This is a genomic window from Jeotgalibacillus sp. R-1-5s-1 (assembly GCF_004405105.1).
In the GTDB taxonomy this organism is placed as follows: domain Bacteria; phylum Bacillota; class Bacilli; order Bacillales; family Jeotgalibacillaceae; genus Jeotgalibacillus.
The window spans coordinates 1-48445 of record NZ_SORW01000010.1 but is presented as its reverse complement, the minus strand read 5'-3'; the positions used below and the strand labels follow the sequence as shown (position 1 = coordinate 48445).

General features: G+C 42.8%; 53 protein-coding genes. 45 read left to right on the top strand and 8 right to left on the bottom strand.

Annotated features, from left to right (window positions below):
• The first annotated feature begins 200 nt into the window (after nucleotides 1-200).
• From E2491_RS05270 to E2491_RS05230, 9 genes are all read left to right on the top strand, one after another.
• Nucleotides 201-1352: a D-alanyl-D-alanine carboxypeptidase family protein gene (locus tag E2491_RS05270; RefSeq protein WP_134373679.1), complete on the top strand. Its 1152-nt coding sequence runs from the start codon at nucleotides 201-203 to the stop codon at nucleotides 1350-1352.
• A 155-nt stretch (nucleotides 1353-1507) separates the two neighbouring features.
• Entirely contained in the window at nucleotides 1508-1861 is a 354-nt protein-coding gene (gene spoIIAA, locus E2491_RS05265) for an anti-sigma F factor antagonist (protein WP_134373677.1), read from the top strand.
• Entirely contained in the window at nucleotides 1858-2298 is a 441-nt protein-coding gene (gene spoIIAB, locus E2491_RS05260; protein WP_134373675.1) for an anti-sigma F factor, read from the top strand. Before spoIIAA ends, spoIIAB begins: the two co-directional genes overlap by 4 nt.
• 10 nt (nucleotides 2299-2308) lie before the next feature.
• Complete coding sequence (gene sigF, locus E2491_RS05255; protein WP_134373673.1) at nucleotides 2309-3052, top strand: RNA polymerase sporulation sigma factor SigF; 744 nt, start codon at nucleotides 2309-2311, stop codon at nucleotides 3050-3052.
• 16 nt (nucleotides 3053-3068) lie between these two features.
• Nucleotides 3069-3656: a stage V sporulation protein AA gene (locus E2491_RS05250; RefSeq protein ID WP_134373671.1), complete on the top strand. Its 588-nt coding sequence runs from the start codon at nucleotides 3069-3071 to the stop codon at nucleotides 3654-3656.
• Entirely contained in the window at nucleotides 3649-4080 is a 432-nt protein-coding gene (locus tag E2491_RS05245; RefSeq protein ID WP_134373669.1) for a stage V sporulation protein AB, read from the top strand. The genes E2491_RS05250 and E2491_RS05245 overlap by 8 nt, the downstream gene beginning before the upstream one ends.
• A gap of 5 nt (nucleotides 4081-4085) precedes the next feature.
• On the top strand, nucleotides 4086-5537 hold the full coding sequence (locus E2491_RS05240) for a spore germination protein (RefSeq protein WP_134373667.1): 1452 nt from the start codon (nucleotides 4086-4088) through the stop codon (nucleotides 5535-5537).
• An 84-nt stretch (nucleotides 5538-5621) separates the two neighbouring features.
• Nucleotides 5622-6941, top strand: a complete 1320-nt coding sequence (gene lysA / locus E2491_RS05235; RefSeq protein WP_134373665.1) for a diaminopimelate decarboxylase — start codon at nucleotides 5622-5624, stop codon at nucleotides 6939-6941.
• A 200-nt stretch (nucleotides 6942-7141) separates the two neighbouring features.
• Entirely contained in the window at nucleotides 7142-7504 is a 363-nt protein-coding gene (locus tag E2491_RS05230; RefSeq protein ID WP_134373663.1) for a GNAT family N-acetyltransferase, read from the top strand.
• A 62-nt stretch (nucleotides 7505-7566) separates the two neighbouring features.
• On the opposite strand, the gene E2491_RS05225 is transcribed toward E2491_RS05230, so the two are convergent.
• The 6 genes from E2491_RS05225 to E2491_RS05200 form a co-directional block, all read right to left on the bottom strand.
• Nucleotides 7567-8088 carry a DUF309 domain-containing protein gene (locus tag E2491_RS05225; protein ID WP_166805792.1) on the bottom strand — a complete coding sequence of 174 codons (522 nt, stop codon included), beginning with the start codon at nucleotides 8086-8088 and terminating at the stop codon, nucleotides 7567-7569.
• A gap of 24 nt (nucleotides 8089-8112) precedes the next feature.
• Entirely contained in the window at nucleotides 8113-8652 is a 540-nt protein-coding gene (locus E2491_RS05220; RefSeq protein ID WP_134373659.1) for a spore maturation protein, read from the bottom strand.
• Nucleotides 8652-9242: a nucleoside recognition domain-containing protein gene (locus tag E2491_RS05215; protein ID WP_134373657.1), complete on the bottom strand. Its 591-nt coding sequence runs from the start codon at nucleotides 9240-9242 to the stop codon at nucleotides 8652-8654. Before E2491_RS05215 ends, E2491_RS05220 begins: the two co-directional genes overlap by 1 nt.
• Nucleotides 9235-10266: a D-alanyl-D-alanine carboxypeptidase family protein gene (locus E2491_RS05210; RefSeq protein WP_371414455.1), complete on the bottom strand. Its 1032-nt coding sequence runs from the start codon at nucleotides 10264-10266 to the stop codon at nucleotides 9235-9237. Before E2491_RS05210 ends, E2491_RS05215 begins: the two co-directional genes overlap by 8 nt.
• 202 nt (nucleotides 10267-10468) lie before the next feature.
• A complete protein-coding gene (scpB, locus tag E2491_RS05205) occupies nucleotides 10469-11053 on the bottom strand; it encodes an SMC-Scp complex subunit ScpB (RefSeq protein ID WP_134373653.1) in 585 nt (194 codons plus the stop codon).
• Nucleotides 11040-11801, bottom strand: coding sequence for a segregation/condensation protein A (locus tag E2491_RS05200; protein WP_134373651.1), 762 nt, complete (start codon nucleotides 11799-11801; stop codon nucleotides 11040-11042). The genes scpB and E2491_RS05200 overlap by 14 nt, the downstream gene beginning before the upstream one ends.
• A 161-nt stretch (nucleotides 11802-11962) precedes the next feature.
• Here E2491_RS05200 and E2491_RS05195 point away from each other — a divergent pair, with 161 nt between their 5' ends.
• The 8 genes from E2491_RS05195 (at nucleotide 11963) to E2491_RS05160 (ending at nucleotide 20709) form a co-directional block, all read left to right on the top strand.
• On the top strand, nucleotides 11963-12688 hold the full coding sequence (locus E2491_RS05195; protein WP_134373649.1) for a pseudouridine synthase: 726 nt from the start codon (nucleotides 11963-11965) through the stop codon (nucleotides 12686-12688).
• A 123-nt stretch (nucleotides 12689-12811) separates the two neighbouring features.
• Nucleotides 12812-13351 (top strand): thiol-disulfide oxidoreductase ResA, encoded by a 540-nt coding sequence (resA, locus tag E2491_RS05190; RefSeq protein ID WP_208528039.1) that lies wholly within the window; start codon nucleotides 12812-12814, stop codon nucleotides 13349-13351.
• An 11-nt stretch (nucleotides 13352-13362) separates the two neighbouring features.
• Complete coding sequence (gene resB, locus E2491_RS05185) at nucleotides 13363-15051, top strand: cytochrome c biogenesis protein ResB (protein ID WP_134373645.1); 1689 nt, start codon at nucleotides 13363-13365, stop codon at nucleotides 15049-15051.
• Nucleotides 15035-16213, top strand: a complete 1179-nt coding sequence (ccsB, locus tag E2491_RS05180; RefSeq protein WP_134373681.1) for a c-type cytochrome biogenesis protein CcsB — start codon at nucleotides 15035-15037, stop codon at nucleotides 16211-16213. Before resB ends, ccsB begins: the two co-directional genes overlap by 17 nt.
• A 75-nt stretch (nucleotides 16214-16288) precedes the next feature.
• On the top strand, nucleotides 16289-17005 hold the full coding sequence (locus E2491_RS05175; RefSeq protein ID WP_134373643.1) for a response regulator transcription factor: 717 nt from the start codon (nucleotides 16289-16291) through the stop codon (nucleotides 17003-17005).
• On the top strand, nucleotides 17002-18780 hold the full coding sequence (locus tag E2491_RS05170; RefSeq protein ID WP_134373641.1) for an ATP-binding protein: 1779 nt from the start codon (nucleotides 17002-17004) through the stop codon (nucleotides 18778-18780). Before E2491_RS05175 ends, E2491_RS05170 begins: the two co-directional genes overlap by 4 nt.
• Nucleotides 18781-18923: 143 nt before the next feature.
• Nucleotides 18924-19469, top strand: coding sequence for an RNA polymerase sigma factor SigX (gene sigX / locus E2491_RS05165; protein WP_134373639.1), 546 nt, complete (start codon nucleotides 18924-18926; stop codon nucleotides 19467-19469).
• A complete protein-coding gene (locus E2491_RS05160) occupies nucleotides 19441-20709 on the top strand; it encodes a hypothetical protein (RefSeq protein ID WP_134373637.1) in 1269 nt (422 codons plus the stop codon). Before sigX ends, E2491_RS05160 begins: the two co-directional genes overlap by 29 nt.
• A 160-nt stretch (nucleotides 20710-20869) precedes the next feature.
• Here E2491_RS05160 and E2491_RS05155 read toward each other — a convergent pair whose 3' ends face one another.
• A complete protein-coding gene (locus E2491_RS05155) occupies nucleotides 20870-21118 on the bottom strand; it encodes a ferredoxin (protein WP_134373635.1) in 249 nt (82 codons plus the stop codon).
• A gap of 205 nt (nucleotides 21119-21323) precedes the next feature.
• On the opposite strand from E2491_RS05155, the gene E2491_RS05150 reads away from it, so the two are divergent.
• The 8 genes from E2491_RS05150 (at nucleotide 21324) to E2491_RS05115 (ending at nucleotide 28694) form a co-directional block, all read left to right on the top strand.
• Nucleotides 21324-22463: a YpbB family protein gene (locus E2491_RS05150; RefSeq protein ID WP_134373633.1), complete on the top strand. Its 1140-nt coding sequence runs from the start codon at nucleotides 21324-21326 to the stop codon at nucleotides 22461-22463.
• Nucleotides 22385-23839 (top strand): RecQ family ATP-dependent DNA helicase, encoded by a 1455-nt coding sequence (locus tag E2491_RS05145; RefSeq protein ID WP_134373631.1) that lies wholly within the window; start codon nucleotides 22385-22387, stop codon nucleotides 23837-23839. The genes E2491_RS05150 and E2491_RS05145 overlap by 79 nt, the downstream gene beginning before the upstream one ends.
• Nucleotides 23817-24419 carry a CPBP family intramembrane glutamic endopeptidase gene (locus E2491_RS05140; protein WP_134373629.1) on the top strand — a complete coding sequence of 201 codons (603 nt, stop codon included), beginning with the start codon at nucleotides 23817-23819 and terminating at the stop codon, nucleotides 24417-24419. The genes E2491_RS05145 and E2491_RS05140 overlap by 23 nt, the downstream gene beginning before the upstream one ends.
• Nucleotides 24400-25056 carry a LysM peptidoglycan-binding domain-containing protein gene (locus E2491_RS05135; protein WP_134373627.1) on the top strand — a complete coding sequence of 219 codons (657 nt, stop codon included), beginning with the start codon at nucleotides 24400-24402 and terminating at the stop codon, nucleotides 25054-25056. The genes E2491_RS05140 and E2491_RS05135 overlap by 20 nt, the downstream gene beginning before the upstream one ends.
• Nucleotides 25057-25182: 126 nt before the next feature.
• On the top strand, nucleotides 25183-25818 hold the full coding sequence (locus tag E2491_RS05130; protein WP_134373625.1) for a CBS domain-containing protein: 636 nt from the start codon (nucleotides 25183-25185) through the stop codon (nucleotides 25816-25818).
• Between the two features lie 61 nt (nucleotides 25819-25879).
• On the top strand, nucleotides 25880-26635 hold the full coding sequence (locus tag E2491_RS05125) for a metallophosphoesterase (protein ID WP_166805791.1): 756 nt from the start codon (nucleotides 25880-25882) through the stop codon (nucleotides 26633-26635).
• A gap of 90 nt (nucleotides 26636-26725) precedes the next feature.
• Nucleotides 26726-27640, top strand: a complete 915-nt coding sequence (locus E2491_RS05120) for a MerR family transcriptional regulator (protein ID WP_134373621.1) — start codon at nucleotides 26726-26728, stop codon at nucleotides 27638-27640.
• 88 nt (nucleotides 27641-27728) lie between these two features.
• Nucleotides 27729-28694 (top strand): YpdA family putative bacillithiol disulfide reductase, encoded by a 966-nt coding sequence (locus E2491_RS05115; protein WP_134373619.1) that lies wholly within the window; start codon nucleotides 27729-27731, stop codon nucleotides 28692-28694.
• A gap of 64 nt (nucleotides 28695-28758) precedes the next feature.
• Here E2491_RS05115 and E2491_RS05110 read toward each other — a convergent pair whose 3' ends face one another.
• Entirely contained in the window at nucleotides 28759-29730 is a 972-nt protein-coding gene (locus tag E2491_RS05110) for an asparaginase (protein WP_134373617.1), read from the bottom strand.
• An 84-nt stretch (nucleotides 29731-29814) separates the two neighbouring features.
• Here E2491_RS05110 and prsW point away from each other — a divergent pair, with 84 nt between their 5' ends.
• From prsW to ndk, 20 genes are all read left to right on the top strand, one after another.
• Nucleotides 29815-30483: a glutamic-type intramembrane protease PrsW gene (prsW, locus tag E2491_RS05105; RefSeq protein WP_134373615.1), complete on the top strand. Its 669-nt coding sequence runs from the start codon at nucleotides 29815-29817 to the stop codon at nucleotides 30481-30483.
• Between the two features lie 161 nt (nucleotides 30484-30644).
• Nucleotides 30645-31418: a spore cortex-lytic enzyme gene (sleB, locus tag E2491_RS05100; protein ID WP_134373613.1), complete on the top strand. Its 774-nt coding sequence runs from the start codon at nucleotides 30645-30647 to the stop codon at nucleotides 31416-31418.
• A gap of 15 nt (nucleotides 31419-31433) precedes the next feature.
• Nucleotides 31434-32747, top strand: coding sequence for a germination protein YpeB (gene ypeB, locus E2491_RS05095; protein ID WP_134373611.1), 1314 nt, complete (start codon nucleotides 31434-31436; stop codon nucleotides 32745-32747).
• Nucleotides 32748-32858: 111 nt separating this feature from the next.
• The gene (locus E2491_RS05090) at nucleotides 32859-33506 is read left to right on the top strand and encodes a flagellar brake protein (protein ID WP_134373609.1); all 648 of its coding nucleotides are present in this window, start codon (nucleotides 32859-32861) and stop codon (nucleotides 33504-33506) included.
• Nucleotides 33507-33716: 210 nt separating this feature from the next.
• On the top strand, nucleotides 33717-34403 hold the full coding sequence (gene cmk, locus E2491_RS05085) for a (d)CMP kinase (RefSeq protein ID WP_134373607.1): 687 nt from the start codon (nucleotides 33717-33719) through the stop codon (nucleotides 34401-34403).
• On the top strand, nucleotides 34400-34981 hold the full coding sequence (locus tag E2491_RS05080) for a lysophospholipid acyltransferase family protein (RefSeq protein WP_134373605.1): 582 nt from the start codon (nucleotides 34400-34402) through the stop codon (nucleotides 34979-34981). The genes cmk and E2491_RS05080 overlap by 4 nt, the downstream gene beginning before the upstream one ends.
• Nucleotides 34982-35107: 126 nt before the next feature.
• Nucleotides 35108-36259: a 30S ribosomal protein S1 gene (gene rpsA / locus E2491_RS05075; protein ID WP_134373603.1), complete on the top strand. Its 1152-nt coding sequence runs from the start codon at nucleotides 35108-35110 to the stop codon at nucleotides 36257-36259.
• Nucleotides 36260-36270: 11 nt separating this feature from the next.
• Nucleotides 36271-37320: a type 2 isopentenyl-diphosphate Delta-isomerase gene (gene fni, locus E2491_RS05070; RefSeq protein ID WP_134373601.1), complete on the top strand. Its 1050-nt coding sequence runs from the start codon at nucleotides 36271-36273 to the stop codon at nucleotides 37318-37320.
• Nucleotides 37321-37616: 296 nt separating this feature from the next.
• Nucleotides 37617-38933 (top strand): ribosome biogenesis GTPase Der, encoded by a 1317-nt coding sequence (der, locus tag E2491_RS05065; protein ID WP_134373599.1) that lies wholly within the window; start codon nucleotides 37617-37619, stop codon nucleotides 38931-38933.
• A 28-nt stretch (nucleotides 38934-38961) separates the two neighbouring features.
• The gene (locus tag E2491_RS05060) at nucleotides 38962-40008 is read left to right on the top strand and encodes an NAD(P)H-dependent glycerol-3-phosphate dehydrogenase (protein ID WP_134373597.1); all 1047 of its coding nucleotides are present in this window, start codon (nucleotides 38962-38964) and stop codon (nucleotides 40006-40008) included.
• A 584-nt stretch (nucleotides 40009-40592) separates the two neighbouring features.
• Entirely contained in the window at nucleotides 40593-40793 is a 201-nt protein-coding gene (locus tag E2491_RS05055) for a DUF2768 domain-containing protein (protein ID WP_134373595.1), read from the top strand.
• Nucleotides 40794-40815: 22 nt separating this feature from the next.
• Entirely contained in the window at nucleotides 40816-41523 is a 708-nt protein-coding gene (locus E2491_RS05050) for a hypothetical protein (protein ID WP_134373593.1), read from the top strand.
• A gap of 157 nt (nucleotides 41524-41680) precedes the next feature.
• Nucleotides 41681-43159, top strand: coding sequence for a stage IV sporulation protein A (gene spoIVA / locus E2491_RS05045; RefSeq protein WP_134373591.1), 1479 nt, complete (start codon nucleotides 41681-41683; stop codon nucleotides 43157-43159).
• A 337-nt stretch (nucleotides 43160-43496) separates the two neighbouring features.
• The gene (locus E2491_RS05040) at nucleotides 43497-43769 is read left to right on the top strand and encodes an HU family DNA-binding protein (protein ID WP_039809415.1); all 273 of its coding nucleotides are present in this window, start codon (nucleotides 43497-43499) and stop codon (nucleotides 43767-43769) included.
• Between the two features lie 222 nt (nucleotides 43770-43991).
• Nucleotides 43992-44609, top strand: coding sequence for a GTP cyclohydrolase I FolE (folE, locus tag E2491_RS05035; protein WP_134373589.1), 618 nt, complete (start codon nucleotides 43992-43994; stop codon nucleotides 44607-44609).
• 22 nt (nucleotides 44610-44631) lie between these two features.
• Entirely contained in the window at nucleotides 44632-44856 is a 225-nt protein-coding gene (gene mtrB / locus E2491_RS05030; protein ID WP_134373587.1) for a trp RNA-binding attenuation protein MtrB, read from the top strand.
• Between the two features lie 188 nt (nucleotides 44857-45044).
• Nucleotides 45045-45833 carry a heptaprenyl diphosphate synthase component 1 gene (locus E2491_RS05025; RefSeq protein ID WP_134373585.1) on the top strand — a complete coding sequence of 263 codons (789 nt, stop codon included), beginning with the start codon at nucleotides 45045-45047 and terminating at the stop codon, nucleotides 45831-45833.
• A 2-nt stretch (nucleotides 45834-45835) separates the two neighbouring features.
• On the top strand, nucleotides 45836-46555 hold the full coding sequence (locus tag E2491_RS05020) for a demethylmenaquinone methyltransferase (RefSeq protein WP_134373583.1): 720 nt from the start codon (nucleotides 45836-45838) through the stop codon (nucleotides 46553-46555).
• 11 nt (nucleotides 46556-46566) lie between these two features.
• The gene (hepT, locus tag E2491_RS05015) at nucleotides 46567-47529 is read left to right on the top strand and encodes a heptaprenyl diphosphate synthase component II (RefSeq protein ID WP_134373581.1); all 963 of its coding nucleotides are present in this window, start codon (nucleotides 46567-46569) and stop codon (nucleotides 47527-47529) included.
• A 92-nt stretch (nucleotides 47530-47621) separates the two neighbouring features.
• Nucleotides 47622-48068, top strand: a complete 447-nt coding sequence (gene ndk / locus E2491_RS05010; RefSeq protein ID WP_134373579.1) for a nucleoside-diphosphate kinase — start codon at nucleotides 47622-47624, stop codon at nucleotides 48066-48068.
• Nucleotides 48069-48445: the final 377 nt, after the last annotated feature.

Genomic DNA, 48445 nt, shown 5'->3' with positions numbered 1-48445 from the left:
TCGTTACTCGTTTAGACATAAAAATGCCCCCTTCAGAGTAGTAGAGAATTTTTATTATTTCTCTGTCTACTTTGAAGGGAGCATATCAGATTGGAGCTGTCCCGCTTTTTTTATGGGGATAGGCATCAGTTAGCCAAAATGTATAAAACCTTTCCATCTTAGAAAAAATAAAGAAAAAGCATGGGAAAGGTGTGAGCAACATGAAAAAAATTCTCACAATGTTTATCGCGGCGGGGGTCTTTTTTACAGCATCGTCAGTATCAGCAGAGGAAAACGGTCTGATGAATGGTGTCAAATCAGGTATTCTGATCGATGAAAACACGGGTATGATCCTGCTCGAGAAAAATGTAAATGAAAAATTACCACCTGCTTCAATGACAAAAATCGGAACGCTTCTGATGATTATGGAGGCGATTGATTCCGGTAAGCTTAAATGGACGGATGAAGTGCAGGCAAGTGAAGAAGCTGCTTCGATGGGCGGATCCCAGGTTTATTTAAAAGAAGGCGAAACGATGACGGTGGAGGAAATGGTCAAGGCGATATCAGTAGCCTCAGCAAATGATGCTTCAGTGGCAATGGCTGAACATCTCGCCGGGTCTGAGGCTGCACTTGTTGAACAGATAAACAAAAAAGCCAAATCGCTTGGATTGACGAATACGACTTTTAAAAATGTGACGGGACTGCCGGCAGAAGGACATGAGAGTACGGCAAACGACATGGCGATACTTGCGAAAGAACTGCTCAAATATAAAAAAATTACGGAGTTTACGGGGATTTATGAGGACTTTTTAAGGCAGGATGCAGAAGAGCCGTTCTGGCTCGTGAATACGAATAAGCTCATACGCTCCTATAAAGGTGCAGACGGACTGAAAACAGGTTTCACAAAAGAGGCGATGTACTGTTTAACAGCTACCGCTCAGAAAAATAATATGCGGTTAATTTCAGTTGTGTTCGGTGCTGAAACGTCTGCTGAAAGAAACCGTATTACTGCCGGAATGCTGGATTACGGATTTACTCATTATCAGACAAAAACACTATATGAAGCAGGTCAGGCTATTGCAGCCGTAAAGGTTAGTAAAGGTGCTCCGCATGAAGTGAAGGCCGTCATTGACCAGCCGTTATCTTGGCTCAGTGATGGAAAAAAGGAAGCTAACGTCCAAAAAATCATCAGCATAGACCGTGACCTGAATGCGCCTATGATAAAAGGAACGCGGGTTGGCAAGATTATTTTAAAGGTGGATGGGCAGGAAGTAAAAGAGCTGCCTCTTTTGACAAAAGATGAGGTAAAGCGGGCATCGTGGGGAGATTTGTTTAACCGTAGTTTATTAGAGCTGACGGATGGAACAAAATAAGTCGATTTCGTTCTATTTTTTTCTATTAATGTCACCTTGAAGGAATCAAGGCCATTTAGCGTGAATACCTGACTTGTAGGTTGTATGAACGCATGTGTAAAGGTGTGTCGTGCACAGGCTTCATCAGGCGAAAAAACCAGAAAGGGGAATCGCAAATGGCGTGTAAAGTGGAAGCTGAAATCAAGGGGAATATTTTGCTATTAAGAATGGAGGGTGAACTTGATCATCACGAGGTGGAATCAATCCGGAGTGAACTGACTCAACTGATGGACAAAAATGAGATTAAACATCTCGTGCTGAACCTCTCCAATCTCGAATTTATGGACAGCTCAGGGCTCGGATTGATACTCGGAAGATACAAATCCATTCAAAAAGCAGGAGGAAATGTCGTGTTGTGTTCAGCTTCTCCTCAAGTGAAAAGACTTTTTGAAATGTCAGGGATGTTCAGAATCTTAATGGTGGAGCTGTCAGAGGAACGGGCATTTTCAAGATTGGGGGCCGTACAATGAATAACAGCCTGACGTGTACGTTTAAGTCAATCAGTGAAAATGAAGCGCTCGCGAGAATGATTGCTGCTTCATTTGCCGCGGCATATGATCCGACCATCGGGGAATTAAGTGATATTAAAACTGTTGTATCAGAAGCGGTTACCAATGCTATTATTCACGGCTACAGCGGAGCAGAGAACCATGAGGTTTATATGAAGATGTCGATGGTTGAACGTGTTCTGACCATTGAAGTGCGTGACAGCGGAAAAGGTATTTTGGAAGTTGAAAAGGCGATGGAGCCTCTTTATACATCGCGTCCGGATATGGAGAGATCCGGAATGGGATTTACGATTATGGATCACTTCATGGATGGTGTTGAAGTGGTTTCGGAACCTGGCAAGGGTACTACCGTAACGATGACTAAGCAGCTGACATCCGTTCAGGCAGAATGTCATTAGGGGCGGGCTGATGAGTTCATATCCGGTTAACCACGAAACGGTCAGGGAATGGATTCGGCAAAGTCAGTCAGGGGATGAAAGTGCCAGGGAAAGAATGGTTGAAAGCAACATCAGACTTGTCTGGTCAGTTGTCCAGCGTTTTCAAAACAGAGGATATGATCAGGATGATCTGTTTCAGATCGGTGCAATCGGCCTTTTAAAAGCGGTCGATAAATTTGATTTGAGTTATAATGTGAGATTTTCCACTTATGCTGTTCCGATGATTATTGGAGAAATTCAGCGGTTTCTCAGAGACGATGGATCCGTGAAGGTAAGCCGCTCCATTAAGGAACTCGCCATTAAGGTTAAAAGGGCTAAAGAAGCATTAAGCAGTCAGCTTGGAAGACTGCCTTCTGTCAATGAAATTGCTGCCCACCTGGATGTGACGCCTGATGATGTACTGCTTTCACAGGAAGCCTCAAGAGCGCCATCCTCCATTCATGAGACAGTCTACGAGAATGAAGGTGATCCGATTACGCTGCTTGACCAGCTGTCTGCTGATAATGGCGGATGGTTCCATCAGATCGCGATTAAAGAAGCGCTCCTGACGCTTGAGCAACGGGACCGGAAAATCATTTTTCTCAGGTATTACATGGACTGCACACAATCAGAGGTTGCAGAAAAACTCGGCATTTCACAGGTTCAGGTATCCCGGATTGAAAAAAGGGTACTGCTGTCAATCCGGCACTGGATGGAAGAGGCTCAGGAAGCGTAGAAGAGGGTGAAGAAACATGATCGTCACGTTAAGGATGAAAGGCAAATCCGGATTTAGCGGAAAAGAGATTACCTTAAAGGATATTGCTGAAATAACCTCCCGCCATGATATGCACAAAATAGAGAACCTTGTGGTGGGAGAATGGGGTCAAACAACCGGGAGATACAAACTGATTGAGCAGCATCATGTTGAATCAGTCATAAATGAAAAATGTAAAGATATACAAATCAACTGGATTGGCCCGCCGCATACGTTACTTGATTATGTTTCAGATCCACCCCGTCCTTCAATTGTCCTGTTTTTATTTGCCTGGATGCTGCTTTTTTCAGGTGCAGCACTGACCATTATGTACTTTCATCAGGATGTAAGTATGGAGGATTCACAGATTGCGCTGACTGAAATGCTTGGCGGAAGTAATCCTTTATGGTTTCAGGTTCCATACTCCTTTGGACTCGGCATTGGCATGTATTTATTCTTTAACCGTTTTTTGAATAAGAAATTTTCTGATGAGCCAAGTCCGCTCGAAATGGAAGTTCATCACTATGAAAAATCATTGGCCGATTTTTTGACGGATCAGGAAAAGGCGCGTAACCAAAATGGCTGAACATCTTCTTCTGTTATTTCTCGGTCTGTCATCAGGCCTTGCGGTGGGAGGAGGTTTTACAGCCTTTCTTTTTGCGCTCGGCATTATACCCAGGCTGGTGGATCTGACAAATACAAAAAGGAGGTTATCACGGCTCGAGACAGGACTCGTTATGGGCGCACTGTCTGTATGTATCATGCTGATAGCCGGATGGACGATCCCGAACGCAGCCATTTTGGTCCCCTTTGTTGGCCTGTTTTCCGGAATGTTTGTCGGCATGCTGGCAGGAGCGCTTACTGAAGTATTAAAAATAATTCCCCTGATTGCCAGAAGACTGAATAGCCATACACGGCTTCAGGCAATAATAATGGCAATTATCACTGGCAAAATAGCCGGATCACTGTTTTACTGGCTGATCTATTTGCCATATTTGAAAGGGGAATAGAGTATATGCTGCCAACGCATAATCATGAGCTCGACCTGTGGCTTGAAGAACATGCCGGCCTCGGGAAGAGCTTCGATTTTTTAGTCAGGCATATGATGATCCATGATCACCTGATCAGTCTCTATGCAGTGAATGGTTTATGTGAAACAAGATTCATTATGGAGATTCTTGATGAACTCACTGGAAACTCAGACTCAGTGCCACCTCATATGAACGCATGGGTGCAAAACAGGCTGATTCATCATTCTGTTGAGTCTACAGATTCAAAGCAGACGCTTGTGAGACAGGTTTTTTCAGGTTTAATTGCCATAAAAGTCGATGGGGAACCGGATTGTTTTCTGATTGATGTAAGGAGCTATCCCGGCAGACAGCCTGAAGAACCTGATACAGAGAAGGTCGTCAGAGGATCGAGAGACGGCTTCGTGGAAAATATTATCGTAAATACAGCCTTAACAAGAAGAAGAATCAGAGACCCGGGACTTCGTTTTGAAATGCTGGAGGTCGGGGAACGTTCAAAAATGGATGTCGCAATCGGTTATATTAAAGGTCTTGCCAATGATGAACTTGTTCAGGTGATCAAAAAAGAAATTGAACCGATTAAAACGGACGGATTAATCATGACTGACAAATCACTGGAAGAGTACATCGTGAAGCAGGGATTTAACCCTTACCCGCTCGTCCGGTACACAGAAAGGGCTGATATTGCTGCAGAGCATCTTCTTGAAGGGCATGTTTGTATTTACGTTGATACATCACCGAGTGTCATGATTACACCTTCCACCTTTTTTCATCATATCCAGCATGCTGAAGAATTCAGACAGTCTCCTGCAGTTGGAACTTTCATACGCTTTATCAGGATATTAGGAATCATCGCATCCGTATTTCTATTACCACTCTGGTATCTGCTAGCTATTGATCCTGGACTGAAACCGGAATCACTTGATTTTTTGGGGATGAAAGAAGATACTGCTGTACCATTAATAGTACAGCTGCTGATTGCCGATATCGGTATTGAATTTTTAAGAATGGCAGCTATTCACACCCCCACGCCGCTGTCGACGGCAATGGGGCTGATTGCAGCTGTGTTGATCGGGCAGATTGCCATTGATGTTGGGCTTTTCGTTCCTGAAGTCATTTTGTATGTTGCGCTCGCTGCCATTGGAACTTTTGCCACGCCAAGCTATGAATTAAGTGTGGCAAATAAGATGGCACGGGTACTTTTAATGCTTCTCGTATGGGGGTTTCACATCAGCGGATTTGTCATTGGGCTGACCCTTATTCTGCTCTTCCTGATGAAAATAAAGGTTTTTTCAGTGCCTTATTTATGGCCGCTTGTTCCTTTCCGCCCGCTTGCGCTGATTCATGTTCTGATCAGAATGCCGGTTACCCGATCGTTTGTCCGTCCGATGATCGTCAAAACAAAAGACCGTGTCAGACAAAAACCGTCAGATAAATGACATTGCAATAAAACGCTTTAGTGTGATAGAGTACTTACTATCTATAAGTATGTAAGTACTGCTATGGCGGAAAGGAAATAGAACATGCATTATTACGGAACATCAGGTATCAATGAAAAAGGTCACCTGACCATTGGTGGCGTCGACACAATCGAACTGGCGGAAAAATACGGTACGCCTTTGTATGTATATGACACGGCTCTGATCAGGGAACGTGCAAGAGGATTTAAGGAAACGTTTGAAAAGCTTGGTGTATCATCGCAGGTTGCTTACGCCAGTAAAGCTTTCTCTTCGATTGCCATGATTCAGCTAATTGAGGAAGAAGGGCTCAGTCTTGATGTCGTATCAGGAGGAGAACTTTATACTGCGCTTAAAGCAGGATTTAACCCTGAAAAAATTCATTTTCACGGAAACAATAAGAGTAGACATGAAATAGAGATGGCACTTGATGCAGGGGTAGGATGTTTTGTAGTAGACAACTTTTATGAGCTTGAGCTGTTACCTGAAGTGTGTAAAGAGAAAAATACAACAGCGAGTATTTTGCTGCGTGTAACACCTGGGATAGAAGCGCATACTCATGATTATATTCTGACTGGGCAGGATGATTCGAAATTTGGATTCGGCCTTCAGAACGGTCAGGCAGACCAGGCGTTACAATCATCACTTGAAAATCAAAACCTTCAGGTGCTCGGTCTGCACTGCCATATCGGATCCCAGATCTTCGAAACAACCGGCTTTATCAAAGCTGCTGAGAGAATGATTGAAAAGCTGGCTGAGTGGAAAGAACGTTATGGCTTCGAATCAGAAGTATTAAATCTCGGCGGCGGTTTCGGTATCAGATATACAGAAGAGGACACACCGATCGCGCCATCCAGATATGTAGAAGACATAATCGGTCATGTGAAGGATCAGATGGGTCAGCGTCACCTGTCTATGCCTGAAATCTGGATTGAACCTGGACGTTCCCTTGTCGGTGATGCAGGAACAACGCTGTATAAAGTCGGCTCAACAAAAGAAGTGCCTGATATCCGGACTTATCTGGCAGTAGACGGAGGAATGAGCGATAATATCAGACCGGCCCTTTACAAGGCGCGTTATGAGGCAGTAATCGCCAATCACCCTGAAGCAGAGACAGACAACGTAGTATCAATTGCCGGTAAATGCTGCGAATCCGGAGATATGCTGATCTGGGACTTACCGATCAGTGATGCTAACCCGGGAGATATCCTAGCTGTTTTTTGTACAGGGGCATACGGTTACGCGATGGCAAACAACTACAACAGAATTCCAAGACCGGCCGTTGTATTTGTTGAAAACGGAGAATCTGAGCTGATTATTGAAAGAGAAAGTTATGAAGATCTGATCAGACATGACAGACCGTTGAAAGCAGGAAACAAGCGATGAAAAAACAGAATGCCATTACCTTTATCGTGCTCTTAATACTCGCGGTAATCTGGGGGTTCATTTACTGGGCGTTCATCGCATAAATAGGCATTTTGACGGTGATTGAATTAACACAGGGTTTCTAGTATGATAAAGAGCGGCAGCAGTAACATAAAAGAAGAGAGCCGTCTCTCTACTACAACTTTGATAAGGAGTACCTTATGTTAATACGTTATAAAAAATCCTTTGAAAAAATCGCAATGGGACTTATGTCTTTTATGCCAACTGAAAAGGATATCAAGCAGCTTCAGCAATCCATGAAGCTGTATGAAGAGGACCAGCGCTATCAGCTTTTTCTATGGAAGGAAGAGGATATCATCGGGTTGGCAGGCGTATTCATTGAAGAGGAAGCAGTGACGCTTCAGCATATCTCCGTGAACCCCTCCCACCGTAATGAGGGAATTGGGCGGAAAATGGTCGAAACGTTAAAGGAAATTTATTCTGATAAACAGTTAAAGAGTAATTCGTATACGTCAGGCTTTATGGCCAGATGTGATGAACATAAAGAAAACACCGCAGAATAGCGGTGTTTTCTTTATGTTAAATTAAAAACCGTGCCTGGGACATCCCCCGCCTGCGTGATGGGTCAGTTGTTTTTTTCGCGCAGTGCTTTTTGCCGGAGCGCGATGACTTCGCTTCTGTCTCTCAGTGTGTGCCGGTTAATGAGTTCAGGGTTTGACACGTCACTTGGTTTCCCCCATGCAAAGCCTTTTTGGGCACATTCTTGTTTACAGTATGACTCGAGCGCGCTATCGTTGAGGGGAATCATGACGCTCTGATACGGGGTTGCGGCCGCGATGGCACTTTCGATTTCAATGATGATTTGAATAAAAGCTTCATGTTCAATCCCGAGTGCTGCCAGCTGATCTGTTTTTGTGCTCAGCTTACCGTGTGCCTGGTGAATACTTTTTGCAGCACCTCGTAAATTTCCGCGGCGGTAGTGATACAAACCTGTGGCGAATTGTATTAAGCCGGCCCAGACACTGTCTTTCTCCTGTGCGGTACATTCCTTCCAGTATTCTTCGAGCACTTCATGACATTCAAAATAATCACGGTCCCCATGAAAATGAATTAAATAATCAAGGTAGGCCTGATCATAGTTTTTCATCTCTTTCACTCCAATAATCATCCATTATGAAAAAAATCCAAAATACCATGCAGATATCATAACAGCCGCGATCATCCCTGTAAAATCAGCGAGCAGCCCGACTGTCAGCGCACGTCCCATTTTCCGGATGCCGACTGCCCCGAAATAAACCGTGAGTATGTAAAGGGTCGTATCCGTGCTGCCCTGTACGACTGCAGCGATCTTTGAAGCCATATGATCAGGGCCAAGACTATTTGTCAGTTCAGCCACAATGCCAAGAGAGGCTGAGCCTGAAATAGGTCTTGTCAAAAATAAAGGCAGCAGCTCAGAAGGGATCATCAGTTTTTCCAGAACAGGCGAGAAAAAACCGGTCATTAAGTCGAGAATTCCCGAAGCCCTCAGCACACTGATGGCAACGAGCATCCCAAGTAAATAAGGCAGAAGGGCGATTGACAGCTGAAGTCCTTCTTTTCCTCCCTCTACAAAGGCACCGAATGCATCTGTTCTGGTGCATAATGCAGTGATCAGGATAATCAGAATGAGCGTCGGTAAAAAAAAACCTGAGGCGAGCTGGATGGCTGCCATTACTTTCTCCTCCTTGAAACGATCTGCCAGCTGATCCGGTCGTAGATAATCGCGGTCGAACAGGAGACGAGTGTCGCTAGAAAGGCGGGAATCACAATATCAAGCGGATCAGCTGCGCCTTCAGTCAGGCGGAGAGACACGATGGTAGCAGGAAAAAACGTGATAGCTGCAGTGTTCAGACATAAAAATGTCACCATGGAACGACTGGCTTTATCAGGAGCAGGGTTCAATTTCTGCATTTCTTTCATTGCTTTTATACCAAACGGGGTTGCCGCATTACCGAGTCCGAAGAAGTTGGCGGTAACATTGGACATAATAAATCCGAATGATGGATCTTTTTTCGGTAGATCAGGAAATAGCCTTGATAAAAAAGGTGAACAAATAGAAGTGATCACACGCAGCAATCCGGCTTTTTTTGCTACTTCCATCATACCTAGCCAGAAAGTAAAGATCGCAATAAAACCGATGATAAGCTCAACTGCATTTCCTGAAGCTTCAAACATAGCCTGATTGACTTCAGAGGTTGTACCGTTGTAAAAACTGAAAAGCAGACCGATGATGATCATAAAAATCCAGATCAGATTAACCATTGAATCCACCTGCGATTCTTTGAATCAGTTTTTGAAACCAGTTTTTTTCTTTTACTGATTTTTCCTCAAGCTGTTCAGTATGTATGGTCCTGTTTTGCAACTGTACTTTTAACGTCGCATTTTCAGGATTAAGAATAAAGGAAACTTTGTCCTTTTCATGTTTGGCAAGCGGATAGGAGAAATGATGTTTGTTCACGAGAATCACATCTTCAGACTGGTCAGCATAAGGAGGAAGCTCGCCTTTTTCCAGCAGCAGGACGTTTTTGTAAGTTGAAAAGCCGTGTTCAAACATATGAATATGGTCGTTCCAATCATCTGAAGCCTGTATCGTGACAGCAATCAGCGTCATATTATCACGGTTTGCCGAAGTAACAAGTGTTCGCCCTGCTTTTTTTGTATAACCTGTTTTGCCTCCGGAAGCGTATGGGTACAGGCCGGTTACGAGACGGTGTTTGTTATGCCAGAGTGCCGGATTTCCGTTAAGCTCAGCTCGGTATTTTTCGCTCGAGAATATCTTATTGAAGTCTTTATTTTTTATCGCCTCTTTTGTGAGCATGGCCATATCCCTTGCACTCGAATAATGCTGATCATCAAGATCAAGGCCGTGTGGATTAGTAAAATGTGAATGGGTCATCCCTAATTTCTTTGCTTCGTTATTCATCAATACAGAAAAATCTTCTACCGAACCGCTGACATGCTCAGCAATGGCAACAGCCGCATCGTTACCTGACCGGAGGAGGAGTCCATATAAGAGATCCTCCATGGTGACCTTTGTGCCGGCAGGAAGGTAGAGGCTTGAACCTTCAGTAGCCGCCGCTTTTGCTGAGATTTTCACTTCATCCTTCAGTGATGCGTGCTGAAGTGCCACATGCGCTGTGAGAATTTTGGTAATGCTCGCAATTTTCATTTCCTGATCAGCTGCTTTTTCAAACAGGACTCTTCCGCTTTCTGCTTCTATCAAAATAGCTGAAGTGGCAGAAGGAGAAGGGGCAGCTTTCATTTCTGATACAAACAAAAAGAACACCAGCACTGTCAGCAATAGCCTGAAAAATTTCAGAAGTCCCACCACCTTTATTTATACATAGGGGATATATATGTAAAATAGGGGACTGCTATTACTGGCGTATAGGCGCAAAAAAGCAGTTAAGTGAAACTCGCCAGTATCACTTAACTGCTCTATCACCGCGCTATTAAGGTGTGATTAATAAAAGCTTTTGTTCAATTCATCATTCAAGTCCTTTTTTCAGCGATTCAAAAAAGAGATCTCCACCCTGATCTGCGTCATCCTCATCCATCGATTCAGGTAATTCAGGGAGCTCAGTCAGGTTATTCAGACCAAAGCTGTCGAGGAACTCATCGGTTGTTCCGTAGAGAATAGGTCTGCCGGCACCTTCTGCACGGCCTAATTCTTTGATCAGCCCCCGGGATAACAAAGTCTGGACCGGACGATCGGTTTTAACGCCGCGTATTTCTTCAATGGCGACTTTTGTTACCGGCTGACGGTAAGCAATAATGGCCAATGTCTCAAGACTTGCCTGTGACAGTGTGGCTGGCGATGGAGCTTCCGCGAGCTGTTTTATATAATCTGAAAATCCGGCTTTCGTGGCAAGCTGATACTTTTCTGCGTATTCAACGAGCTGGATTCCGCGTGAATCCTCCTGCAGATATTGCTCCCGGATGGTAGCCATGATTTTGAGCACCTCATCTTCTGAAAGTGTCAATACATCCATCAGCTGCTCAACTGTCAGACCCTCATCACCTGAAGTAAATAACAGACTTTCCACAATCGCATAAACATTATGACTGGCCAACTAACGACACTCCTTCAGTAGTCTGGACCATGATTTCTGAAAAATTCTGATCCTGCTTTATCCAAATTTCTTTTCTTTTAACAAGTTCCAGTACTGCTAAAAATGAAACGACCATATGAGGTTTTTCAGCGACAGGAAAGAGTGATGAAAATGGCTTCGGATCCTTGGAGGCTTTAACATTCTCAAGGATTTCCTTCATCCTGTCTTCAATTGAAACATCCTGCCGCGTAATTTTAGTTGATAACGGCCGCTGAATTTTTTTTCTTCTCATTAACTTGTTAAAAGCACCGAGTAAATCATAAATATCAACCTTTAGCGGTTCGCGGCCATCAGTTTCATCTGGAGCATATCCTGTCAGATCCTCCGGCGGTTTGGTGAACAGCTGTCCGCGCTCCAATTCTTTATCCTTGAGGTGATCTGCAGCTTTTTTATATTTCCTGTATTCAATCAGCTTTTCAACGAGTTCATCTCTCGGATCCTCTTCATAGGATAGGGCATCCTCTTCCCATGGCTCCTCGTGTTTCGGAAGTAGCATACGGCTTTTAATAGCCATCAGCGTTGCGGCCATGACAAGATATTCGCTTGCTACGTTCAGTTCAAGTACATTCATGGCACGGATATAGAGCATGTATTGCTCAGAAATTTCCGCCATCGGGATATCATAAATATCAATTTCAAGTCCTTGTATTAAGTGAAGTAATAAATCCAGCGGACCTTCAAATCCGTCCAGCTTTACATTGTATTCCATACATATCACCATTTCCTCGTTTCACTATCATCATAGTATAGCGAATTTAGCGGGTTCTTCCAATAGGAGATGTGAAGCTTTTAGGTGCTCGTCATTCCCTTTTAGAACGTGTTGTGACATAATGCACTATGAGAAAGTATAAGCGAAGAGGAGTATGATGTATGGAAAGACTACAAAAGGTGATTGCACATGCAGGTGTTGCTTCACGGAGAAAAGCTGAAGAGCTCATTATAGATGGAAAAGTAAAAGTGAACGGAAAAACAGTCACAGAGCTCGGAACAAAAGTAAGTCCTTCTGATTCGATTGAAGTCGGGGGAGTAAAGATTGAACGGGAAAATAAGGTTTATTTTCTGTTTTATAAGCCATCAGGCGTGATTTCTGCCGTGAAGGACGACAAGGGACGTAAGGTTGTAACAGACTTTTTTGATTATGTAGAAGAACGGATTTATCCGGTGGGCCGCCTTGACTATGATACGTCAGGCATTTTACTGCTGACCAATGACGGTGAATTTGCCAATCTGCTGACTCATCCGAAATATGAAGTAACAAAAACCTACATTGCACGGGTAAAAGGTCTTGTGCGAAAAGAAACATTAAAAAAGCTGGAAAAAGGCATCAAGCTGGAAGATGGCATGACCGCTCCGGCAAGAGCAAAAATCATTTCAGCAGATAAAGAGAAAGACAAGACAATCGTAGAGTTAACGATTCATGAAGGTCGCAATCGTCAGGTAAGAAGAATGTTTGAGGCTGTCGGTCACCCTGTTCAAAAGCTTAAAAGAGAACGCTATGCATTCCTTCATTTGACCGGTTTAAACGCGGGCGAAGCGAGAGAATTGACACCACATGAAGTAAAACAGCTCCGCGCTCTGGCAGAAAACGGTCAATAACCTTTCGTTTAGCGCAATTTTCACACTTCATTCAAATACTTCATCCTAGGTCTATGCGATGTAATGCTATAATGACAATGAATCTCTGGGAAGAATGAACGTATTGATAAGGAGGTAACATCCGTGCAAAACAAAAAGAAGAAACGGCTGGTTATGCGTATCTCCATACTGGCAGTTTTACTTGCTGCTGTTTCTTACACCATTTACTCAAGCGTCGTCGGAGAAGAACGTAATCTCGTGAAGGCGGGGGATCAGGCACCTGATTTTGAACTGACTGATCTTAATGGAGACGTTCACCGCTTATCCGATTATGAAGGAAAAGGTGTTTTCCTGAATTTCTGGGGAACATGGTGTAAGCCTTGTGAAAAAGAAATGCCTTATATGGAGAACCAATATCAGAAGTTTGCGGATCAGGGTGTTGAAATTATTGCTGTAAATGTGGGTGAATCACAGTATAAGGTGTCTAATTTCGCAAACAAGTACAATCTGACATTCCCTGTTGTGCGTGATGAGCACAAGGACGTAATGGATGCTTATTCAATCGGTCCATTGCCAACGACGCTGCTGATTTCTCCTGAGGGAGAAGTGACACAGGTGATCACAGGTGAAATGTCAGAAGAAATGATCGCTTCCTACATGGAAAGCATCAAGCCTGAAAGTTAGGAGTCCTTAGAATGAATGAGTTAGTCTGCAAATGCGGCCACGTTAACAAAGAAGGCTCAGAGCTATGCCTGCAGTGCGGCCGAACGCTGACAGAGCAGGCAGAACAAAGAAAAACGAGCGACGTGATGCGTTATGAGGGAATGGCCAGGCGATCCCAGACCTACAAACGTTCGGTTATTGACCGTATATGGAATTTCTTTTCCTCTGTTAAAGTCGGAGTATGGCTTATTGTGATAACGCTGGTAGCCTCAGCAATCGGAACCATTTTCCCGCAGGAACTGTTTATTCCGCGAAATATTGATCCGGCGGCTTATTATGAAGACCGATACGGATTGGCAGGTAAAATTTATTATGTTTTAGGTTTTCATAATCTATACGGATCATGGTGGTATATGCTGCTGATTGCGGCAATCGGAACGTCCATCATTATTGCCAGTCTGGACCGGGGTGTCCCGCTGTACAAAGCTTTGAAAAACCAGAGAGTGGAAAGACACGGATCTTTTCTGAAGCGTCAGCGCATTTATTCAGAATATGTAACTGACCGTCCGGTAGAAAAGCTTGAAGAGATTGGGGCAGGTCTGGAAAAGAAAAAATATAAAATCAGAAAAGAAAACAATCACCTTCTGGCTGAAAAAGGAAGGTTCTCACGCTGGGGTCCTTATGTGAACCATACTGGTCTGATCATTTTCCTGATCGGAGCCATGCTGCGTTTCGTTCCTGGTATGTATGTGGATGAACAATTGTGGATTCGGGAAGGGGAAACCTTAAATATTCCCGGAACAGATCAGCAGTATTTCCTTGAAAACAAAGGATTTACGCTTGAGACATACAATGAGGGACAGGATTCAGATGTGTTTGATGCGACGCTTCAAAGGGTTGGTCCGGTTGCGAAAAACTTCCAGACGGATGCTGTTTTATATAAGCGTGAAGAAGGAGATATTGCGGGTTCTGCAAACAGAGAAATGGAACCGCTCTTTGAACAGCCGATTCAGGTTAACATTCCGCTGAAATTTGACGGCTTTGCGCTGTATCAGACTGATTATATCGAAAATGAATTCCATACAATGTCATTTACGCTTGAAAATAAAGAGACAGAGGAGAGCTTCGGTCAATTCACCGTCGATCTTTTTAACCCTGAGCAGGATGGTTTGTATGACTTAGGTAATGGCTATCAGGTTGAAATGATGGGTCTCTATCCTGATTTCTCAGGTTTTGAAGACGGAGAGCCTCAGTCAGCTTCACCACTGCCGAATAACCCTGCGTTTCTGTTTAAAATGATCACACCGGATAAACCGGATGGAGAAGTCGCTTTCATCGGTATTCAGCAAAATCTTGAACCGCTAGGAGAGAATGAGTATGCTCTCAGCTTCAGCGGTTTGGAAACAAGGGATGTATCAGGGCTGACAGTACGTAAAGATCTTACGCTTTGGATCCTTGCCCTTGGCGGAGCCATCTTTATGATTGGTGTGGTTCAGGGTGCATACTGGAACCATCGCCGCGTCTGGCTTAAAGCCGGTGAGGATGGAAAACTGTATGTGGCCGGACATACGAATAAAAACTGGTTTGGCCTGAAAAAAGATTTATCAGCATCCTTTGAAGGAACAGACCTTGCAATTCCTGAGGATCATCAGGAACTGAAGGATTCAAAAGGAACGGCAAAGGAGGAACAGGAACGTGGCACAACTGGCCAGCATCAGTAGTACACTGCTTTATACAGCTTTTGTACTTTACTTAATTGCAACGGTATTTTTTGCCGGTTCAATTAAATCAAAAAAACATACAAATCAGATTGGAAAAAACCGCTGGGCTACGATTGGTATCACCATTACCATCATTGGTTTTGCTGCACAGCTTGGCTACTTTATTACAAGGTGGATTGCAGCAGGACATGCTCCTTTAAGTAATCTGTTTGAATTTATTACTTTCTTTGCGATGATGCTTGTATTATCATTCATCATTATTTATTTTATGTACCGTCTGCACATATTAGGTGTATTCGCGTTGCCGATCGCGCTTTTGATCATTGCTTACTCAAGCATGTTCCCGCGCGATGTTTCACCACTGATCCCTGCATTGCAGAGTGACTGGCTGTTTATTCACGTCTCAACCGTTGCAGCAGGTGAAGCTATTTTAGCAATCAGCTTTGTGGCCGGATTAATCTACTTATTAAAAGATGTGGATCTTACAAAAGGTGGTAAGCAGGTTTTCTGGCTTGAAGCAGTTTTAATTGGTCTAATGCTCGTAGTCGGATTTATCGTCAGCTCGATTTCTTTTTCAATTGCGGGAGCTGGAGCAGAATTTTCTTACGTGAATCCTGAGGATCAACAGGTTACCGCAGAATACGCCATGCCAGCATTGGTCGTCCCGAATGAAGGAGAGCTGTTAACAGAAGGTGCATTTGCAACATCATTGGAAATGCCTGCTATTGTTAACGCAGCCCGATTGAATACAGTTATCTGGTCACTTCTATTCGGAGCAGGAATTTACCTTCTGATCCGTCTCATTACGAGAAAGAAACTGGCGGGAATACTTCAACCGCTCGTAAGAAAAGCAAACCCGGATCTACTTGATGAAATTGGCTACCGCTCTGTGTTGATCGGCTTTCCGGTCTTCACACTCGGGGGACTGATTTTTGCAATGATTTGGGCTCAGATCGCATGGACGCGCTTCTGGGGATGGGATCCGAAGGAAGTGTGGGCACTTATCACCTTTTTGTTTTATGCTGCATTCCTTCACCTTCGCTTATCAAGAGGATGGGAAGGAAACCGTTCAGCCTGGCTTGCTGTAATTGGATTTGTTATTATAATGTTTAATCTGGTAGCTGTGAACTTAATTATTGCTGGTTTGCACTCCTATGCATAATTAAAGCCCTCACGCTGATCGTGAGGGCTTATTTTAAAACTGAATTACATAAGAACCTAGAAGGGGGCTTTTTTCATGAATGAACTTGGTCATATTCTGGTGGTAGATGATGAAGAAAGAATCAGAAGACTGTTAAAGATGTACCTTGAAAGAGAAGGGTATACGATTCAGGAAGCGGAAAACGGTGAACAGGCATTGAAGCTTGCGCTTGAAGAAGACTTCGACTGTATCCTGCTTGACCTGATGATGCCTGGTAAAGACGGGATCGAAGTTTGTAAAGAACTGCGGGAAGTGAAGACAACACCGGTTATCATGCTGACCGCCAAAGGTGAAGAAGCAAACCGTGTTCAGGGGTTTGAAGTGGGAACGGATGATTATATCGTTAAACCATTCAGTCCGAGAGAGGTAGTGCTTAGAGTGAAGGCTCTATTGCGCCGCTCCTCTGTAAGCAGTTATGTGAAGACTGATCCAAAGGCGAAGGACATGATTGCCTATAATCACCTGGTCATCGATAATGATGCACACCGTGTTACAGCAGACGGTCATGAGGTGACATTAACGCCTAAAGAATACGAACTGCTGTTATTCCTTGCGAAAACACCTGATAAAGTATACGACCGTGAGCAGCTTTTGAAAGAAGTATGGCATTACGAGTTTTTCGGAGATCTTAGAACAGTGGACACCCACGTAAAACGTTTAAGGGAAAAGCTGAACCGAGTATCTGAAAAAGCTGGTAAAATGATCGTAACCGTCTGGGGTGTAGGCTATAAATTTGAGGTTGCGGATGAATGAGAATATGGAGAAGCGTAGTAGGCAAGCTGTGGATCACGATTCTGCTGCTTGTCTCCTTTGTGTTGTTCATTCTGACGATTCTGCTGCTTGAGTTCTTTCAGAATTATCATGTGGAAGAAGTGGAAGAGAGTCTCAGGTATGAGGCGCAGAAAATCTCGAGCATCGTTCAGGAGCATAATAACCTGGACTTAAGCCTGCAGATTATTGATGAGGTGATGGATGATCCTGTTCATTCCATTATCTTTCTGAATGGAGACAGTGTGTATTCTTCAGACGAACTGAATAATGATGAGATCCAGGAAACAATTCAATCCAACCGTGAACTTGAGCGGGTTATGACAAACGGGGAAATTGTCCAGCAGGAAATAGCGCTTGACGATAATGAATCGCAAAATCGATACAATAACATCATGATTATTGGTGCCCCCGTTACGTCAGGCAGCGGTATCATGGGTGCTGTGTACGTCTATCAGTCATTAGAAGCGATCCAGCAAACGACCGAACAGACAACGAGATTAATCGTTCTTGCAGCAGGAATTGCCATTATCCTGACGACCTTTTTTGCTTTCTTCCTGTCTACCCGGATCACAGCACCTCTTCGTAAAATGAGAGAAGGTGCTTTTGAAGTAGCAAGAGGAAAGTTTGACACGAAAGTTCCAATCTTAACACAGGATGAAATAGGCGAATTGGCAACAGCTTTTAATCAGATGGGACGCCAGTTAAAACATCATCTCGATGCACTGAGTCATGAAAAAGAGCAGCTTTCAAGTATTTTAAGCTCTATGGCTGATGGAGTCATTACGTTTAACCGGGACCAGACAGTGCTCGTTTCAAATCCACCTGCTGAAAAGTTCCTGCAATACTGGTATGAAGAGCAGGAGGGATATACAAAAGAAGCGCTGCCTCCTAAGTTGTCAGAGTTAATAAATGAAGTAATGGCAACAGATGAGGAACAGATAGGTGAAGTCACGATTCACGACCGTTCATTCGTTACGATTATCAGCCCTTTATACAGTGGACAATCAGTAAGGGGGGCTGTAGCTGTTCTTCGGGATATGACGGAGGAAAGAAGACTGGAGAAGCTGAGAAAAGATTTTATTGCAAACGTCTCACACGAGCTGAGAACCCCTATTTCCATGCTGCAGGGTTACAGTGAGGCGATTGTCGATGACATTCCTCAGTCTGATGAAGAGCGGAAAGAGATTGCTAAAATTATTTATGATGAATCACTCAGAATGGGCCGGCTCGTCAATGAGCTGCTGGACCTCGCACGGATGGAGGCAGGTCACATTGTGTTAAATAAAGAACAGCTTGAAGTCAATTCGTTCACTGAAAGAGTGCTCTCTAAATTTCAGGTTGGTGTAAAAGAAAAAGGAATCAAGCTGCAATTGAATACAGTAATTGATGATAATGAGGCATTATATGCTGATCCTGACCGTATCGAGCAAATCCTCACAAATCTGCTTGATAATGCGGTCCGTCATACACCTGATCATGGTCAGATTTCTATCGAACTGCGTCAGGACAGCCGGTTTATTCATTTTTCCGTAAGAGATAACGGCGTTGGTATTCCTGAAAGTGATTTACCTTTTATATTTGAACGCTTCTATAAAGCAGATAAAGCAAGAACAAGAGGTCAGGCGGGAACAGGGTTGGGACTTGCCATCGTTAAAAATCTTGTTCAGGCACATGGTGGTGTAATCAAAGCTGAAAGTAAAGTGAATGAAGGTTCTGTTTTCAGCTTCAGTATACCGGCAAACGTGAATAAAACATGAACAAAACTGTCTCTGTAAAAGGGGCAGTTTTATCTATTTTCCAAATTTTATTTTTCACCAATACACTCATATAGTAGAATGGTGAGTGTAACTTTTTAGAAGCTGTTACGACTAATGCTATGAACGGGGGAGGAGTATAGGAAATGGACTCCGTTTTTCAACGATTATATACAGAATATCAGCAGGATGTGTTTCAGTTTCTCATTTATCTTGTGAAAAACAGGGATACAGCGGAAGACCTGCTACAGGAAGTTTTTATAAGGGTGATGAAATCATACGAAAACTTTGAAGGCAAAAGTTCTGAAAAAACGTGGCTTTTTTCCATTGCGAAAAATGTAACCATTGATCATTTCAGAAAACAGAAAACGATTCGCAACCGTGTCATGGACCACTTTGACTGGGGAAAGCGTGATATAGAATCATCGGATTCCCTGCCGCAGGAAATTGCTGAACAGAACGAAGATATCCAAAGACTCTACAGATGTCTTGACCGCTGTTCTGTTGACCAGAAAATGGTGGTCGTTTCTAGATATATACAGGAACTGAGTATTACCGAAACGGCTGAAATCCTTGGCTGGTCTGAAGGAAAAGTGAAGACGACGCAGCATCGTGCGATCAAGAAATTGAAAGAGCTGATGGCTGAAGAGGAAGAAGGTGATCATGATGAAAAAATCACAATGGAACGATGATAAAATAGAGTCACTGTTAAAGAAAATGCCTGTGATTGAAAGCAGAACTTCAGCTGAAGAGATTTATCAGCATGTGGAACTCAGAAAGAGGAAAAAGAAAACAACTGCGAGATGGATGCCGGTTGCAGCAAGCCTTGCAGCACTTCTTCTTTTGGTCATTCTGGTACCGGGACTGATGAATCAAAATCAGGAAGAAGCAAGCAACATGGCCTCGGACTCCTCAAGCGATTCAGCGGAGATGACAGCAGAAGGCGGCAGCGAGGAAGAAGCCGTCAATGATGAAGCTGCCGGGGAATCAGAAGAAAGTCAGCTACAGCCATCAGAGGACGCTGCTCCTGCTGCAGAAGATGAGAGGGAAGAAGATACTCAGGAGGCGACCGAAGAAAGCACCCTGGAAGAACCTCAGGAAGGTTTTTCGTCTGTAGTACTTGGGGGAGATACAGAGTCTAACCTGATGACAGATCAAGAAGCTTTGGAGAACGCGTCTTTCGATGTAGGACTTCTCTCTGAAGACGGATTTGTCATTCCGATGACTGTCATCGTGCCGGCTGAATCAGACCGTAATAAAACGAACCTCGAGCTTTATAATGACTGGATCGCTTCCCTGGACGAAGAAGGGCTCGGATTTGCTGATTATCATCCGCTCAGCTCTAATCTTACTGAGAATGGTGGAAACCTTGAAGGAACGATTTCTGAAATCGAGGAAAGAACGGTAGGAGCATCCTCTGATATTCTACTGGACGTATTGAACGAAACATTCGGTTCCTCATACGAAAATATTCGTCTCGTGAATGAAGATGGGTCACTCCAGGAACTGAATCAGGTTGGGGAAGTCGAACAGTTCAACCTGTCGAAGGATAATCACGTTTTCTTCATTTACCAGCAGAATAGTGAGCAGTATTTTTATGTTCCATCCTACGAGTCCTATGATTCATTTGAACAAGCGATTGGTGCGATCAATCAGATACCGAATGACCGCTTTCAATCAGCATTACCTGACACATTGAGCCTGGAAGCTGAGGCAGATGGCCAAAATGCAACGATTCGGGTTGAAGGCGCAACGGAAGATCTGACTGCGCTTGAAAAACGTCAATTCGTTGAAAGTATTTTACTGACAGCCAAATCTTTCTCACTTGATACGGTAACATTCGAAAATGTTGAACAGGATTTTGTTACAGGATACGATTTTACACAGCCGGTAGAAGTTCCTTACGGGTATAATAAAGCTTATATTGAATAAAATCGGGTTGTGTGCAACAAGGAGCAGGGATCATGATATATCCCAGCTCCTTTTTTTGATTTACAACGAAATGTGTAAATCATGCCATGAGAAGAGAGTCTGTGAACATAAAAAAGCTGTAACGGCTCTGAGCAGAGCTGTTACAGCTTTTACTTACTTGCTATTCATATTTCAATGCATCACCGTCAAACGGTTCTTCTGAAACCTTAATGGAATCAGTCGGACAGCCTTCAAATGCATCCAGCATGTCATCGTACAGTACTTCAGGAACTTCAACTGTTCCTTCATTATCATCAAGTGTAACAAATGCGATTCCTTCATCATCGTAATCGTAGATGTCCGGAGCAGCAGCACCGCATGCACCGCAGGCAATACATGTATCTTTATCAACAATTGTATACTTAGCCATTTATATAACCTCCTCTTTCAGTCATTCGTTTGTTGCTACAGAAAATATCCAATCTTTATTCTACCTATATCAATATAGATTTTCAACAGTGTGTGTTTGCTTAGCACGTATATTTTCCTTTACCCCTATCAGAGGAAAGAAAACAGGATGACCAGCTTCAGTATGATAAAATAATAAGACTATGACAAAATGAAAGGAGAAACAGATGAATTATTCGGAAGCCATTTATCTGATAGGGCTCGACCTGTTTAACGGTGAGCGAACGGATTCGGCACTTTATCATTTAATCACCGGGAAAAAAACTTCGCAAACTATTCAGGATGCCCACCTCTTTGGATTATCCCCTTTATTTAGTATTGTCCCAAACCTGAAAAGAAAACAGTTTGATGAGACGATTCATCATTTAAAAGCACAAAACTTCCTCATCCTAAATGAAACCTCGAAAAGTCTGGTTACGGATCATGGAAAAGAAAAGGTGCGCCATTTTTTTGCAGAACATTATTTTCCTGCTGATCTGGATGGATGGCGCTATGGTGATGCAGGAAGAATTTTTTGGGGAAGGGTTTCATTGCTCATTCAAACGTTATCGAACCTTACTCAAAATGAATCACGCTTTTTTCCCGTCGAAAGAGACCGGCAAATCCAATCATGGGTAAAAGACCAGCTTATACATAGTAAGTCAGCTAAAAAAACATTGTTCGATCAGCTTTACCTTGAATGGAAGGCTCTGTTTCAATCCACTGATTTTCCTGACGACCCATTGCTGATTGTTCAAAAGTTTTCAGGATGGAACCTGATTGGCCTGACATATGATCAGCAGGCTGACTCTTTATCCTGTTCACCGGATGAAGTATATTACCGCTTTATCAACGCTCTTCATTACTCTTTAGCCAAAATAGTTGGAAAAAAAGAAGATTATCCTATGCTGCACCACATCTTAAAAGATCTGCTGAAACAGGATCAGCTCTTCACTGTGTCTACGGCAGAAACTAAAAGGCTGTTAGATAACGGAATGGATTTAATTGAAATTTCCCGGAAAAGAAGATTAAAGCCAAGTACAATTGAAGATCATATTCTTGAACTGGCACTCCTTGACCGTACGCTCGAAAAAAAACCTTTTGTATCTGAAGAACTATATACTGCCATCAGTGAGGTTGCGGCCAGGTCCGGAAGTAAAAGGTTAAAGGTGATTAAAGAGGCAATTCCTGACGCGGATTACTTTCAAATACGATTTGTACTTGCGAAAGAAAACGGGGAGGCAAACCAATGGAACAGCTATTACAGAAAAAATTTGGCTTTGAATTCTTCAGAGAAGGACAAAGGGAGGTCATCAGCCACGTTTTAAATCGTCAGCACACTCTGGCAATGCTTCCTACAGGAACAGGGAAGAGTCTCTGTTTCCAATATCCTTCTTATGTAAATAACATGCGGGTGATCATTGTTTCCCCGTTACTCTCTCTAATGCAGGATCAGGTTGAACAGATTAAATACCGAGGCGAGAAAAGTGTAGCTGCTCTAAATTCTTTTTTATCGTATCAGGAGAAAAAAGAAGTGATGTACAACTTAAAGAACATCCGCTTTCTGTTTATCTCACCGGAAATGCTGAATGTTAGGGAAGTCAGACAGGAACTGAGAAAAGTATCTTACGGTTTATTTGTAGTGGATGAAGCCCATTGTATTTCGCAGTGGGGTCCGGATTTCAGACCTGACTACCTGATGCTTGGGAAAATAATCAAGGAGCTTGGCAGTCCGGTTGTCCTTGCGTTAACCGCTACTGCAACAGCTCAGGTGAGAAAAGATATTATGGAAAAGCTTCAGATTCAGGATGCAGCGCAGTGCATTTACTCAATCAACCGGTCTAATATTGCCTTAACCGTGTTAACGAGTGATTCTCCTGAGGAGAAGAAATCTGAGCTGGAATCTGCGATGGAGACGTATCCTTCACCTGGAATTATTTATTTCTCAAGTAAAAGGACAGCGGATGAATTGGCGGATTATTTCAGTAAAAAAGGTTTCCTCACATCCAGTTACCATGGAGATGTGGAGCAGGATCAGCGAATATTGATTCAACAGCAATTTTTACAGGGGCAACTTAACTGGATTTTTGCCACTAATGCGTTCGGTATGGGGATTAATAAGGAAAATGTCAAAACCGTTATACATTTTCATATGCCCTCTTCAGTAGAAAACTTTGTTCAGGAAATCGGGCGTGCAGGGAGAGACGGATCAAATGCTCAGTCCATTCTTCTATACAGTAAGGGAGATGAAGTGATTCCGATGCAGCTTGCAGAATCTGAAACGCCGGGCAGCTCCCAGATCAGGGAGTTTTACCGGATGGCCTCAGCACGTCACGACACGAACACGATTCAGCAGGAACTGTTTTTGTCAGATACGCAGATGAGGGTTCTGTTGCATTATTTTAACGAAGAACCATCACCCGGCTGGGAAAATAAAATCATCGAAAAGCTTACAAGCCGTTTTCTTGCAAAGAAAAAAAAGATCGTGGAGATGAAAGAATACGTTGATAATGACTCATGCAGAAGAGAAATGATTTACCGTGCATTTGGTGAGGTGCCTGTTAATCAGGAGAGATGCTGTGACCTGTGTGGACTCAGTAAGCCTGCAGTGCAGGAAAGACCTGATCGCAATGCACAGTCACTCGGCTGGCTAGAAAGGCTGGATCAGATCTTTAATCGGGGTGGTCAAACTGAATCAAAATGAACATTTAACAGGAGAAAATTTATTTAAAGCCGTATTGTTATCACAGCTGCTTATTTTGATTGTGGCGATTGCATTGAGTTTTGTTCTGTTTGATTCAGCAAATGACTTTATTTCCATTTTCAATTGGGAGTGGACTTTTATATGGATCGGTCTTTTATCAGGTGTTTTCGTTGCTTTGCTTGATATTTTTTTCATGAGAAAACTTCCTCCTGCTATGTATGACGATGGCGGGATCAATGACTTGCTGTTCTCCTCCATACCTGTTTGGAAAATTGGCGTCGTTGCGGCGGGAGCAGCCATAACAGAAGAGTTTCTCTTCAGAGGTGTCATTCAGACTCACTTCGGCATTGTGTTTGCAAGCCTTGTTTTTGTGCTGATCCATTTTCGATATTTGCGAAAGTGGTACCTGCTTATTAATATGACGGCACTCAGCTTTTTTATTGGGGGAATTTATGAATATACAGAAAGTCTATGGTCAGTTATCTTTTTACACTTTATAATAGACTATATATTAGGTATTTATATTTATATAACATCAAAACATAAAGAAGGGGTTCATTATGAAACGAGATCCTTTTAGAGATCAGGCAGAAAAAAACAGAAAAAAAATTATTGCCGAAAAGAAGGAAGAACAGGTTACATCCTCCACGCCACTGACAAGGGTGGAAATGCACAGCCAGAAAAGAGAGCAGAAACAATCTAAAAAGAAACCTTTTCCACTTATAGGTGTGCTTCTTGGCTTATTTGTTTTATTGCCACTCATTGCAGTTGTCGGATCAATGGTTTTTTCAGGAGAAGAGGACGGCTTAACGAACGCAGTTGTGGAGCGGCCGGTAAATGAATTCCAGAAAGATAATGGAACAGCCAATTCCGTTTCTGCAACCTCGCCTGAAGAAGACGAGGAACAGGAAGAAACGGCTGACGAGAACTTCAATCAGGATGAATCATCAACTCCACCTGCTGAATCGGAAGAGGAACCGGTAACTGAAGCACCGGCAGACGAACAGCCGGTTGAGGAAGCACCTGAAGAAACAGTGGAAGAAACGCCGGCACCTGCGTCTGAAACAACCCATACCGTGCAGCCGCAGGAAACCCTTTACCGGATCGCTGTCAATTACGGACTTGGGAGTGATGGTGTTGACAGGTTAAGAGAATTAAATGGATTGTCAGGAAACGAAATTTACACAGGGCAGGTTTTGAAAATACCGGCTCAATAATTACTATGAATCCGGCTTAATGTAAACCAGGATTAAGAAAAATAACAATTTAACCGGAATTTTAAAGGGATATCGTGGTGCTGAACAGAATAAGATAGGGCAGTCAATATTTGATGAGGTGATAAGATGTTTACGAAGAGTGCGATGGTTCCTGCAGCCAAAAGTTTTACTGTTCAGGTTGATGATTCGGTTAAAAAGGTGATCGACCTGCTTGAAGAAAAAGAAATTGATGCCCTGCCGGTACTTGAAGGAGTATACTACCGCGGTGTTGTAACAAGATATCACATTTATAAAGCGTTTTTTGAATCTGCTTTATCAAAAGATGATTTTTATCAGAATACAACGGCCGGTGATGTGTTAACCCACGAAAATACATATTTAAAAGGGGACGAAATTTTCGAGACGACACTGTATGAGTTAAACGATTTCCCGCTCATTTCAGTGGCTGACGAAAATAAAGTTTTCAAAGGAATTGTGACCCGGTATGATGTGTTTAATCAATTCCAGAGCGCTTTCGGTATGCACAAAAAAGGCGTCAGAATTGCTTTTACCTCTGTAGAAACGGAAGGTAGAATTTCCAGACTGGCTGAACTGATTCAGCAATTCCACGAATCCGTGATCTCACTGGTTACATTTGATGAAACGGATAAGCTTGTCCGGAGAATCGTTTTAAAGCTTGAGAAAAAAGATAATATTGACAAGTTTATTCAAAAGCTTGAAAAATCAGGATTCAGGGTGCTGGATATAAAAGAAGATGATTAAAAAATCATTTCCTCTGGTTTCAGAGGAAATGATTTTTCGTTTTCAGAGCAGGAGGAAGAAAATGAAGTATTTAGTTTGGGCTGCAGCTTTTATAGCAGGCCTTGCCGCATATATGACAAAAAAAGCTTTTGAGAATAATTTGATCCATCATGACATCCAATTAAAGGATATGCCACTTGAAAGACCGGTGAGGGTGCTTTTTATTTCTGATCTGCACCGCAGGAAAATCCCTTTGCGATGGGCTCAATCACTGCCTGAAGCGGATATTGTTTTTATCGGCGGAGATATGACAGAAAAAGGTGTTCCATGGAGCTTTGTTGAACACAATGCACGTATTCTTTCACAGCTGGCACCTTGTTATTTTGTTTATGGCAATAATGATGAAGAGGTAGACAAGACCAGGCTGACAAATATCCTTGAAGCATATGGAATCACTGTGCTTGAAAATAAAGCAGTCTTATATCGAAACGCTTATTCTGAAGGGATTTGGATTGCCGGTATTGGAGATATTACATATAGAAAAGATAACGTTGATGCGACGCTCAGACCGACGGAGGGGGGACCTGTTATATTGTTAAGTCATGATCCCCGTGTCGTTAATAAGCTGAACCCGTCTGTGCATGGCCCGGTAAATCTGATTCTCAGCGGTCATACACACGGTGGACAGGTCAGAATATTTGGTAAGGGACCTTATGAAAAGGGGGGCCTTTTCCCGATTCAGTCCGGACACCATTTGATCAGCAATGGTTATGGGACGAGTTTTCTGCCTATACGGCTAGGTGCTGACCCTGAAGTGCATTTTATCAGCATTACGTAAAAAAGTTGTATAAAACCTATACAAAGTTTACACAACATAAAAAGAGGTCTATACTTTTGTTGATAGAACCGGGTTTAGGGGGCGAGACAAATGAATACTGAAGAAGGTAAATATAATATAAAAGCCGTATCAACTATGCTTGGTATACAGCCCGGAACGCTAAGAGCCTGGGAAAGACGATATAAAATGATCGCACCCGTACGTAACGATTCGGGGCATCGTTTATATACCGATGAACATGTGAAAAAATTAAAGTGGCTTGTGGAAAAAGTAAATGCTGGATTTACCATCAGCCAGGCCGTCACATTGTCTGAACAAAATTCGTTAAATGATACAGATATAGAAACGAAGGATAAAGATCAGAACAGACTGAATGTCATCAGGCGGGATCTGTTAAATGCGCTGCTTAGTTTTGATGAAAATGAAGCGCACGATTTGATCAATGAAGCTTTTTCTATTTACACCATTGATAAAGTATTAATTGATATTTTGGGGACGGTTCTTATTCAGATCGGTCACCAGTGGGAACAAAACAAAATAACGACAGCACATGAGCATTTTGCGACTTCTATTCTCCGTTCAAGAATAGGGATCCTGATGCATTCCTTCCCTCAAAACAGCTTTCTTCCAAAGGTTGTTGCCGTTTGTGCACCTGGTGAGTGGCATGAGCTTGGTTTACTGATCTTTACGCTGTTTATCAGAAGGAAAGGGTTTAACGTCATCTACCTTGGTTCAAGCATTATTGAGGAGGATATTAATACGGTCATTGAAACAGTCAATCCGAAATTTTTATTCTTTTCCTGTACAATCAATGACAATCTTCCTAATGCGCTGAATTTAATTAAAAAACTTGAAGATGAATATGAAAATCTTGAGATTGGCATTGGTGGTCATGCTGTTCAATCCATATCACCTGAAGAGAAGCAGAAGTTTTCCCATAATCTTGTCGGAGAAACAAGTCAGGAATGGGAACAGTGGATGAGTGATAAAATGAAAGACCGATAATGGCAGCCTTCTTTATTGAATCACATACTAAAAACCCCTATCATATGATGATAGGGGTTTTTTAGGAATAACGCAGGAGTGATTAATCATGCAAATTGAAAAAGTAATCGTTGTAGGCGGCGGCCCGTGCGGCTTATCTGCTGCCATTGAACTGAAAAATAAAGGATTTAACCCGCTCGTGATTGAAAAAGGGAATATTGTAAACGCCATTTACCGGTATCCTACCCATCAGACATTTTTTTCTTCAAGTGAAAAGTTAGAGATCGGCGGGGTTCCGTTTATAATAGAACAGCATAAGCCGAAAAGAAACCAGGCGCTTGTTTATTACCGTGAGGTCGTTAAAAGAAAAGATCTCCGAATTAACCGTTATGAAAAAGTTAAACAAATCTCAAAGGATGGGGAACTGTTCACTGTTAAAACCTCAAAAGGCCTTTATCAGACTGAAAATGTAGTGGTTGCCACGGGATATTATGATCATCCGAACCAGCTGAAAGTTGAAGGATCAAACCTTGAAAAGGTACACCATTACTTCAAGGAGGCACATCCTTATTTTGATCTCGATGTTGCGGTGATCGGAGGGAAAAACTCGGCTGTTGATGCGGCGATTGAACTTCAAAAAGCAGGGGCGCGTGTTACGGTTCTTTACCGTGGAAGCGACTATTCAAAGAGCATTAAACCGTGGATTCTCCCTGAATTTGAAGCGCTGGTTAAAAACGGGTCAGTTAAAATGAAATTTAACGCAACAGTCTGTTCGATCTCACCTGACACAGTGGTATACGAGCAAAACGGGGTTAATCACGAAATTAAAAATGATACGGTGTTCGCCATGATCGGCTACCATCCTGACCATACGTTTCTTGAAAAGATGGGTGTAGCCATTGACCATGAATCAGGAAGGCCGATTCATCATCCTGAAACAATGGAAACGAATGTATCGGGGATTTATATAGCTGGTGTAATCGCAGCGGGAAATAACGCCAATGAAATATTTATAGAAAATGGACGTTTCCATGGAGAACAAATTGCTGAAGCGCTGACATTGAACCGGTCATAAAAAAGAGTTGAAACCATACGTTTGGCTCCAACTCATCTGCTTGAAATGATGATTCATGATTTTTTTATGAAAAAATAGAAGCAATATAATCAGGATCATTAGACTGCGAAAGACCGATGATCAATTTTATTCTTGCTTTTTGACCGTTTAAACCATTTGAGAAAATAACGCCAAGATCTTTCAGGTGTCGTCCACCGCCTTCATAACCGTACACATCCTGGGCAATGCCGTTAAAACATCTTGAAACGAGAACAACCGGAATGTTTTTATCAATCAGATTTTTGAGCCCGCTTACTGTGTCAGGTGGAAGGTTCCCCTGTCCGAGCGCTTCAATAATGACGCCGTCATACGCCAGGTCTGCGAGCACTTCCAGAAGTCTTGAATCCATACCGGCATAGGCTTTAATAATCGCAACATTCCGGTTTAGTTCCGTAACCGTATATTTCAGGTCAGGCTTTGGTGTGTGATGAAACAGCACGCCGCCCTTTGTCACGATTCCGATCGGTCCGTATTGCGGGCTCTGGAAAGTAGAGACATTGCTTGCATGGGTTTTTGTCACGTTTACGGCAGTGTGAATTTCATCATTCAGCACAACAAGTACACCCTTCCCATAGGCTTCATCACACGTGGCGACTCTGACTGCGCTGATGAGGTTATATAATCCGTCCGATCCAATTTCATTCGATGAACGCATCGCGCCTGTAACGACAACCGGGATTGAAAGGCGCAGTGTTAAATCAAGAAAATAAGCTGTCTCCTCAAGCGTATCCGTACCATGTGTGATCACGATACCGTGAATGTCTTCCGTTAAATATTTTTTTTCGATGATATTTTTAAGCTGAAGCATATGTTCAGGAGTAATATGCGGGGAAGGCAGAGTAAAGGGGCTTTCCACGATAAATTGCGCATAATCATTCAGACTCCCCGTCTGAGCCATCAGCGGATTCTGTTCACCGGGCAAAACGGCCCCGGTCTGATCCTCTGACATGGAGATCGTGCCTCCAGTATGGATAAGAAGTAATGTTTTTTTAGCCATTTTGACAGCTCCAATCGATTGTAAGTATGATTCAATTCCCTTCCATGATACGATGTTAAAAACAGATTGAAAAGAGGCACCTTCATGATTGCAATAATTTCAGCTGCGATTGCACCAGGCCTTGCATTACTCAGTTACTTTTATTTGCGTGATCAATATGATACGGAACCGGTTTTCACCGTGCTGAGAGCATTTATTCTCGGGTTGGCTATTACGTTTCCTGTCATGTTTTTTCAGTATGTATTAGAAGAGGAAGTTGTATTCTCCAACCTGATTCTACAGTCTTTTCTGTCATATGGTCTGCTTGAAGAGTTTTTTAAATGGTTTATTTTATACTTTTATATCATTCATCTGATCGAATTTGATGAACCTTATGACGGCATTGTGTATGGTGCTGCGGTGTCTCTCGGATTTGCGACGCTTGAAAATCTGCTGTTTCTTGCCGTCTTTGGATTGGAAACCGCCGTTGGCAGGGCGCTTTTGCCGGTTTCAAGTCATGCTTTATTTGGAGTTGTCATGGGTTATTACATAGGAAAAGCAAAATTTACAAAAGATCGCAACAAAAAAAGGCTGATCTTCATTTCGCTGGCCCTTCCCGTCACATTGCATACACTGTACGATTATATTCTTGTCAGCAGTGTGCACTGGATCTACTATATTATCCCTTTCATGCTGTTCCTCTGGTGGCTTGGCTTATGGAAGGTGAAAAAAGCACATATTCTGACACATCAACATCATCAATTAAGCAAATAACGTTGGACCCTGCGTCATGCATTGACAGCAGGGTCTTTTTTATGAATGGAATGCACTTACAGAATAAAATTAAGCGTTTTGAAGAGTCGGGCATCATCTTTTTGAATAGTTCCCCGGAAACTGACCAGACTATCCATAAAATGTTTGATCAGGAGGTCAATATGAAAAAAAGATGGTTTGCAGGACTGGCAACGCTTTTACTATGTTTAGCTTTATATTCTGAAGCAGAAGCATTCAGTGGCCAGACAATCCAGCGAGGTGCTTTTGGGGATGATGTAATTGAATTACAGGCAAGACTTCAGTATATCGGGTTTTATAAAGGAAAAATTGATGGGCAGTTTGGTTGGGGAACGTATTGGGCACTCAGAAACTTTCAGGAAAGTTATGGCCTTGATATTGATGGATATGCAGGTCCGGAAACACGTCAAAAGCTCGTTCAGGCTTCTGACTACGATGAGGCCTTCGTGAAGGGAAATATTGAAAATGGAAGGGAGTTTACTTATTACGGGGGAACGCCACTTGAAAATCAGGTAAAGGGAAAAAGAAAATCTGAAGCAGCTGCAGATCTCCCATCAGGGTTTTCAAAAAATGATATTCAGATCATGGCAAACGCTGTTTATGGTGAAGCAAGGGGAGAACCTTATGAAGGTCAGGTGGCTGTAGCTGCAGTTATATTAAACAGAATTGAAGACCCTGCGTTCCCAAATACAGCTTCAGGCGTTATTTTTGAACCGCTGGCTTTTACAGCAGTGGCAGATGGACAAATATGGCTGACACCGAATGATCAGGCCAGAAGAGCGGTACTCGATGCGATAAACGGTTGGGATCCGTCTGAAAATGCACTGTATTATTTTAATCCTGTAACGGCAACGAGTAAATGGATCTGGACGAGGCCGCAGATCAAACAGATCGGGGCACATATTTTCTGCCTATAAAAGGAGCGTAATAAAATGAATTGGAGAAAGCTGTTACTTGCTACGATGTTTCTTGGTGTATTTTCAGCGGTTGCCTGGGGTGCTTATCAGCAGGGAGAAAAAAACTCCCTGCAAAATCATATGGAAAATCAGTATCAGCGGGCATTCAACGAAATGGCTTTTCAAATGGATCTTTTAAATGATGAAATCGGATCCACCCTTGCCATGAATGGGGGGAGAAACCTCACACCTGCCCTGACAGAAGTATGGAGGTTAACATCTATGATCCATTCTGACATCGGACAGCTTCCGCTTGGACTGTTACCATTTAATGAAATGGAGCAGTTTTTAACAAAGATTGGGCAATTCAGTTATGAAACGGCTGTCAGGGATCTCTCATCCGATCCGCTTACACCGGAGGAATATGAAAAGCTCGAAACCCTATACAGTCAGTCACAGGAACTTCAGTCAGAATTACGGGCAGTCCAATCGAGAATGCTAGAGGAGAACCTTAATTGGCTTGCACTTGAGGATTTAATGTTAACAGCAGAAGAACAAAATGGTGTCATTGACGGTTTCAATTCAATGGATAGAGCGGTAAAAGGCTATGCAGCTGAGACCTTTGTTCAGACGGATCAGCAATCAGCTGCAGAACGGAGAAATCAGCTCCAGCACATTAAGGGTAATAAGATCAGCAAGCAGGATGCCTTAAAAGTTGCTGAGCAGTTCAGCGGAGACTCATCAGTTCGAAACGGTGAAGTAACAGAAAGCCTTGCCGGATCCTCTTATCCTTTTTATACGGTTTCGTGGAACGATGGTGAAGATCACGCTTCCATGGACATTTTGAAAAACGGGGGTCAACCTATTTTCCTGATCCGCAGCCGCAATCCGGGTGAAGCTTCTCTTAGCCTGAATGAAGCATCTGTCCAGGCAGAAAAATTCTTAGAGCAAAAGGGTTATAAGCAAATGAGTCTGGAAGAAAGTTATCAGAATGGTAACACTGCTTCATTTACTTTTGTCAGATCACTTGAAGAAGGTGTATTTGTTCTCGATGATTCGATCTTTTTAAAGGTCGCACTCGATACAGGTGAAGTGTTAGGTTTTAACGGGATTGATTATCTTGCCGGGAATGAGGATATTCAGCTTCCAGATCCTGAATTAAGTACGGATGAGGCTATTTCTTTATTACATTCCAAATTTGATGTACAGGAAACAAGGAGGACAATGATCCGTAATGAACTTGATGAGCGTGTGTTGTGTTATGAGTTTACCGGTTTAGTGGCTGATGATACGTTCAGGGTATATATTAATGCACTGAATGGTCAGGAGGAGAAAGTAGAAAAGCTCTGAGCTGGAACGGCTCACTAGGTTCATAAGTCCTTGATTTCAGATAAATCGTGGAAAATCAGCTTGAAAAAATCCTGCTACATGAGATAATACTTGTAATTAGCAGACAGGCGGGTGTTTCCATTGAAAATCGGTACCGTTATAACTATAGAGCCAATGCATGCCGCTTCCGGTGAGAAATTCCGCGGAAGGGTACTTGATCTGAAAGGTGATAAACTGTTTATAGATTATCCTGTTAACACACAGACGGATCGCACAGTATTTCTTCTGACCGGAATGCAGCTGAAAGTAAGCTTTACAGATGACAAAAATGAGGTATTTTCTTTTGAAACGGAAGTAAGGGGCCGTGTTCAGGGTAATATCCCTATGATCACACTAAAAAAGCCGGAAGAATCCGACCTGATCAAGGTGCAGAGAAGACAGTTTGTGCGGGTGAAAACGTCTATTGATGTAGCCATTCGCACAGAAGGATCTTCATACAATACCGTAACAGACGATGTGAGTGCCGGTGGGCTGTCATTTATTATTCGACAGGGGTATGCATTCAGTAAGGGTCAGGAACTCGATATGATGCTCGTTCTCCCGATGAAAAACGGTGAGAATCAGTATATCAGATGCCAAACTACCTATATCCGTTCAAAATCAGTGAATGGTGTAGAAATAGGAATGGTTAAATTCAGCGGTATTACGACAATAGAAAGACAATTGTTACTCCGGTATACGTTTGAATGCCAGTTGAGAATGAAAGAGAAGCAGCTGTAAATGCCAGGGGGAACTCATTCCTCCTTTGTAAGACTGAAACTGACACAATCACAGTTTCAGTCTTTTTTTGATGACCAGAAAGCGGTATTTTTCAGCTGAATGCTCACGATATATTGTAAGTTTCATTCAGGCGCATTCAGTGAAAAGCTCATGATTTATGTTACAATAAAGCGGATAAATAAGATTTAGTGAGAAAGAGGAGACAGACACGTGAAAGAACAAAAGAAAATTCGCATTGCCTTAGACGGCCCGGCAGCTGCCGGTAAAAGCACCGTTGCAAAAAAAATAGCGGAGCAGCTTGGCTTTATTTATATTGATACTGGAGCGATGTACCGCACGCTTACCTATAAAGCGTTAAAAAATGAAATAGATCCTAAAAACGGGAAGGAATTATCAGCGCTTTTGTTGAATACAGTGATAGAGTTGAAACCCGGAGAAGAAGGTCAGCGGGTTTTTCTTGATGGAGAAGAAGTAACCCGGGAAATCAGACAACAGGAAATAACATTGAATGTTTCTGATGTGGCCCTTCACCAGGAAGTAAGAGAAGAGATGGTCAGACGCCAACAGGCACTTGTCGAAGAAGGCGGTATTGTGATGGATGGCAGAGATATTGGAACTGCCGTCATTCCGGATGCTGAATTAAAAGTGTTTATGATTGCCAGTGCAGACGAACGTGCCAGAAGAAGGCTTGAGGACCATAAGAAACAGGGAATTCAATCCGACTTTGAGCAACTGAAGAAGGAAATCGAAAAAAGGGACATGATTGACTCAACTAGAGAGGTTTCTCCTTTGAAAAAAGCGGATGATGCGATTGAATTGGATACAACTTCAATGACAATCGACGAAGTTGTAGAAAAGGTCACACATTTAGCGGAAGAAAGGGGAGGAATTTTATGAGTTTATATTCATTTGCCAAAGGGCTTGTAAAATCTGTTTTAACACCGCTTTATCGAATCCGTATTATCGGAAAGGAACACATTCCGGAAGAAGGCGGTGTTTTGATCTGTGCCAATCATATTGATGTACTTGATCCACCCGTTGTGGGGATCACAGCCACACGACCGGTATCATTCATGGCTAAAGAGGAACTGTTTCATGCACCTGTCTTAAAAAATATTCTTCCGGGTCTGCACGCATTTCCTGTAAAAAGAGGAATGGGTGACCGTGAAGCGCTTAGAAGAGGTCTTAATCAACTGAAGGAGGGACACGTTGTAGGTCTGTTCCCTGAAGGTACGAGAAGTAAGGATGGTCAGCTTGGACAGGGACTTGCAGGCGCAGGCTTTTTTGCACTCAGATCAGACGCTGCCGTCGTACCTTGTGCGATTATTGGCCCATACAAACCTTTTAAACGATTAAAAGTGGTGTACGGAAAACCGATTGAAATGGGACCTTTGAAGGAAAGAAAAGCATCCGCAGCAGAGGTTACGGAAATTATCATGGCGGAAATTAAATCCCTTATCGACAATCATCGATAAAAGTTCTCGCTTGACAAACTGTTCAGTTTATTAGAAGTTAGTAGTATATTCTGAATTTAACGTTAAACTGTGATTTTTTTCACATTTAATACAATTTCAGCAGTCTGGTATTGAGGAGGAGTACATATGACAGAGGATATGAACAATATCGAAGTAAATTCATTAGAGGTTGGAAATCGTGTAACAGGCACAGTAACCAAGGTGGAGGAAAAACAGGTTCTTGTTGATGTCAGGGACAGCAAAATCGATGGTATCATTCCGATCTCTGAACTCTCGAGCCTCCATGTAGAAAAAGCCTCTGATGTTGTCAAAGAAGGGGACGAGCTTGATCTCGTCGTAACAAAAGTAGAAGAAGAGCTTCTTGTTCTTTCCAAAAGAAAAGTTGAGGCTGAGAAAGCCTGGGAAGAAATGAAGCGCCGTTTTGAAGAAGAAGAAGTGTTTGAAGCGGAAGTGAAGGACGTCGTTAAAGGCGGCCTTGTAGTGGACCTTGGTGTCCGCGGATTTGTTCCGGCTTCATTGGTTGAAGATTATTACGTTGAAGATTTTGAGGATTACAGAGGTAAGAGCCTGTCCTTTAAAATCGTTGAGCTTGATGAAGAGAAAAACCGCTTAATTCTTTCTCACCGTGCGGTTGTGGAAGGTGAAAAAGCGGAGAAGAAGAAAGCCCTGCTTGAGCGCATTCAGCCTGAGGACGTTCTAGATGGAACGGTTCAGCGTATTACTGATTTTGGCGCATTTGTTGATATTGGCGGAGTGGACGGTCTCGTTCACATTTCCCAGCTATCCCATCAGCACGTTGAGAAACCGTCTGACGTAGTGGAAGAAGGACAGCAGGTTCAGGTGAAAGTGCTGTCAATCGACCGCGACAACGAGCGGATTTCACTATCAATTAAAGAAACGCTGCCTGGCCCATGGTCAGATATTGAGGACAAAGCACCACGTGGAGCTGTTCTCGAAGGTAAGGTTCGCAGACTCGTATCTTATGGTGCGTTTGTAGAAGTATTCCCGGGTGTAGAAGGCCTCGTTCACATTTCCCAGATCTCACATCAGCATATCGGAACACCGCATGAGGTTCTTTCTGAGGGTGAGGAAGTAAAGGTTAAAGTACTTGATGTAAATGTAAATGATCAGAGACTTTCTCTGTCTATCAAGGAGCTGCAGGAAGCTAAAAATGATTCCCGCGGACGTGAGCAATACGAACTTCCGGAAGAGTCTACCGGATTCCAGCTTGGTGAAATGATCGGGGATAAACTGAAAGATTTAAATAATGATAAATAAAGGTGAAAACATTGAGCAGAGCAGAACGTAAACTGGATCATATCCAGCACGCATTATCTACAGGGCAGTCGGGGGGATCGGGTTTTGATGACATAAGATTTGTTCATCAGGCTCTTCCTGACAGTTCAGTTGAAGACGTTACGCTCCATTCAGTAACAGGCGGACTTTCTATGAGTTCGCCTTTTTATATCAATGCGATGACTGGTGGAGGCGGAATAAGAACAATGGAGTTGAATGCTGCTTTTGCGAGAGCTGCAAGGGAAACGGGTATCGCTCTTGCTGTTGGATCGCAAATGTCAGCATTAAAAGACCCTTCTGAACGGGAGACCTATGCCGTTGTAAGAAAAGAAAATCCGGAAGGGCTGATTTTTGCTAACCTCGGAAGTGAGGCTTCAGTAAGTCAGGCAAAAGAAGCGGTTGACATGATTGAAGCAAATGCACTGCAAATTCACTTGAACGTAATACAGGAATTAGCCATGCCTGAAGGAGACCGTGATTTCAGAGGTGCGCTTGAGCGTATCCAGGCAATAAGTGAAGCGCTACCCGTTCCTGTTATCGTAAAAGAAACAGGTTTCGGCGTCAGCAGGGAAGCGGCCGGTAAACTTGCGGAAACGTCTGTTCAGATTATTGACGCGGGTGGATACGGGGGAACTAATTTCTCAAAGATCGAAAACAACCGCCAGACAAGGGAACGTACATTTTTTAATGAATGGGGAATCCCTTCTGCCGTGTCGGTTATTGAAGCAGCTCATCAAAAAAGAAAACCCGTATTTGCATCCGGAGGGATCCGTAACAGTTTTGATATTCTGAAATCGTTAAGCCTCGGCGCATCTGCTGCAGGTGTTGCAGGCGTGTTTCTGAAGATACTGTCTGATGAAGGTGAACAGCAGCTTATAGAAGAAATACGTCAGTATCAGGATGACTTGAAAATGATGATGGCGGCACTTGGCTGCCGGACGATTGATGACCTTCAGAAAACGTCCGTTATTATTTCGGGAGAGACTTACCATTGGTTAAAGCTGAGGGGATTAAATCCGGAACGTTTCGCCAGTCGTTTATGAATTACAATTTGAAGCCTTATACTTGGTTGTCTTTTCGGGTTATAACCATCATTAAGCAAAGATCGTGTATCAATTACACCTATATTTCAGACCGGATCAGATGTAAATTTCTCACATCTGATCCGGTCTGTTTTGATATCGGGCGAATTATTTTAGACCTGATCATTTCAACGCGCATTGTGTTTCCAATCGAATACTGATACAATTATGCAGGTTAATAACCGTATAATAGGACACGTATTTATTTGTTATACTGTACATAGAAGAATGTACGGGTAAAAGAAAGGGTGAACGTCGTGGCAAAAGCAAAGCCGGTCGTTGCAATAGTAGGACGCCCAAACGTAGGGAAATCCACTATTTTTAACAGAATCGTTGGAGAAAGAGTTTCAATCGTTGAGGACACTCCTGGTGTAACTAGAGATCGTATATACAGTTCTGCAGAATGGCTGACACATGATTTCAATATTATTGATACAGGTGGTATCGATATCGGGGATGAGCCGTTTCTTGAGCAGATCAGACAACAGGCTGAAGTGGCAATTGATGAAGCGGATGTCATTATTTTTATGACAAACGGTCGTGAGGGTGTCACATCTGCGGACGAGCATGTAGCAAAAATTCTTTACAAAACCAACAAACCTGTCGTGCTTGCAGTTAATAAAGTGGATAATCCTGAAATGCGCGATCAGGTCTATGATTTCTATTCACTTGGTTTTGGTGAGCCTTATCCAATTTCAGGTTCACACGGCTTGGGTCTTGGGGATCTCCTGGACGCAGCAGCTGAACATTTTGGCACAAGAGACGAAGAAGATTATGGTGAGGAAGTCATCAAGTTTTCTCTTATCGGAAGACCGAATGTAGGAAAGTCATCCCTTGTTAACGCCCTGCTTGGTGAAGACCGCGTTATTGTAAGTAATGTAGCCGGTACAACAAGAGACGCAGTTGATACACCTTATACGTATGATGGACAGGAATATGTCATCATTGATACAGCCGGTATGAGGAAAAAAGGGAAAGTATACGAAACAACTGAAAAATACAGTGTGCTGAGGGCATTAAGAGCGATTGAACGTTCCGATGTTGTTCTCGTTCTCATTGATGGTGAAGAAGGCATCCTTGAGCAGGATAAGAAGATTGCAGGTTATGCCCATGAAGCAGGCCGTGCAGTTGTAATTGTGGTAAATAAATGGGATGCCGTTGAAAAAGATGAGAAGACGATGGATAAGTTTGAAAAAACCATTCGTGATCATTTCCAGTTTCTTGATTACGCGCCTGTCGTGTTTGTATCAGCACTCACCAAGAAACGTATTCACAATCTGCTACCTGTTATCAATATGGCAAGCGAAAATCATGCGATGCGTGTACAGTCAAGCATCTTAAATGAAGTGGTAATGGACGCAGTTGCCATGAACCCAACGCCTACGGATAAGGGAAGAAGACTGAAGATCTTTTATGCTACACAGGTGGCTGTTAAACCGCCAACCTTCGTGATCTTCGTAAATGAACCGGAACTTCTTCACTTCTCATATGCACGATTCCTGGAAAACCGTATTCGCGATGCATTCGGCTTTGAAGGGACACCAATTCGTATTATTGCGAGAGCGAGAAAATAAACGAAAAATTGCATAGGGGGATAAAGTGATGAAACCTCAAAAAATTGCTGTTCTTGGTGCAGGAAGCTGGGGCAGTGCACTCGCACTGGTTCTGGGTGATAACGGTCATGATGTCAGACTCTGGACTCATAAACGGGAACAGGCTGTTTTAATTAATGAAACGCATAAAAATGAACGGTATCTTGGCGAAGCACTGCTCCCTGAAAATGTGGTCGCGTACGCTGATCTTAAAGAAGCAGTTACAGACGTGAAAATGGTTGTATTTGCCGTACCGACAAAAGCGATCCGTGAAGTTGCAACTTTATTAATTGAAGCAGCAGAAAGTCCCGTTTCAATTGTTCATGTAAGTAAAGGGATTGAGCCGGATACACATTTGAGAATTTCTGAAATTCTTTCTGAATCACTGCCGGATAAGGTGATGAAAGATTTAACGGTACTGTCAGGTCCAAGTCATGCTGAGGAAGTTGTGAAAAGACATCCGACAACTGTCACGGCGGCTTCAGATTCTATCGAAGCGGCAAGGTTTGTTCAGGATGCTTTCATGAACCAGCATTTCCGTGTGTATACGAATACAGATGTGATAGGTGTTGAGTTTGGTGGAGCTTTGAAAAACATCATTGCTCTGGCGGCCGGGATCACGGACGGACTTGGTTACGGTGACAATGCAAAAGCTGCCCTGATTACACGGGGCCTTGCTGAAATTGCCCGTTTGGGAACTGCCCTTGGTGCAAGTCCACTGACGTTCTCCGGATTAACCGGTGTTGGTGATCTGATCGTCACTTGTACAAGCGTACATTCGAGAAACTGGAGAGCGGGAAACATGCTCGGAAAAGGACATAAACTTGATGAAGTGCTCGAGAGTATGGGGATGGTTGTAGAAGGTGTGCGCACAACGAAGGCTGCTTATCAGCTGGCCAAAAAGCAAAACGTCTCTATGCCAATCACAGAAGCACTCTATCACGTACTTTTTGACAGTGAAGACCCAAAACAGGCAGTCGACCGTCTCATGTCCAGAATGAAAACACACGAAATGGAAGAGCTCGTAGACATCATGGAAAGCCAGGATAAATCATAAAGCTCATTCTTTCTTTACTCAAAAAATATAATTAAATAATTTATTTCTGAGTTTTTATTTGATCTTAACTTAAAGATGTCTCAAAGATAATAAAACAAAAAGTGCCAGTTCATTCCGGAGACTCCTGTGACAGAAAAGCTCACCGCGCGCCCATAGAAAAGCGGAGGCGACTCGTCCAGCCCCGACAAGCATAAGGCGAAGATGAAAAGAGGGCTGACCTTTGCCCTCGTTCAGCTTTGACTTATGACCTCGAGGGGCTAGTCGCCGCAGCTAGACACGAAAAGCGGAGGCGACTCGTCTAGCCCCGACAAGCATAAGGCGAAGATGAAAAGAGGGCTGACCTTTGCCCTCGTTCAGCTTTGACTTATGACCTCGAGGGGCTAGTCGCCGCAGCTAGACAACGGAAAGCGAAGGAATGACCCGGCACGGTTTTGAAAATAAAACATTCTGATAAAGCCGGAAACTGATTCCGGCTTTATTTTTTTCGTATCGGTGAACATTTTCTGAACGATACATTCAGACACAATAGGTAAAAAATCCTTGTGATATAATTAACTTGTGTAAACGATGGAGGAGTGAACGCGATGTCAGCACTGGACAAAATGTGGATCTCATTTGGATCCATGGCATTTATGTTTTTAGCGATTATCATAATTTATCTGAGCAGATATAAATTTAACAATAAAATCCTGAAATTTGTAACAGCGCTTATCGCGTATGTGTTTATGATTTTAGCCGGTATTATTATTTTATTTGTCGTATTAAGCGGACCGACACCAGGCTGATCGAAAGCAGGGAGAGAATGGTATGAAAAAGATAGCAGCGATTGCAGCATTGACTTTACTTTTATCGGGGTGTATGTATCCTTCACAGGAGCGTGCCGGTAACGAAATTCCTTACGAGGATCAAATTGAAAACGTCCAGAATGCGGTTGATCAGTATCAGGAGGATGAAGGCGGCATCCTTCCGATTAAAACGATTGATAACGAAACGCCGCTTTATAGAAAATATCAGATTGATTTTTCGAAATTAAAGCCGCGCTACATGGCGGAGCTTCCCGGAAATGCATTTGAAAACGGTGGTGTTTTTCAATACACTTTATTGAATGTGGAGGAAGATCCGACTGTTCATATCTTTGACCTTCGCGTTGCTGAGACGATCCGCTCTATTCAGATCAGAGTCCAGGCAAACAGAGGAATACCGTTCGAAGGTCAGGTGGGGGATAATATGTACTCCATAGATTTTGAAAAGCTTGGATACGATGAACCGCCCGTAGCAGAAAGCCCATACACAGGGAATGAGCTTCCTTTCGTAGCCAGGGGTGATGGCACCATTTATGTGGATTACATCACAGACCTTTATCAGATGATGCAGGAAAAAGGAATGGAGATGACGCCTTCTGAAGAGGATCTTCGTCCTATCCTTCATGAAGATACCAGAGTGGTTCCTGCCTATTCCGTCCCGTATTATATTGGGGAAGACGGCGAAATTAAATATGGTGCTGAAGAATTTTAAAGCAAAAGCCGGAACTGTCCTCTTATTAGGCGTTCCGGCTTTTTGTTTGGCGGTTTCCGAGTTTAATTCAACTGATAGCTAAATCTTTTAGTTCTGATTTGTGCATGTCCTCATACACTGATAGTGCATGTAAGGCCGACTAGAGGGGGGCATACTATTGGAAAAACAAAATGTATTTGAGCACATTGCAGAACGGACTGGCGGTGACATTTATATTGGTGTCGTGGGGCCTGTACGTACGGGAAAATCAACATTTATTAAAAAAATGATGGAACTCGCTGTTATACCCCACATGAAAAACGAAGGCGACCGGGCAAGGGCTCAGGATGAACTTCCTCAAAGTGCTGCAGGGAGAACGATTATGACAACTGAGCCGAAATTTGTTCCAAATCAGGCCGTAAAAATTAACGTATCGGAAGGGCTTGATGTAAATGTAAGAATGGTGGACTGTGTAGGGTATACAATCCCGGGTGCCAAGGGGCATGAGGATGAATATGGTCCGAGAATGGTTCACACACCGTGGTATGAGGATCCGATTCCTTTTCATGAAGCAGCCGAAATAGGGACAAGAAAAGTTATCCAGGATCATTCCACTATTGGAGTGATGCTGTCAACAGATGGGACGATCGGGGAAATTCCCCGTGAAAGTTATGTAGAGATGGAAGAGAGAATTGTCGCTGAGCTTCAGGAGGTAGGGAAACCTTTTATCATGGTACTGAACAGTGCCCGTCCGTATCAGGAGGACACTGAACAGCTGAGAAAGGAACTGCAGCTTAAGTATGATGTGCCCGTAGTGGCAATGAGCGTTGAAAGCATGAGAGAAACGGATGTTATGATGGTGTTAAAAGAAGCGCTGTACGAGTTCCCGGTGCTGGAAGTGAACGTGCAACTGCCAGGCTGGGTGATGGTGCTTGACAATGAGCACTGGCTGCGGACGCATTATGAATCAGCGGTAAGTGAGGTTGTCCATGATATTAAGCGGATCAGGGATGTAGACAGGGTGGTCAGACAGTTTGAAGAGTTTGGACACGTCGAGGAAGCGAGTCTTGCTGGAATGGACATGGGTGCAGGCGCAGCAAGCATTGATTTAAAAGCAGCAGATGGGCTTTATGAGCAGGTTCTTGAAGAATTTATCGGTGAACGGGTGACAGGTAAAGACCATTTCCTTGGTCTGATACAGGAGTATACACTGGCGAAAAAAGAATATGATCAATTCGCTGATGCTTTGAAAATGGTCAGACAGACAGGGTATGGAATTGCTGCCCCGGTACTCTCGGATATGAGTCTTGACGAACCTGAAATCATTCGTCAGGGAGCTCGATATGGAGTGCGACTGAAAGCGGTGGCGCCATCCATTCATATGATTAAAGTGGATGTTGAGTCAGAGTTTTCACCTATTATCGGAACGGAAAAACAGAGTGAGGAGCTTGTCCATTATCTGATGCAGGACTTTGAAGATGATCCACTTTCCATCTGGAGCTCAGATATCTTCGGCAGAAGCTTAAGCTCTATCGTAAGGGAAGGCATTCAGGGGAAGTTATCTGTCATGCCTGAAAATGCCCGGTATAAATTAAAAGAAACGCTTGAAAGGGTTATTAATGAAGGATCAGGCGGAATGATTGCCATTATTCTATAAGTAACTCATGATTACTTTTAACAGCCTCTCGTACAGGCTGTTTTTTTATATGGACATAAATTGGTTGAAATCACCCTTCACGGATTGTTATAATCCTTGCAGGACCGGGAATTGGCTTGTAAAATGAGAAATAAATCGATTTTAAGAAAAGATTGCCAGTAATTATTGAATTATTCTTGCTTATGTATTTTTTATATGATAATCTTTTAACAGAATTGATCTAAAACATTGATTCTATGGGCTTTTAAGCGATTTTTTAAAAATCGTTTAATGCTTTTCGATGTTCACGATGGAATGAAACTTGCCCATGTGATTACTTTGGGAGGAGGTGAATGATGTGAACAAGACTGAACTAATTAACGCAGTTGCAGAATCTGCTGAGCTTTCTAAGAAGGATGCAACTAAAGCAGTTGATGCAGTATTCGATACAGTACAGGATGCACTTGCAAAAGGTGATAAGGTACAACTGATCGGTTTCGGTAACTTCGAAGTTCGTGAGCGTGCTGCTCGTAAAGGGCGTAACCCGCAAACAGGTGAAGAGATTGAAATCTCAGCGAGCAAGGTTCCTGCTTTCAAACCAGGTAAAGCGCTTAAGGATGCTGTTAAATAATACATACCTGAGCGTTTTCAGAAAGGCCGCACATTTGTGCGGCCTTTCTGTTATTTCAGGAATATAAACCTTTGATGAATGATTATTACGATGAACCGTCCATAATATAGGTGACAGGCAGCACATTCATGCATAGCTGAAAAGCGCTAGTCTTTGCGCGGCATATCCCCGTGTGCTAATATGAAGTGAAATCAACGCCAGACTGCCCAGGAGGTTCTAATAATGGAACATACAACAAATAATCTTACGACATTAACAGCAAGTGAAGCTGAACATAAAGTTGACCGTTCAAAAATTGAAGAAGCAGTTAAAATGCTTTTGGAAGCGGTTGGAGAGGATCCTTCGCGTGAGGGCCTTTTAGATACACCTAAACGAGTAGCCAAAATGTACGAAGAAATGTTTGAAGGGCTTCATAAGGACCCTAAGGAATATTTCAAAACGGTATTTAATGAAGATCACGAAGAGCTTGTTTTCGTAAAAGATATTCCGTTCCACTCAATGTGTGAACATCACCTCGTTCCTTTTTACGGAAAAGCACATGTGGCTTACCTTCCTAAAAACGGAAAAGTAACAGGCCTGAGCAAACTTGCACGTGCCGTTGAAACAACAGCCCGACGCCCGCAGCTTCAGGAACGTATTACTTCCACCGTCGCAGATGCCATCATGGAAATGCTTGCACCACACGGCGCTTTTGTCATCGTGGAAGCAGAGCATATGTGCATGACGATGCGAGGCGTAAAGAAACCGGGAGCCAAAACGGTAACAACGGCTGCCCGTGGTGTTTATGAAAACGATCAGGTACTGAGAAGTGAAGTAATGTCACTACTCAGAATGGAATAGCCGACACGTAGGGAGTGATTGTGTGAGTGATTCAGGGAATTTTATCAGTATAAAAGCGCTTGAAGATGGTGTGAATGTGATTGGGCTGACAAGAGGTTCAAATACGAAGTTTCACCACTCTGAAAAGCTCGATAAGGGCGAAGTCATGATCGCTCAGTTTACAGAGCATACCTCGGCCGTCAAGATCCGGGGTAAAGCATCTATTTTAACAAGTCACGGTGAAGTTACAAGTGACTCCAAGAAGTAGTGGTCGAAGTCAGCAGAAATTTGCTGACTTCTTTTATACTCATTGAGGTTATACACACAACCCGTGACAAACGTATGTTATAATGGATAAGGTTTATTCACTGCCGTATTCTGGTGGTTTCTAAGTGGATAATGACTGAGGTCATAGCATTTATACATAACAAGATTTGAAGAAATGGGGAGAAAAAGATGATTATTGAACGGAGAAAGCACTGGATTGAAGAAACAGTGCAACATATAGCCAAACAGCTTCATCATCCGTATCTCCATAAGACCATAGGTACGCCTGAGATTGATATGGACAGGCTATCTTTGCTTATGCTCCCATTCTTTCTTAAAAAAACATATACATCCCGTGATCAGTCTTATGTTTCGACAGCGATCCTGATTCAGCAGGCACTTGATACACATGAAAAAGTATCTGCTGAAAACAGTTCACTGAAATCGAGACAGCTGACCGTTCTTGCTGGCGACTATTACAGTGGTTTATATTACAAAATTTTATCCGGAATCCCTGACATTGAGCTCATCCGGAAAATTGCCTACTCTATTCAGGAAATCAACGAATACAAAATAGAGATTACTTCTAACCGGTGCAATTCCATTGAGCAATTTCTCGAGCGTCTTGCTGATATTGAAAGCTCAATTATTACAGGTGTATTCGAACATTTGTCTTTTACTGAAATGATCCCGCTTGCCAAAAAGCTGCTTTTAATTAAACGTCTTCAAAAAGAAGAAGAACTTTATGTGAACGGAAAACACTCCATTGTGTTCTCATCGTTTGAAAACAGCTTCATCGGGGAGCACACATCCGTATCTGTAATGAAAACGATTGAAAAAATCATTCAGCAGCTGAAAAAGGAAGCCGAAGAGCTGATTGTTCAGCTGAAGCTGCCTGATGATGTAAAGATATTACTGATTTTTGAGCAGTTGTCTAGCCGTTATGAACATTCTATTTTTTACGCAGAGGAAGGGTAATTATGCAGTCACAAAAAGAGCAGCGTGTACATCATGTGTTTGAGAAAATACATGGCCAATACGATAAAATGAATTCAATCATCAGTTTCCAGCAGCATGTAAAGTGGAGAAATTACACGATGAAAAAGATGGATGTAAAACCAGGATCATCCGCTTTGGACGTTTGCTGCGGGACAGCCGACTGGACGATTGCCATCGCAGAAGCGACGGGTACTGAAGGACGGGTAATCGGACTTGATTTCAGTAAAAATATGTTGAAATCCGGACATGAAAAAGTAAAATCATATCCGCAGATCACACTCGTTCACGGTAATGCCATGTCACTTCCATACGAGGATAATACCTTTGACTATGTGACCATCGGTTTCGGGTTGAGAAATGTACCTGATTATCTTCAGGTGTTAAAGGAAATGAACAGAGTATTAAAGCCTGGAGGCATGGCAGTCTGTCTTGAAACGTCGCAGCCTACAATGCCGGTTTTCAGGCAGTTTTATTACGGATACTTCAAATATGTAATGCCGCTGTTTGGAAAGTTCCTTGCGAAAAGCTACGAGGAATATTCATGGCTGCAGGAATCTGCAAGGGACTTCCCGGGCATGAAAGCACTTAGAAATTTATTTACAAAAGCAGGTTTTACTGCAGTTGAATACAAACCGTTCAGCGGTGGAGTCGCTGCGATGCATATCGGATATAAGAAAGCGCAGGATAATCATGTCAATTAGGTGGAAGCAGAATGAAATTAACGATGCTTTACTCATTTTTAAAATCGGATATTGAAGTAATTGAAGAAGAGTTAAACCAGGCGATCGACTCAGATACCAGTCTTCTGAAAGATGCATCACTGCATCTTTTAGAAGCGGGAGGTAAGAGGATTCGTCCGGTTTTTGTTTTGCTGTCCGCAAAAATCGGAAACTACGATATTCACAAAGTAAAAAACGTTGCTGTTGCCTTAGAACTGATTCATATGGCTTCCCTCGTCCATGATGACGTCATAGACAACTCGGACATGAGACGGGGCCGAAAGACCATCCAGGCAGAGTGGGATAATCAGGTTGCGATGTACACCGGAGATTATATGTTTGCACGGGCGTTAAACTATATGACTTCGCTCCGGGATCCTGAAGCACACAAGATCCTGTCCAATGCCATCGTAGAGCTCTGCCTTGGTGAAATCGCTCAAATTGAAGACAAATACCGTTTTGATCAGAACCTTCGCGATTATTTCAGAAGAATTAAGCGTAAAACGGCTCTTTTAATTGCGGTTAGCTGTCAGCTCGGGGCCGTTGCCGGTGAAACGGATAAAGAATCTCAAAAGCGGTTATTCTGGTTTGGTTATTACGTAGGAATGGCATATCAGATTACAGACGACATTCTTGATTTTACCTCAACAGAAGAAGAGCTTGGAAAGCCTGCTGGAGGCGATCTCCTCCAGGGAAACATCACACTTCCTGTCTTTTTCGCAATGGAAGATGATATTCTCAGACGAAAAGTACTGAGAGTTCATGAAGAAACATCTCCAAATGAAATGAAAGAACTCATTGAACTGATTAAAACATCGGATGCCATCACACAGTCAGCTGAAGTCAGTCAGCGTTATCTGAAAAAGGCGCTGAAACAGCTCGATGGACTTCCGGCTTCAAGAGCAAAAAAATCATTGCGTGATATTGCACTATTTATCGGCAAAAGAAAGTATTAAATTGGAATGAAAACGTTGCCAAATATCCGGATGAATGATAATCTTTTAGAGGGTTGATTAAAGCCCATTCTACATAATTGGGGGATTTGACAGTGGAAAAAACTTTTTTAATGGTTAAACCGGATGGTGTACAAAGAGGTCTTATTGGTGAAGTCGTAAGCCGCTTCGAAAGAAAAGGTTTCAAATTGGCAGCTGCAAAGCTGATGGTTATTCCAGAAGAACTTGCCAAACAACATTACGGCGAGCACGCAGAACGCCCGTTTTTCGGTGAGCTTGTAGACTTTATTACATCAGGACCGGTGTTTGCAATGATCTGGGAAGGTGAGGAAGTTGTTAAAACAGCCCGCCACATGATGGGGTCAACAAAACCAAGTGAAGCAGACCTTGGTACAATTCGTGGGGATTTTGGTCTGACTGTAGGCAAAAACATTATTCACGGATCAGACTCACTTGAAAGCGCAGAACGCGAAATCGGATTATTTTTCGGTGAAGAATCAGCTCTAAGCTATTCAAAACCGGTTGAAGAATGGATTTATTAATACTTTATTACTCTCAAAAGCGCCTCCTCAGGGCGCTTTTTAATTTTATAAAAACCGCAAGAAAAATTTCTCAGGCGTTAGAGTCTTTAGAATCTCCCGGTGTTTTAAATTTTTGAAAAAAAAAGTTCAGTATTGCTTCTAAATTCTTATTACTTTAATTTTTTGAGAGTCGTGTATTTTAAATTTATTTAAATAATTGTAATTCTAAAAGTAGACAATAGGGCAGGAGGTCCATCCGGAGACTCCTGCGGCAGAGAAGCGACAGGTGAGACAGCCTAATGCGGAGCATTAGCTGGCTCACCGCGCGGCCGCGGAAAGTCAGCTATATTATAGTCAAGAGAAAAAACAGATCTTTTTTGGTTTTTTTTTGAGGATCA

Bases quoted from the DNA above. Each gene is read 5' to 3' on its own strand.
- E2491_RS05270 (WP_134373679.1), top strand. From the start codon at position 201: ATGAAAAAAATTCTCACAATGTTTATCGCGGCGGGGGTCTTTTTTACA.
- spoIIAA (WP_134373677.1), top strand. From the start codon at position 1,508: ATGGCGTGTAAAGTGGAAGCTGAAATCAAGGGGAATATTTTGCTATTA.
- spoIIAB (WP_134373675.1), top strand. From the start codon at position 1,858: ATGAATAACAGCCTGACGTGTACGTTTAAGTCAATCAGTGAAAATGAA.
- sigF (WP_134373673.1), top strand. From the start codon at position 2,309: ATGAGTTCATATCCGGTTAACCACGAAACGGTCAGGGAATGGATTCGG.
- E2491_RS05250 (WP_134373671.1), top strand. From the start codon at position 3,069: ATGATCGTCACGTTAAGGATGAAAGGCAAATCCGGATTTAGCGGAAAA.
- E2491_RS05245 (WP_134373669.1), top strand. From the start codon at position 3,649: ATGGCTGAACATCTTCTTCTGTTATTTCTCGGTCTGTCATCAGGCCTT.
- E2491_RS05240 (WP_134373667.1), top strand. From the start codon at position 4,086: ATGCTGCCAACGCATAATCATGAGCTCGACCTGTGGCTTGAAGAACAT.
- lysA (WP_134373665.1), top strand. From the start codon at position 5,622: ATGCATTATTACGGAACATCAGGTATCAATGAAAAAGGTCACCTGACC.
- E2491_RS05230 (WP_134373663.1), top strand. From the start codon at position 7,142: ATGTTAATACGTTATAAAAAATCCTTTGAAAAAATCGCAATGGGACTT.
- E2491_RS05225 (WP_166805792.1), bottom strand. From the start codon at position 8,088: ATGAAAAACTATGATCAGGCCTACCTTGATTATTTAATTCATTTTCAT.
- E2491_RS05220 (WP_134373659.1), bottom strand. From the start codon at position 8,652: ATGGCAGCCATCCAGCTCGCCTCAGGTTTTTTTTTACCGACGCTCATT.
- E2491_RS05215 (WP_134373657.1), bottom strand. From the start codon at position 9,242: ATGGTTAATCTGATCTGGATTTTTATGATCATCATCGGTCTGCTTTTC.
- E2491_RS05200 (WP_134373651.1), bottom strand. From the start codon at position 11,801: ATGGAATACAATGTAAAGCTGGACGGATTTGAAGGTCCGCTGGATTTA.
- E2491_RS05195 (WP_134373649.1), top strand. From the start codon at position 11,963: ATGGAAAGACTACAAAAGGTGATTGCACATGCAGGTGTTGCTTCACGG.
- resB (WP_134373645.1), top strand. From the start codon at position 13,363: ATGAATGAGTTAGTCTGCAAATGCGGCCACGTTAACAAAGAAGGCTCA.
- E2491_RS05175 (WP_134373643.1), top strand. From the start codon at position 16,289: ATGAATGAACTTGGTCATATTCTGGTGGTAGATGATGAAGAAAGAATC.
- E2491_RS05170 (WP_134373641.1), top strand. From the start codon at position 17,002: ATGAGAATATGGAGAAGCGTAGTAGGCAAGCTGTGGATCACGATTCTG.
- sigX (WP_134373639.1), top strand. From the start codon at position 18,924: ATGGACTCCGTTTTTCAACGATTATATACAGAATATCAGCAGGATGTG.
- E2491_RS05160 (WP_134373637.1), top strand. From the start codon at position 19,441: ATGATGAAAAAATCACAATGGAACGATGATAAAATAGAGTCACTGTTA.
- E2491_RS05155 (WP_134373635.1), bottom strand. From the start codon at position 21,118: ATGGCTAAGTATACAATTGTTGATAAAGATACATGTATTGCCTGCGGT.
- E2491_RS05150 (WP_134373633.1), top strand. From the start codon at position 21,324: ATGAATTATTCGGAAGCCATTTATCTGATAGGGCTCGACCTGTTTAAC.
- E2491_RS05145 (WP_134373631.1), top strand. From the start codon at position 22,385: ATGGAACAGCTATTACAGAAAAAATTTGGCTTTGAATTCTTCAGAGAA.
- E2491_RS05135 (WP_134373627.1), top strand. From the start codon at position 24,400: ATGAAACGAGATCCTTTTAGAGATCAGGCAGAAAAAAACAGAAAAAAA.
- E2491_RS05130 (WP_134373625.1), top strand. From the start codon at position 25,183: ATGTTTACGAAGAGTGCGATGGTTCCTGCAGCCAAAAGTTTTACTGTT.
- E2491_RS05125 (WP_166805791.1), top strand. From the start codon at position 25,880: ATGAAGTATTTAGTTTGGGCTGCAGCTTTTATAGCAGGCCTTGCCGCA.
- E2491_RS05120 (WP_134373621.1), top strand. From the start codon at position 26,726: ATGAATACTGAAGAAGGTAAATATAATATAAAAGCCGTATCAACTATG.
- E2491_RS05115 (WP_134373619.1), top strand. From the start codon at position 27,729: ATGCAAATTGAAAAAGTAATCGTTGTAGGCGGCGGCCCGTGCGGCTTA.
- E2491_RS05110 (WP_134373617.1), bottom strand. From the start codon at position 29,730: ATGGCTAAAAAAACATTACTTCTTATCCATACTGGAGGCACGATCTCC.
- prsW (WP_134373615.1), top strand. From the start codon at position 29,815: ATGATTGCAATAATTTCAGCTGCGATTGCACCAGGCCTTGCATTACTC.
- sleB (WP_134373613.1), top strand. From the start codon at position 30,645: ATGAAAAAAAGATGGTTTGCAGGACTGGCAACGCTTTTACTATGTTTA.
- ypeB (WP_134373611.1), top strand. From the start codon at position 31,434: ATGAATTGGAGAAAGCTGTTACTTGCTACGATGTTTCTTGGTGTATTT.
- E2491_RS05080 (WP_134373605.1), top strand. From the start codon at position 34,400: ATGAGTTTATATTCATTTGCCAAAGGGCTTGTAAAATCTGTTTTAACA.
- rpsA (WP_134373603.1), top strand. From the start codon at position 35,108: ATGACAGAGGATATGAACAATATCGAAGTAAATTCATTAGAGGTTGGA.
- E2491_RS05060 (WP_134373597.1), top strand. From the start codon at position 38,962: ATGAAACCTCAAAAAATTGCTGTTCTTGGTGCAGGAAGCTGGGGCAGT.
- E2491_RS05055 (WP_134373595.1), top strand. From the start codon at position 40,593: ATGTCAGCACTGGACAAAATGTGGATCTCATTTGGATCCATGGCATTT.
- E2491_RS05050 (WP_134373593.1), top strand. From the start codon at position 40,816: ATGAAAAAGATAGCAGCGATTGCAGCATTGACTTTACTTTTATCGGGG.
- folE (WP_134373589.1), top strand. From the start codon at position 43,992: ATGGAACATACAACAAATAATCTTACGACATTAACAGCAAGTGAAGCT.
- E2491_RS05025 (WP_134373585.1), top strand. From the start codon at position 45,045: ATGATTATTGAACGGAGAAAGCACTGGATTGAAGAAACAGTGCAACAT.
- E2491_RS05020 (WP_134373583.1), top strand. From the start codon at position 45,836: ATGCAGTCACAAAAAGAGCAGCGTGTACATCATGTGTTTGAGAAAATA.
- hepT (WP_134373581.1), top strand. From the start codon at position 46,567: ATGAAATTAACGATGCTTTACTCATTTTTAAAATCGGATATTGAAGTA.